The sequence below is a fragment of the Solibacillus sp. genome (assembly GCF_040273735.1).
In the GTDB taxonomy this organism is placed as follows: Bacteria; Bacillota; Bacilli; order Bacillales_A; family Planococcaceae; genus Solibacillus.
Genome location: NZ_JBELZM010000024.1, coordinates 1 through 42395, shown reverse-complemented (window position 1 = coordinate 42395; position 42395 = coordinate 1). Strand labels below are relative to the sequence as shown.

General features: G+C 38.4%; 46 protein-coding genes and 1 other annotated feature. Of the genes, 14 read left to right on the top strand and 32 right to left on the bottom strand.

The genetic code is table 11. The features are described from left to right. Positions 1-363: NRDE family protein (locus ABS917_RS17570; protein WP_350480207.1), on the top strand; the 363-nt coding region annotated here is incomplete at its 5' end. Positions 364-660: 297 nt separating this feature from the next. Here the strand turns inward: ABS917_RS17570 and ABS917_RS17565 are convergent. The 3 genes from ABS917_RS17565 to ABS917_RS17555 all read right to left on the bottom strand — a co-directional run bounded on the left by ABS917_RS17565 (position 661) and on the right by ABS917_RS17555 (position 4405). Continuing rightward, a complete protein-coding gene (locus ABS917_RS17565) occupies positions 661-2232 on the bottom strand; it encodes a peptide chain release factor 3 (RefSeq protein ID WP_350480206.1) in 1572 nt (523 codons plus the stop codon). Positions 2233-2298: 66 nt separating this feature from the next. Continuing rightward, complete coding sequence (locus ABS917_RS17560) at positions 2299-2859, bottom strand: VanZ family protein (protein ID WP_350480205.1); 561 nt, start codon at positions 2857-2859, stop codon at positions 2299-2301. 76 nt (positions 2860-2935) lie between these two features. Further along, positions 2936-4405 (bottom strand): UDP-N-acetylmuramoyl-L-alanyl-D-glutamate--2,6-diaminopimelate ligase, encoded by a 1470-nt coding sequence (locus ABS917_RS17555; RefSeq protein ID WP_350480204.1) that lies wholly within the window; start codon positions 4403-4405, stop codon positions 2936-2938. A gap of 356 nt (positions 4406-4761) precedes the next feature. Between ABS917_RS17555 and ABS917_RS17550 the strand changes: the two genes are divergently transcribed. Then, positions 4762-6339: an ATP-binding protein gene (locus tag ABS917_RS17550; RefSeq protein ID WP_350480203.1), complete on the top strand. Its 1578-nt coding sequence runs from the start codon at positions 4762-4764 to the stop codon at positions 6337-6339. A gap of 48 nt (positions 6340-6387) precedes the next feature. Here the strand turns inward: ABS917_RS17550 and ABS917_RS17545 are convergent, their stop codons facing one another. Beyond that, entirely contained in the window at positions 6388-7776 is a 1389-nt protein-coding gene (locus ABS917_RS17545) for an aldehyde dehydrogenase (protein ID WP_350480202.1), read from the bottom strand. 330 nt (positions 7777-8106) lie between these two features. On the opposite strand from ABS917_RS17545, the gene ABS917_RS17540 reads away from it, so the two are divergent. Both ABS917_RS17540 and ABS917_RS17535 read left to right on the top strand, forming a co-directional pair. Continuing rightward, positions 8107-8259 carry a hypothetical protein gene (locus ABS917_RS17540; protein ID WP_008403534.1) on the top strand — a complete coding sequence of 51 codons (153 nt, stop codon included), beginning with the start codon at positions 8107-8109 and terminating at the stop codon, positions 8257-8259. 186 nt (positions 8260-8445) lie between these two features. Beyond that, the gene (locus tag ABS917_RS17535; protein WP_350480201.1) at positions 8446-8874 is read left to right on the top strand and encodes a hypothetical protein; all 429 of its coding nucleotides are present in this window, start codon (positions 8446-8448) and stop codon (positions 8872-8874) included. Between the two features lie 128 nt (positions 8875-9002). Here the strand turns inward: ABS917_RS17535 and ABS917_RS17530 are convergent, their stop codons facing one another. From ABS917_RS17530 to ABS917_RS17485, 10 genes are all read right to left on the bottom strand, one after another. Continuing rightward, positions 9003-9824 carry an EfeM/EfeO family lipoprotein gene (locus ABS917_RS17530; protein ID WP_350480200.1) on the bottom strand — a complete coding sequence of 274 codons (822 nt, stop codon included), beginning with the start codon at positions 9822-9824 and terminating at the stop codon, positions 9003-9005. 6 nt (positions 9825-9830) lie between these two features. Beyond that, positions 9831-10520 (bottom strand): class B sortase, encoded by a 690-nt coding sequence (gene srtB, locus ABS917_RS17525; RefSeq protein ID WP_350480199.1) that lies wholly within the window; start codon positions 10518-10520, stop codon positions 9831-9833. Position 10521: 1 nt separating this feature from the next. Beyond that, positions 10522-11292 carry an ABC transporter ATP-binding protein gene (locus ABS917_RS17520; RefSeq protein WP_350480198.1) on the bottom strand — a complete coding sequence of 257 codons (771 nt, stop codon included), beginning with the start codon at positions 11290-11292 and terminating at the stop codon, positions 10522-10524. Between the two features lie 8 nt (positions 11293-11300). Continuing rightward, positions 11301-12254, bottom strand: a complete 954-nt coding sequence (locus ABS917_RS17515) for a FecCD family ABC transporter permease (protein ID WP_350480197.1) — start codon at positions 12252-12254, stop codon at positions 11301-11303. A 138-nt stretch (positions 12255-12392) separates the two neighbouring features. Further along, positions 12393-13298, bottom strand: a complete 906-nt coding sequence (gene isdE / locus ABS917_RS17510; protein ID WP_350480196.1) for a heme ABC transporter substrate-binding protein IsdE — start codon at positions 13296-13298, stop codon at positions 12393-12395. A 205-nt stretch (positions 13299-13503) separates the two neighbouring features. Then, entirely contained in the window at positions 13504-15327 is a 1824-nt protein-coding gene (locus tag ABS917_RS17505) for an S-layer homology domain-containing protein (protein WP_350480195.1), read from the bottom strand. A 20-nt stretch (positions 15328-15347) separates the two neighbouring features. Beyond that, on the bottom strand, positions 15348-16118 hold the full coding sequence (locus tag ABS917_RS17500; protein WP_350480194.1) for an NEAT domain-containing protein: 771 nt from the start codon (positions 16116-16118) through the stop codon (positions 15348-15350). Positions 16119-16466: 348 nt separating this feature from the next. Then, positions 16467-16913, bottom strand: coding sequence for a type II 3-dehydroquinate dehydratase (gene aroQ / locus ABS917_RS17495; RefSeq protein ID WP_350480193.1), 447 nt, complete (start codon positions 16911-16913; stop codon positions 16467-16469). A gap of 234 nt (positions 16914-17147) precedes the next feature. Next, a complete protein-coding gene (locus ABS917_RS17490; RefSeq protein WP_350480192.1) occupies positions 17148-17783 on the bottom strand; it encodes a thermonuclease family protein in 636 nt (211 codons plus the stop codon). A 20-nt stretch (positions 17784-17803) separates the two neighbouring features. Next, complete coding sequence (locus ABS917_RS17485; RefSeq protein WP_350480191.1) at positions 17804-18385, bottom strand: phosphatidylglycerophosphatase A family protein; 582 nt, start codon at positions 18383-18385, stop codon at positions 17804-17806. Positions 18386-18552: 167 nt separating this feature from the next. On the opposite strand from ABS917_RS17485, the gene ABS917_RS17480 reads away from it, so the two are divergent. From ABS917_RS17480 to ABS917_RS17470, 3 genes are all read left to right on the top strand, one after another. Next, complete coding sequence (locus tag ABS917_RS17480) at positions 18553-19272, top strand: alpha/beta hydrolase (RefSeq protein WP_350480190.1); 720 nt, start codon at positions 18553-18555, stop codon at positions 19270-19272. A 192-nt stretch (positions 19273-19464) separates the two neighbouring features. Continuing rightward, positions 19465-19980 carry a YjcG family protein gene (locus tag ABS917_RS17475; RefSeq protein WP_350480189.1) on the top strand — a complete coding sequence of 172 codons (516 nt, stop codon included), beginning with the start codon at positions 19465-19467 and terminating at the stop codon, positions 19978-19980. Between the two features lie 3 nt (positions 19981-19983). Beyond that, entirely contained in the window at positions 19984-20412 is a 429-nt protein-coding gene (locus tag ABS917_RS17470; protein ID WP_350480188.1) for a GNAT family N-acetyltransferase, read from the top strand. Between the two features lie 92 nt (positions 20413-20504). On the opposite strand, the gene ABS917_RS17465 is transcribed toward ABS917_RS17470, so the two are convergent. The 6 genes from ABS917_RS17465 to ABS917_RS17440 form a co-directional block, all read right to left on the bottom strand. Next, complete coding sequence (locus ABS917_RS17465) at positions 20505-20753, bottom strand: stage VI sporulation protein F (protein WP_008403555.1); 249 nt, start codon at positions 20751-20753, stop codon at positions 20505-20507. A gap of 18 nt (positions 20754-20771) precedes the next feature. Continuing rightward, on the bottom strand, positions 20772-20924 hold the full coding sequence (locus ABS917_RS17460) for a YjcZ family sporulation protein (protein ID WP_079524800.1): 153 nt from the start codon (positions 20922-20924) through the stop codon (positions 20772-20774). Positions 20925-20987: 63 nt separating this feature from the next. Further along, positions 20988-21362 (bottom strand): stage V sporulation protein AE, encoded by a 375-nt coding sequence (gene spoVAE / locus ABS917_RS17455; protein WP_483316070.1) that lies wholly within the window; start codon positions 21360-21362, stop codon positions 20988-20990. Beyond that, positions 21359-22354 (bottom strand): stage V sporulation protein AD, encoded by a 996-nt coding sequence (locus tag ABS917_RS17450; RefSeq protein ID WP_350480187.1) that lies wholly within the window; start codon positions 22352-22354, stop codon positions 21359-21361. The genes spoVAE and ABS917_RS17450 overlap by 4 nt, the downstream gene beginning before the upstream one ends. Further along, positions 22348-22803, bottom strand: a complete 456-nt coding sequence (spoVAC, locus tag ABS917_RS17445; RefSeq protein ID WP_350480186.1) for a stage V sporulation protein AC — start codon at positions 22801-22803, stop codon at positions 22348-22350. The genes ABS917_RS17450 and spoVAC overlap by 7 nt, the downstream gene beginning before the upstream one ends. A 1-nt stretch (position 22804) precedes the next feature. Further along, a complete protein-coding gene (locus ABS917_RS17440; RefSeq protein ID WP_350480185.1) occupies positions 22805-23206 on the bottom strand; it encodes a YhcN/YlaJ family sporulation lipoprotein in 402 nt (133 codons plus the stop codon). A gap of 161 nt (positions 23207-23367) precedes the next feature. Here ABS917_RS17440 and ABS917_RS17435 point away from each other — a divergent pair, with 161 nt between their 5' ends. After that, on the top strand, positions 23368-23895 hold the full coding sequence (locus ABS917_RS17435; RefSeq protein WP_350480184.1) for a CotY/CotZ family spore coat protein: 528 nt from the start codon (positions 23368-23370) through the stop codon (positions 23893-23895). A gap of 96 nt (positions 23896-23991) precedes the next feature. Here ABS917_RS17435 and ABS917_RS17430 read toward each other — a convergent pair whose 3' ends face one another. The 6 genes from ABS917_RS17430 to ABS917_RS17405 all read right to left on the bottom strand — a co-directional run bounded on the left by ABS917_RS17430 (position 23992) and on the right by ABS917_RS17405 (position 28899). Next, positions 23992-24318, bottom strand: a complete 327-nt coding sequence (locus ABS917_RS17430; RefSeq protein WP_350480183.1) for a 4-diphosphocytidyl-2C-methyl-D-erythritol kinase — start codon at positions 24316-24318, stop codon at positions 23992-23994. A 40-nt stretch (positions 24319-24358) separates the two neighbouring features. After that, entirely contained in the window at positions 24359-25729 is a 1371-nt protein-coding gene (gene mgtE / locus ABS917_RS17425) for a magnesium transporter (protein ID WP_350480182.1), read from the bottom strand. Positions 25730-25929: 200 nt separating this feature from the next. Next, positions 25930-26814 carry an RluA family pseudouridine synthase gene (locus ABS917_RS17420; protein WP_350480181.1) on the bottom strand — a complete coding sequence of 295 codons (885 nt, stop codon included), beginning with the start codon at positions 26812-26814 and terminating at the stop codon, positions 25930-25932. Between the two features lie 11 nt (positions 26815-26825). Beyond that, the gene (locus ABS917_RS17415) at positions 26826-27620 is read right to left on the bottom strand and encodes an NAD kinase (protein ID WP_079524781.1); all 795 of its coding nucleotides are present in this window, start codon (positions 27618-27620) and stop codon (positions 26826-26828) included. Then, positions 27620-28297 carry a GTP diphosphokinase gene (gene yjbM, locus ABS917_RS17410; protein WP_251689702.1) on the bottom strand — a complete coding sequence of 226 codons (678 nt, stop codon included), beginning with the start codon at positions 28295-28297 and terminating at the stop codon, positions 27620-27622. The genes ABS917_RS17415 and yjbM overlap by 1 nt, the downstream gene beginning before the upstream one ends. Positions 28298-28452: 155 nt before the next feature. After that, positions 28453-28899, bottom strand: coding sequence for a UPF0738 family protein (locus ABS917_RS17405; protein WP_350480180.1), 447 nt, complete (start codon positions 28897-28899; stop codon positions 28453-28455). Positions 28900-29004: 105 nt separating this feature from the next. Between ABS917_RS17405 and ABS917_RS17400 the strand changes: the two genes are divergently transcribed. From ABS917_RS17400 to ABS917_RS17385, 4 genes are all read left to right on the top strand, one after another. Beyond that, positions 29005-29592: a CYTH domain-containing protein gene (locus tag ABS917_RS17400; protein ID WP_350480179.1), complete on the top strand. Its 588-nt coding sequence runs from the start codon at positions 29005-29007 to the stop codon at positions 29590-29592. A gap of 8 nt (positions 29593-29600) precedes the next feature. Further along, positions 29601-30383, top strand: a complete 783-nt coding sequence (locus ABS917_RS17395; RefSeq protein ID WP_350480178.1) for a lytic transglycosylase domain-containing protein — start codon at positions 29601-29603, stop codon at positions 30381-30383. Between the two features lie 321 nt (positions 30384-30704). After that, on the top strand, positions 30705-31103 hold the full coding sequence (locus ABS917_RS17390) for a globin domain-containing protein (protein ID WP_008403570.1): 399 nt from the start codon (positions 30705-30707) through the stop codon (positions 31101-31103). After that, positions 31100-31921, top strand: a complete 822-nt coding sequence (locus ABS917_RS17385; RefSeq protein WP_350480177.1) for a DsbA family protein — start codon at positions 31100-31102, stop codon at positions 31919-31921. The genes ABS917_RS17390 and ABS917_RS17385 overlap by 4 nt, the downstream gene beginning before the upstream one ends. A gap of 810 nt (positions 31922-32731) precedes the next feature. Here the strand turns inward: ABS917_RS17385 and pepF are convergent. From pepF to spxA, 4 genes are all read right to left on the bottom strand, one after another. After that, positions 32732-34540, bottom strand: a complete 1809-nt coding sequence (pepF, locus tag ABS917_RS17380; RefSeq protein ID WP_350480176.1) for an oligoendopeptidase F — start codon at positions 34538-34540, stop codon at positions 32732-32734. Between the two features lie 54 nt (positions 34541-34594). Beyond that, positions 34595-35722 carry a competence protein CoiA gene (locus ABS917_RS17375; RefSeq protein ID WP_350480175.1) on the bottom strand — a complete coding sequence of 376 codons (1128 nt, stop codon included), beginning with the start codon at positions 35720-35722 and terminating at the stop codon, positions 34595-34597. Between the two features lie 247 nt (positions 35723-35969). Next, positions 35970-36623, bottom strand: coding sequence for an adaptor protein MecA (gene mecA, locus ABS917_RS17370; protein ID WP_350480174.1), 654 nt, complete (start codon positions 36621-36623; stop codon positions 35970-35972). Between the two features lie 313 nt (positions 36624-36936). After that, positions 36937-37335, bottom strand: a complete 399-nt coding sequence (gene spxA, locus ABS917_RS17365; RefSeq protein WP_008403575.1) for a transcriptional regulator SpxA — start codon at positions 37333-37335, stop codon at positions 36937-36939. 467 nt (positions 37336-37802) lie between these two features. Further along, positions 37803-38019 (top strand) — a binding site (T-box leader). 63 nt (positions 38020-38082) lie between these two features. Between spxA and trpS the strand changes: the two genes are divergently transcribed. Further along, the gene (gene trpS / locus ABS917_RS17360; RefSeq protein WP_350480173.1) at positions 38083-39072 is read left to right on the top strand and encodes a tryptophan--tRNA ligase; all 990 of its coding nucleotides are present in this window, start codon (positions 38083-38085) and stop codon (positions 39070-39072) included. Positions 39073-39318: 246 nt separating this feature from the next. Here trpS and fabF read toward each other — a convergent pair whose 3' ends face one another. Both fabF and ABS917_RS17350 read right to left on the bottom strand, forming a co-directional pair. Continuing rightward, positions 39319-40560, bottom strand: a complete 1242-nt coding sequence (gene fabF, locus ABS917_RS17355) for a beta-ketoacyl-ACP synthase II (RefSeq protein WP_350480172.1) — start codon at positions 40558-40560, stop codon at positions 39319-39321. A 156-nt stretch (positions 40561-40716) separates the two neighbouring features. Continuing rightward, the gene (locus ABS917_RS17350; protein ID WP_350480171.1) at positions 40717-41652 is read right to left on the bottom strand and encodes a beta-ketoacyl-ACP synthase III; all 936 of its coding nucleotides are present in this window, start codon (positions 41650-41652) and stop codon (positions 40717-40719) included. Positions 41653-42109: 457 nt separating this feature from the next. Between ABS917_RS17350 and ABS917_RS17345 the strand changes: the two genes are divergently transcribed. Beyond that, entirely contained in the window at positions 42110-42307 is a 198-nt protein-coding gene (locus ABS917_RS17345) for a YjzD family protein (RefSeq protein ID WP_008403579.1), read from the top strand. Positions 42308-42395: the final 88 nt, after the last annotated feature.

Below are 42395 nucleotides of genomic sequence, written 5' to 3'. Positions count from 1 at the left end.
ATTATAGAAAGCGGAATTTACGGTGTAAGTAACGCTACTTTCAATACACCATGGCCAAAAGTAAATTCAGCGAAGACCGTCCTGGAACATACAGTAAATAACGAAGCAGTCAAAGTGAACACCTTAATTTCGCTATTGGCAAATGACGAAATCGCACTAGATGAAGTATTGCCAAATACTGGTGTAGGTATCCATCTGGAACGGTCCTTATCAGCACAATTTGTAAAACTTCCTAATTACGGCACTCGCTGCTCGACAGCCATTGTTTTCCACAATAATGGGGAGATTGATTTTCTTGAACGGACATATGAAGACGGGAAATATAAATTTGACCGGTCTTACCGTATAGATGCGGGAGAATGAATGGATTTCAGAGAGCTGAGGCTGGAGAGGAGTTCTACTTTTCAGGTGAATCGTTCTACTTTTTCACCTGAAATATCCTCTTTTAAAGACTGGCGTTCTACTTTCTCTCGATTTCGTTCCACATTCCTGTAAAAACATTCTACTTTCGCTCAGAATAGTTCTAATTTTCCCGCTTACCTTTCTATTTTTCAGCCTAATACTTTTAATAAACGTCCTGCTCACGATGCCTACCTTCTCTCAAAACGCAAAAAACCCCGGCATTTTTTCAAAGAAAATCGCCGGGGCTTTAATATTGGATTATAACAAGCTGTATAATTGAATATTTTCGTTTTTCTCAGAGAACCAACGCATCGCAAACTCGTTTTCGAATAAGAATACTTTATTATCGAAACGGTCTTTAACAAGCATAGAACGTTGAGAATGCATAGAATCTTTTACATCTTCTTCGTTCTCAATCCAACGTGCAATTTTGCTGCCAATCGGCTGCATGATTACTTCTACATTGTATTCGTTAATCATTCGGTGCTGGAATACTTCAAACTGTAATTGACCAACCGCACCAAGGATGACTTCTTCAGTATGCATTGTTTTGAAATACTGAATTGCGCCTTCTTGCACTAATTGCAGAACGCCTTTTTGGAATTGCTTCCCTTTCATTACGTTTTTCGCCGAAACTTTCATGAAAATTTCAGGTGTGAATTGAGGTAATTTTTCAAAGTTGAATGTTTTCTTACCTCCGACCACTGTATCCCCAATTTGATACGTACCTGTATCATACAGACCAATAATGTCACCGGCAACAGCTTCATTTACTGTTTCACGATCATCTGCAAGGAACTGTGTTGACTGTGTCACTTTGAAAGATTTACCTGTACGTGAAAGTGTCATGTTCATTCCACGCTCAAATTTGCCTGATACGATACGCACAAATGCGATACGGTCGCGGTGTGCAGGGTTCATATTTGCTTGAATTTTAAAAATGAAACCAGAAAACTCACCATAATCTACAGGATCGATAAATTGCTCATCTTCCGTAATACGAGGCTGAGGAATCGGTGCAAATTTTAAATACGTATCAAGGAATGTTTGAACACCGAAGTTTGTTAATGCCGAACCGAAGAACACCGGTGTCAATTCACCACGTGCAATTTTATCTTCCGAATACTCATTTCCAGCTTCATTCAGAAGTTCGATATCGTCGATAGCCTGTGAATAGTACGATGTTTTTTTCATATCGTTATCAACTGCTAAATGCCCTTCTTCATCAAGCGGTAAGTAGCGGTCACCTTCTTCTACACGGAACTGCTCGATACGTTTGTTGTAACGATCGTAAATTCCAAGGAATTCTTTACCCATACCGATCGGCCAGTTCATTGGATATGCATTAATACCAAGCACTTCTTCCAACTCTTCAATAAGCTCTAGTGGTTCTTTACCTTGACGATCCAACTTGTTGATAAATGTAAAAATCGGAATACCACGCATTTTACAAACTTTGAATAGCTTTAATGTTTGGGCTTCGATCCCTTTAGCCGCATCGACTACCATGACAGCCGAGTCTACAGCCATTAACGTACGGTACGTATCTTCCGAGAAGTCTTGGTGTCCAGGTGTATCCAGAATGTTTACACGGCAGTCTGAATAATCGAACTGCATAACAGAAGAGGTAACCGAAATCCCACGCTGTTTCTCGATTTCCATCCAGTCAGATGTCGCAAACTTTCCTGACTTCTTCCCCTTTACTGTTCCTGCGTCACGAATCGCACCACCGAATAATAGTAGCTTTTCTGTAATCGTCGTTTTACCAGCATCCGGGTGACTGATGATGGCGAATGTACGACGCGATAATATATCTTGTTCTAAAGTCATTAATTTCGTCTCCTTTTTTCATACTTTCTTATTTTAAAAGACAACAGTCATCTGTTACAACCTTTTTTACTTTGGCATGCTCATTTTACGTAATCTCCGGAATATTTTGAAGAGCATAAAACCGATTACAACGGCGATTGCATTTAATAATACATCATCGACATCAATACTACGACCAATAAAATATTGTGTTCCCTCAATAAATAACGGAATGGTAAATGCAACGATATGCATGATGCGCCATCCTCTGAATTTTTTCCATAACAGCGGAATAAAGAAACCGAAAGGAATAAATAAAATAATATTGCCAGCCAAATTATAAAATGCGATATTTGCCAATGGTCCATTCAATTGGTCATAATACAGCATAATTGTTTGTAATGGGGTGAAATTGCTGCGCACATATGCGGTCGAAGTATCAAAAATGATCTGTCCATTCGAGATTTGGAAATTTGGGATAATCGTTTGTGAAAAAATACTGACACTGTAAAAGAAAAATACGAGCATCATCAATTCGCGCCGCGCACTTCTTGTTTTATTTTTCATATAGAACATTCGCAATATGCAATAAATCGGGAAACTCACAGTGCAATACGCAATCATACTAAGTAAAAATGAATGGATCATTTTTGTCACCTCCAAAAAAATCCACCGCTAACGCTATTACGTTAACACGGTGGATTTGAAAAAATTATAGCATAATCTATACAAATTTTAACTTTCCAGCTTCAATCGCAATTTTCGCATCACTATGCGGATATTTCGTATTTTCGATAATTTGGTAGTCCTCATGACCTTTACCTGCGAAAATAATTATATCACCAGGATTTGCAACACTTACCGCATGTCTAACAGCTTCTGCACGGTCACCGATACAGGCATAATTTTTATGTTTCATACCTTTTGCCAAATCACCCGTAATACTGTCAAATTCCTCATAGCGCGGATCATCCGTCGTCAAGATAACATAATCTGCAACAGATGCTTTTTCCGCCATCGTCGGACGTTTCGATTTATCGCGTCCGCCACCTGTACCAACAAGGAAAATCAGTTTATTTTCCGGTTTTTTATATGGCATTGCCGCATTGATCGCTTTTTCAATTGCATCCGGTGTATGCGCATAGTCGATGAACATTTGAATCGGTAAATCCGAATCTACTTTTTCCATTCGCCCTTTTACCGGCGGCAGCATTTCAATTTGTTCAATAATGACATCAATCGGGAAACCGCGAGCATAGAACACGGCTGTTGCTGCAAGGACATTGTAAATATTAAATTCACCAAGTAAATGCATCGATACCGGGAATGTACCCTCCGGTGTTTCCATATCAAATTGAGTCATTCCATTTTCATAATTGCAGTTCACTGCACGGAAAATCGCATTATTATGCAATCCGTAAGTCCAAATTGGATATGGTGTCATTTCAGCATAGCGCTCGGACCATGAATCATCAGCATTTAAAACGACATGCTTGTTCTTCTCCAAGTCTTGTCCAAGCTGAGAAAACAGCAAACCTTTTGTGTTGCCGTAGTTTTCCATCGTACCGTGGAAATCTAAATGGTCATGCGTTAAATTTGTAAATACCGCCACATCATAGTCAACACCGGCTAAACGGCCTAATGCTAAACCGTGTGATGAAACTTCCATAACCATTGCACGACAGCCTTCGCTTTTCGCACGGAAAATCATCTGTTGTGTATTTAATGAATCACTTGTCGTATTTGCCGATTCATATAGCACTCCATTTAAATTAAAACCGATTGTTCCTGACAATGCCGATTTTTCGCCAAGTCCGATTAATATATTGTGGATAATCCCAGATACACTTGTTTTCCCGTTTGTACCTGTTACCCCGATCATCATAATATCCTTCGAAGGATAATCAAAAAACTTTGCTGCTAAAATGCCAAGTGTACGTGTCGTATTTTTTACGATTACTTGTGCAATTTCACCATCTAATTGTAATAGACGTTCTGTAACGATTACAGTTGCACCTGCATCAACGGCCTTTTGAGCATAATCATGCCCGTCCACCGTAAAACCTTTTATACAAATAAATAAACTGTTTGGCTGTACACTGCGCGAGTCAATCGCAATATCGGTAATCAGTTTCGGTAATTGACCTACAACTTTTTTTTGCATCAGTGTACTTAAAAGTTCTTCTGCATACATAATTCTTTCCCCCACAATTGCAATATAATTGCGAATGATAATTTTCTTCTATGTACTAATCATCATACTGTGCATAGATTGAAATTTCCACGCTTTTCATTAACTGTAATGTTTCCGTATAAAATAAACATGTTTGCAAAATAAGGACTTTGGACATATAATACATAAGTTCTTTTTTCTCTTTATTGACTCAATATACAGAATTTAAGAACTAAAATTTTCTTAAAATAAAGACTCCGCTTTGTTCACTTATTTTATTTATTTATACGATATATCTATCATATCAAAATTCGCCATTTATCGACATCATGAATTACTGTATCATTATAGTTAATATTACTTATCCGAGGTGTTTTATGCAGCAACATGAAATTCTGAATAAGCGAAATTTGCTTATGGTTATTACTTATTGTTTCTCAACGCTTATTTTTACTACTGTTATTGTTACACAGCTGTTCAAGCATCCTTATTCATTTTTAGTTATCAGCATTGGAAGTTGCATTATTCTCATCGCTTTGTATTATTTAAAAACGCCTCCAAAAGTGCTTCAAATTATATTGATTTGTACATGGCATATGATTGTATTCTTTTTTAACTATCAAAATGTAAATATAATTTCGTTTTATACTTTTATCTGGGTTATAGCGATTTTAACCATTTACCGTTCCTTTATTATATCTTTCATCAATATTGTACTTGTGTTCATTGAAATTTTTATTTTAGATAAATTATCAATGATACCTTATCATAGTTTTAAATCAGAAGATCATCTTTTACTTTTCAGCTTTTTAATTACAGTCTTCATCATGAGTATTGGTCAAAGTTTTTTAATAAAACAAATTTGGTTAAAGCTAGAGAAAAATGCAAGCGACCGTGAATATTATTTGAATTCAAAGCATGCATATTTACATTTGTTTTTCGAACAGGCTAATGATGCAATTGCTGTATTTGATTTGGAGGACCGTGTTATTGCGGTCAACCCTGCATTCGAGAAATTGTATGGTTGGTCTAAGGAGGAAGCATTGGGGCGTGTTTTACCGCTCATTCCCCCGGAAAATGAAGAAGAGTCAATGCAAAGGAAAGTAGATTTGTTGCTCGGAAAAAAATATCGACTGCATGAAACGACCGATATGAGAAAGGACGGCACTTTTTTTGATGCACAAATTTCGTTGTCGCCTATATTGAGTCCGCATGGTGAGATTATCGGATCGTCTGTAATTTCGCGGGACATTTCCTATATTAAAGAAAATGAAAATCTGATTTTACAATCGGAAAAATTAAAGCTTGTCGGAGAGCTTGCTGCTGGTGTTGCCCATGAAATACGCAATCCGATGACGGTCATTTCCGGCTATGTTCAAATGATGAATGAAGATCCTGATTCACCTTACTATGAGTATACAAAGCTCATTCAAAATGAAACAGAGCGAATCGAATTAATTTTATCGGAGTTTCTTGTATTATCTAAACCTCAAGCAAACCAGTATGCGCCAATTAATTTGGCGGAAGCCCTATCGGAAGTCGTCCAGTTTCTTCAATATGAGTTTCAATCAAAAGCGATTTCCTTGAAAATTATTAACGGATTTTTGAACATTACAATTTTAGGAAACAAAAACCAACTGAAACAAGTATTTATAAATTTATTTAAAAATGCGATTGAAGCGATTAATGAAGATGGTTCTATTACATTACAAGTATGCAAAAGTAAAGATGAGAAGGAAATTTATATCCAAATTATTGACACTGGATGCGGTATCCCGCCAAATGTACTCGATCGGATGTTTGAACCTTTCTATACGACGAAAACAAATGGAACAGGGCTCGGCATGATGATTATCAATAAAATTGTACAAGATCATCAAGGATCCATCCAAATTAAAAGCAAGCAGCATGTCGGGACTGAAATATTATTAACATTCCCGATAATGACAGAATAATAGAAGAAGGCTTTCCTGATTTCACTGTTCGGGAAAGCCTTCTTTTTCTTATTTCATAATTGTTCGAACAAGTTTCACTTTTTGTTTATACGGCGGATATAGCAAACTATTTGCCAGTTTATTAGAACGATGCATAATCGATTTCGGGTGTGTGAAGTTTTCGAAACTTGCTTTCCCGTGGTATGCCTTTACACCTGAAGGCCCCACTCCGCCAAACGGTAAGTGAGTATTGCCGACATGTGTAATCACATCATTTATACAGCCCCCGCCAAACGGAAGCTCTTCTAGAAAGTATGCAATGGCTTTTTCATTTTCCGAGAACAAATAAGCACTTAATGGTTTCGGTAATTGACGAATTTCATGGATCGCTTTTGGTAAATTCTCATATGTCATAACCGGTAAAATCGGTCCAAACAGTTCATCTTCCATGGAAGGTCGATCCCACGTAATATTTTCCAGTACTGTCGGTTCCATATATAAATCTTCACGGTCTGTGCGTCCACCAAATGTGACAGTATCCCGTTCTTTATCTAGGATAGTCTGCAGGCGGTCGAATTGGCGTTCATTTATAATACGCCCGTAGTCCGGACTTTGCTGTGGATCATTACTATAAAAGTCTTTAATTGCTTTCTTAAGGAGACGCGTAAATTTTTTCGCAACGCTTGTATGGACAAGAACATAATCAGGCGCCACACATGTTTGGCCTGTATTATTGAATTTCCCCCACACTATCCGTTTTGCCGCTACATCCAAATCTGCTGTTTGGTCGACAATTGCAGGACTCTTTCCGCCCAATTCCAATGCAATTGGTGTAAGTCGCTCTGCTGCTGCTTTTGCAACAACCTTTCCAACCGCCACACTTCCCGTAAAGAATATATAATCAAAAGATGCGTGAATTAGTGCCGTCACTTCATCCTTTTCTCCTTCTACAACACGTACATATTCAGGAGAGAATACTTCCTCCAGAATTTTTTTTACAATAAATGCTGTATTTTCAGCTGATTCCGATGGTTTTACGATTGCCGTATTCCCTCCGATAATCGCCCCGATCAATGGCTCCATAATCAGTTGGAATGGATAGTTGAATGGTCCGATAATTAATGTCACTCCATATGGTTCACGTACAACATAGCTTTTTGCAGGCTGGAAATGGAGCGGGGTTTTGACAGGCTGCGGTTCCATCCAGCTATTTATATTTTTTAAAAAATAGGAAATACTATCATAAACAATACCGATTTCTGTTGTGAATGCTTCAAACTCGCTTTTTCTTAAATCCAATGCCAAAGCTTCTATTACTTGTTCTTCATATTTTTTTATTGTTTCCTTTAATTTTACGAGCTGCTCTTTACGAAATTCTACATCTTTTGTAGCGCCCGTAAAATAAAAAGCGCGTTGATTCTCAATCATTTGTTCAACATCATTTGCAGTAAAATTCATTTTTTTCATCCTTCCCAAAATTAATATCCGTGACCTATACAGAAATCCAGCTTCATTCATCATCAGCTAAAAAAAATAATCATTTTTATTGAATGAAGATAAATGTATGCATAAATTATAGCTGTTCACACATATTAACTATAGTAATAACTACTACAAAGTTAAAAAAATATCCTGCTAAAAAAGGAGGCTTCATGATTAAATTGTCTTAATTTTTATAGAAATGTTTATAAATAAAGACATATGGGAATTTCATAACTAAATAAATAATCAATTAATAATCGAACATAATAAGTAATGTAAAACAATCGTACAAGGAGGCTATATAAAATGATTATTACTGAAACTTGGTGGGGCGAGATTTTTTCGGGGCCATTATCTATTGGATTAAACGAACAGAAAGTAAAACAACTTGAGGATGAATCATTTTTATACTTTGACGAATTTGTTGCTACTATTCCTAATGAAGAACAAAATACTTAATTTTTAAAAGGACTGTCACAATTGACAGTCCTTTTTAGTATTTTTTTGTGGCATAATGACTATATAATAGTGATTATCAAGCTAAGTTCATAGGAGGTTATCCTTATTTTAAATAAATTACTGAAATCTATGTTAATCGCCTTACTTATTTTTGTTTGCGCCGTTTCAGTACAATATATTATAAAAATGAAGAATTCCGATCAGGAAGAAACAATCATTGAAGCAAAGGCATCGATGACTCAGGAGCAATTAAAAACTCACACTATGCTGATGTTGACTGAAATCGTGCTGAAACAGTTTGTCGAAAATCTTATGCTGAATATCGAAATTATACCGGTTGACGACAAACAAAGTGTTATCGTCTCCCTTCAGGCGTCAGAATTTCTAAGTGAAACTACATTATTGAAGGATAGTTATAACTTACTCAAGGAAATCCAGCATGTGGAAGAGATAAATAATATTACATTAAAGTGGTTTATTCCTGTAAAAAATAAAAATACGGAAATTTTAACTGTCACTTTTGATGATGAGGCATTAATTGCTTTCAATGAAATTTCGTATAAAGACATACCTAAATCAGCCACTCAATATATAAAACATGAGCATATGGATTAAAAAATTCCTTTATATAAAAAGCGGTTCAAACTTTACGTGTCGTAAAATTTGAACCGCTTTATTTTTTGGTTTTATCTTTCCCTTTTATGGCGGATGGTTTCCACCTGATTAGAGCGGAATTTATCGCGTTATTTAATCGAATCATTCATTTGCTGTAGGGCCTTTTCTACATTTGTCACTGCTGTAATGAGTTCCTGTTCTTGTTTTGTCGTAAAGATATTATAGTTCACGTAATCTTCTTTTCCCACTTCGTAATACGCTACCATTTCGTTTAATGCTGTAATTGCTTTCAATGCAGCATCCGCACTTTCAGTTGAAACACGTGGTACAAACACTTCCATTAAATCTTCGGCTGCTTCTGTTTGCGCTTTCACGGCATATACTTCATTTCCGGCAACGCTCGGTGAAGTTAAGCGGGTATTTGCCATTCCCTGAAACATATTCGCTGCTGAAGCAAGTACATTATTTTCCGATACATCCATTGTCGCAAAATCCGCTTGAAGTGATTTTACATTGGCAACAAGTTCATCAGCTATTTTTTTATACCCTGCTGTCTTCTTTTCAGCAAATAATCCATAAGCTATACGTTGAAAGCCTGCTGTTTCAGTTTCTTTTCCTTCAATAAGGTTGCCGTTTATTTTTCCGTCAAGCTCCTGGAAACTCGGAGCTAGCGGCTGTAGTCGTTCATAATACATCGTTGCTAACGGATATAGCTTCTGTGCATCTTGCAGCTTACCTTCTTTAATAGCACTCGCTAAAAGCTCGGTATCTGTTACAAAGCTATCCATTTGCCCTGCTAAAAGCGATTTAAACTGCTCTGCTTCCGCACTAACATCAATCGTTGCTTCCTGCTGTTCCACAGGCTCTGCTACTTGTTCTTCTTTTTGCCCACATGCTGCCAATACAGAAACAGCAAGTAAAGCAGTCATTAATTTTTTACTGTTTTTCATCATACTTCACCTCTTATTTTCTAGTTCGACTACTTTTGCATGTACGACGAAACGCTCTTTGTCATTTTGTGATGTCGTGCATGTCGACAACGTAACAATTTTATCGGAAGGCGTTACGTGAACTGGCAACTTTATATCAGAACGCTGCTGTATTTCCTCTAAAAACTGCGTATATGTGTAGTCTGTAAATTGTGTTTCAATATAATAAAAGTCGGTCGTTGTTTCATAGGCTGCAAACACATGCAATGCATAGCGCTTGTCATTTGTTTCATAGTAAAAAACAGGATGGGCTTCTGCATATGCCTGATCGTTAAATTTAGGCAAATCTCCGAACATCGTACCATTGCGTAAAACATGACCGTAAAAAATCGTATGCCGGTCTTCCATTGCCTCATTACGAAAATCGGCAAATATGCTCCCTCCCCGACTTTTTTCGTCCAAATAATTATGAGTCAGATAAAATTCATTATTATTTCTTTGCAAAACAGGATTATTTAGACGGGTATTCTCCAGTGTGATCCAGCCGATAATATGACCGTTTTGCTGTTGAAGTGCGGCAAGCTCACTTTGTTCGACAATTTGCTGAGCATTCTCAAGCTCTTTTTCCACTTTCCCATAGCTGAAAAAATAACGGATTATAATCCCCGCGCAAATAATCATCACGATGCTACTTACAATTCGGACAATTTTTCTCATATTAAATACTTAACGGCATCATATATAACCCGAGCTGCTCATCTTCATGAAACACGGATTTGACCCCGTATACTTCCTTGATTACTTCTTTTGTAATAACATCGCGGGGAGCACCTTCTGCAATAATTTTACCGGCTTTCATCAAAATAATATGGTCACTGTAACGGATCGACTGATTAATGTCGTGCAGCACCATCACAATTGTCAAACCGTACTGTTCGTTTAACTGCTTTACGAGCTCCAGCAGTTCAAGCTGATAGTATATATCCAAGTACGTTGTCGGCTCGTCCAGACACAGTATTTCCGACTTTTGTGCCAGCGCCAATGCGATCCATACCCGCTGGCGTTCCCCACCGGAAAGTGCGGATAAATCATGTTTCCGTTTTTCAAGCAGATTCGTACAAGTAAGCGCCCATGTAACGGCCTCCTCATCTTCTTCCGCTGTCTTTTTGAATAATGAAGTATGCGGCATCCTTCCGTACATCACAAGCTTCTCCACCGTTAAATCTGAAGGAATATCGTTTTGCTGATAAACAATCGCCAATTTCTTAGCAAAATCTTTCGGCTTATATTCCACCAAATCCCGATTTTCGAGCGTTGCCTGACCTTCGAGCGGTTTGTTGTTTCGCGACATGACACTTAGCAATGTGGATTTCCCGCAGCCATTCGGTCCTATAATTGTCGTCACTTTCCCTTTTGGAATAGCGGTCGATACTGCATTTAAATGACGGGTCGTTCCGTCATGGGAAACGACTACTTGCTTAATTTCCATATTGGTTGTCACTCTTTTCTAAGTAGGAATATGAGGAATGGTCCTCCGATTATGGCCATAATCGTTGATGCCGGTACTTCCATCGGGCTGAACATTGTACGTCCAAGTGTATCCGCCAATAAAATAATAAATGCGCCGAGTAGTGCCGTAAATGGAATTAACACTTTATGATCATAACCGACAAGTCGACGTGCGATATGCGGCACTAAAATTCCGACAAATGAAATGACCCCTGCCACTACTACAGATGCAGCAGCCAGCATTACGGCAACCGTCGCAATGAGCATACGTGCACCTGTTACATTAAAACCGACACTTTTTGCGGTTTTATCGGACAACACGAGTACATTGCAGGAAGCGTATAAAATAAAAGCAAAAATTAAACCGATTGAGCCATATGTAACAATCAACGATACATCATCCCAAGTTTTTAAGGAAAGGTTTGACGTAATCGCACCTGTTGCCGATGCACCAAAGCTAATCATCGCTTCCGTAAGCCCTGAGAACACGGCATTGATTGCAATCCCGACCAAAATTAACTTTAATGGATTCAGCCCTGACTTCCAGGAAAGCAGGAAAACGAAGAAACATGCGAGCGCTCCTCCGATAAATGCTGCAAATGGAGTGAAGAAAAATAGTGTCGGTAAGAAGCTTACGATAAATAATTTTGTAAACGCGGCTCCCGCGGATATTCCGATAAAGCCGGCATCCGCTAATGGATTTCGCATAATTGCCTGCAATAATACACCGGCAACCGAAAGTGCAGCTCCAGCAAATATCGCAACGATAATCCTTGGAAAACGCAAATCCTTAATCGCTGCCATATCCGCATTCTCGGCATTGAAGAAATTCGTTATAAAGTCGATAAATGACATCTGTATACTGCCTGTTGTCGCTGCGTAAATAATTGTTATAACAAGCAATACAGTGACAGCGATAAAGCTAAAAATTTTTTTGGTCACAGAAAACATCCTTTATATGCTGAAAAGCAAAACCTCCCTCAAGACTTTGCCTTTCCAACATTGTTATTGATAACGAGAACGGGGAGTTTATGTCCCGCTGATCCCCTTAGCCCTGCTTAATTCTAGAAGGCAAGGTTCTTATGGATAAAATATTTCTACTAACTCATTGAGTGCTTCCGGTACATTCAATGCTGCTGTCGTACCAAATAGTTCTTCCTCTAAATCATATACCTGTCCATTTTTCACCGCATTAAAATGTTTCCATACATCATTTTTTTCAAATTCCTCATCGAACATTTTAATAACTTCATCCGGCATACCGTGCGATAAACGTAAAATAACATCCGGGTTTGATGAATATAAATGCTCTGTATTGGACGGCAAGTATTCTGCATCCTGGCCAGCCATAACGTTTTCACCGCCTGCAAGACGTACTAAATCACCCGCATATGAATTTTCCGTCGCCACTAAATAACTGCCAGGCACTCCAAGTAAAATGAGTACTCGCGGCTTTTCTTCGTTACTTGCTGCAACCTCTACCGCATCAATTTCAGCCTGCAGTTCATCATTTAAAGCCTTTGCCTTATCCACACGGTTGTAGCGTTCACCAAGTGCTGTAATTTCGCCCATCATCGACTCAATACCTGTTAAATCAACAAAATCGACTGGAATTTTCAATTGTTCAAATTTATTCTTTAAATCGTATTCCAATGTTGAAACAGACAATACTTCAGTTGGATTGAGCGATTTGATAATTTCCGCATCCGGATCCATTGCATTCCCGATATTCGGCAGATCATCAAAACGAGCCGGCAAATCCTTTACCGTATCTGGAATTGCGACCGCATCAAGATTAAGTTTATCCAATATTTGTGCAATGACAACCGTTCCCGCAATAATACGATGATCATCTTCAACTGCCGAAGCCTGTTCTGATGAAGTATTGTCATCGCCGGTATTGGATGATTCTTCTTTCTGTTCACTATTTCCGCATCCCGCAAGTACCGCCATACTCAGTGCGAGACCGATTAACCACTTCTTCATTTGTTTTCCTCCTAGCTGCTTAAACTGAAGTAAAATTTCATCCCGTACTAGATGGAAGTTTAGTTCAATTTAAGCGTAGCGTCTCAACTGCCCTTGCTTAAAAATAGGATTGGGGCTGTATTGAAAGCCTGAGCTTTAAACACAACCCTACCTAAAACAGTATTAGCAACGGCTGTTTGTTATAAGCCATTTACGTTTCATTGAATTATTTCTTTAAACCGTCCACAACAGTTAATGTATTGTTTAAGATTTTTGCCATTTGAGAGCGTGTTAGTTTGTTTTCCGGATTGAATTTCCCCTCAAAACCAGAGATAATACCTAATTTATTTAATTCAGAAATTGCTTTTGATGCTTCCACTTCTTTTGGCATATCAGAGAATTTTGCTGCTTCGCCAGATGCTTTATAGCCATTTTTTTCTAATAGACGGTAAATCATTAAAGCTGCTTGTTTACGAGTAATATCTTGTCCAGGTGCGAATGTAGTAGCTGTTTTACCGTTAATAATTCCGTAACCGTTTAATGCATTGATTGCTGTTTTTGTTTCAGCATCGTATTTTGCGATGTCAGAGAAGTTCGCTTTTGCCGGTACATCCAGTTTTAATGCTCGATTTAACATTAACGCAAATTGAGAGCGCTTTAAGTTGTTGCCTGGATTGAATTTTTCTGCAGCGATGAAAATTCCTTTGTTGTAAAGGTTAATGATTGCATCTCTGTTGCCGTTGTTTGCGATATCTTTAAATGGCACTGTTGTTGAGTTCTTTTCAGCAAACTTCATTTGGAAGTCATGTGAAGTTTCATATAGTACCGTCCCATTAAGAACTACTTTTAAATCAGCAGTTGCAGTATAGATTTCTTCTAAATCTTTTACTGATAACGTATAAATTTTTACTGTATTATTGCCAACTTTTTCTTCTGATTTTAATGCAACTGTTGCGCCTTCAACATTAAAGCCTAATAAGTGTTGACCTTCAGGGAATGTTAATTCTACATCATAGCCCCCTTCAGTTGTCGTCACTGTTACTTCATCGTCCAAATATTTGTTATGCATAATAGACAATTCCTGAGTTCCGTTCTTTAATGCTGTAACAGTCATCTTTACAGATTCAACTGGTGCAGGTTTTTCTTCAGCTTTTGGTAACTCCAGGTCAGCTGTTTCGACAGCAATACCGAATGGATACCACTTATCCATGTTGGCAGCTGGAACAACAACATGCACACCTGCATTCGTTAATGCACCAATTGATTCAAGATCAAATTCAAATACTTGCGGATCTCCAGTAACTGAACCAGCTACTAATGACGCATCTTTATCGTTAGCTTTAAAACCGGCAACCATTGCATTTGAATCTTTAGAAATTGTTACTTGTAATTTATATTTACCGTCTGCAACAACTAATTTTGCATCAGAAGAAATATGACGTAACATTGCTGAATAGTTACCAGCATTTGTTTCTGGGTGGTATGCATCGATTACTACATCGTATGTACCATTCGCTACTGACTCAAAAGTTTTACCAGGTGTATAAACTTTCTCTTCTTTAACTTCTTCAACTGGTTTTGTTGTTTCCGTTACTTCTTTAATTGATTTTGCGTCTGGTGTTAACGTAACTTTATAATCAACCGGATCTTTACCAACGAAAGTAATTGTCATATTTAAAGTAGCTTCTACAGGAGCATAATCAGCTGTTACTGGAATATTAATGTGCTTTTTCCCGTTATATTCAGCCATTGCGGGTTGTCCTGCTACTGTTACGCTATTTACCATTGCTAATACCGCATCTGATAATTCAATATTGATAAATTGCTGACCGTTATGTTCAACTAATTTACCTGTAGTTGGGATAAAACGTTTTAGTGCATCATCCGCATCAACTTTAAAATCAATCGTCTTTGATGCTGTTGGTGTTGCCGCTTCTGTTGCCTTTGTTTCTGTAGTTGTGTCAGCAGATACTGCCATTGCTGGTACGATTGCTGATGTAGCAAGCAGTGATGCTAATACTGCTTTAGTTGCTTTTGATTTGTTAGCCATTCTTTATTTCCCCTGTCTGTTTATATAGTTTTTGTTTTCTTTGTACGAATGAATACAACAGCTGCTATGATAAATAAAATAACTGCCATTAAAGGTAACTCATCGCTCGTCTCCGGATTTTCTACTGCCTCAGTATCTTCAGCTTGCTTCGTTTCAGATGCAATTTCTTCATCTGATTTTGTAGAATCATCTGTCTTTGTCGTTTCTGTTGTCGCTTGCTGTTCGGATGAGTCCGTATTCTGCTTTTCAGTTGATGGTGCTGGTGTATTTGAAGAAGTATTACTTCCTGACGACTTTGTCGGTGTTTCCTTAGGTGCCGGGGTTGTTTTTGCAGGTTCCTGCTTTACAGGTTCTTTAGGTTCCTCGACTTTTGCTTCAGGCAACCCACCGCTATTAAATACAAAATCTACACTATAGCTATGATGGTAATCGATATCATCAATGTCGATTTTCATCGCTATAGTCACTAAATTTGCATTGGAAACAGGAAATTGAACTGTGCGCTGGTCTGCAGATGAGCTGATTACTTTGGCTCCGCCTGGAGGATTAAATTGTGTAACCCAGCTACTGTTTTTAATCGTAAGCTGCATTGTCATTTTTCCGTTGTTTACAATTAATTTGGCTGGCTTTAAAAAATAGTCATTCGCCATTGATGCCGAATTGCTCCCAGGTTTATTTACTTGATAACTAACATCATATGTACCATCAGCAATCGCTGCAGATGAATTAATCGGTAAAGTAAACGCTACCAAAAGAAGAGCAGCAAAAAATATGAAGAAACTTTTTCTCACACCATTTCTCCTCCTTTTCTATATATTTCAATTTCTAATAGAGAATATTTCTCAATACCACTATATAGCATGCCATAAAATTACCTGTTTCTCAATTGATAATATTCTCATTTACAATAAATTTGCTTCTTTTGATGGCAATCTTCATTAATTTGTCGGATTTTCAGCGTAACAAGGATATTCCATTCCATATATCCCTAATAAAAAGTACATTGTGTTAGAATGCATCGTGAAGTGCAGGCAATATAAATGTTGGGGTTACACCGACATTTAGGATTCGAGCGATTTCCATTATTAGAAATCGCTTAGTAATTATCCGAAGCATTTAGGGCTATTTTTACATTTTCATTATTTATTGTTTTTTATTGCTTGTACTGCTGCACGAATGCCCAGCAAATAGCTTTCTTTGCCAAAACCGGAGATTTGGCCTGTCACTATATCCGCAAACACAGATTTTTCACGGAAACTTTCACGTGCATGGATATTGGACATATGTATTTCAACGGTTGGACCTGTAAAAATATCTAAAGCATCTCGGATTGCATAACTGTAGTGGGTCCAGGCACCAGCATTTAGAACAATTGCGTCAATGCCGGAAAGGAACGCTTCATGGATTTTTTCCACAAATTCGCCTTCGTGGTTCGTCTGGAAAGTTTCTACTTCAACATTCAGCTCATTCGCCAGTTCCTGAATAGTTTGATTAATTCCCTCTAAAGTTATCGTTCCATAATGTTCAGGATCACGTTTTCCGAACATGTTGTGGTTAACTCCATGCAACATTAAAATTTTTGTCATCATTCTTTCCCCCTTAAAATAAATATACTTTCGAAAGATATAAGTAATTTAAATCCTAAAGTTTCTTGCCATACCATCATACCAATCCCATTGATTCATATACAACCTGCTTCTTCAACATGAGCTAAACGGGAAACAAAATCTGCCTTTATGAGGCGAAACGCAAAAAAAAGGACTTGAAAAGTTATTTTCAAATCCGGCTTCACTATTAATAAAATTTTAGTTGTTTCAGAATTACTTGGTTACTTCTTCCGGATGGAAACCGTCACGCTGTAAATAGTTGTCATGAGCCCAAATGTTCAGCTCTTCTTGTTCAGCTTGTTGCTGAACTTCCAAAAGTTCCTCTTCCAGAGTATCGTTCGGTTTATTGACATAACGCACTGCTGCCAGACCTTCACTTAACAAAATTTCATGTAAACTAACACCGTCTACAAAAGCATACGCCAATAATCGGTCATATTTATCTGTCTCGGGGCCTTTATCAAACAAAAGTTGAACTAAATCCGCCTGTTCCAGCAGTTCGATTGTACGTTCCTTTGCCTCTTCTGCATAAGGCATAGGTTCACCTTTATTATAGTTCATTTCAGGTGTGTCAATCATAAGAAGACGTACACGCTCTTTTTTACCATCCATTTCGACATTGAATGTATCGCCATCATTGGCATTCAAATATTTCACGTCGATTAACTGATTGCCTGTTTTGTCCATCGCAACATCAGTTGTAAGTTTGTATTCTATATTTTGTTCCGTAATTGCAGGGGAAGTTGTTTGCTCTGTATCTTTTTTAGGTTCACTAAATGCTAAGTATAAACCTACTGCAATAATAATAGTACCACTCGTAATTAGCGTTTTTACATCTTTTAATTTCATCGTTTATATTTATATCCTTTCTAAATGTCCGTGTTTGACTTAGGATTCGGTCCTAATTCTACTGGTGGAATATCTGCGAATGTGCCGCCTTCTTCTTCTAAATCTCGCATACGGTGTGCCAATCTTGAAGCTGCACAAGCTGCGATGCTCCCTACTAGATCGTCTAAAAATGTATTTACGGATTCGCCCGCTTTTGTATCAAGCTTTTCAATAATCCCGATTTTTTGCTTATCTAAATGACCGAAAGTTGTTACGGCAATGCTTCCATACGTAAATACTGAGCCTAATGCCAAAGTTTCATCAACACCAAACAGTCCTTCATCAGACTCGATAATTGCTTGAAGCGGTGCCGACAGTAATCTTTTTTCCGCCAGTTCGTCAAGCTCAATTCCGACTAGTACAGCATGTTGCACTTCACGTTTATTTAAAACACGAACAACCGATTGAATACAGTGTTCGATCGTTAAACCTTCATTATATGGTGATTGCATCGTAAACACGATTTCAGCAATATCCTCAATTGTTACATGTCGACGTTCCAACGCATTATACGTAGCTTTTGTTACTTCGTCTGAATGTACACGAATATTTTTATTATGCATAAGAAATCCTCACTTCTGTTTATTTTAAGCGCTCATTTTTCCTGCATTAACGGGTAGTATTACTCCCCACTAATTGAAGTTTCACTTTATAGCTTTCTTTATATATTACACCTTTATTTTACTATATGATACAATTTTAGATACATCAAAATACAGGGGTGACAACATTGGAGAGAGGCACAGTAAAAGATGTTACTTTTTTTAGCAAAGCATTAAATGAAGAGTTAGAATTACTGATTTATATTCCAGCAAATTATTCTCCATTATATGAATATAACATTTTAATCGCATCCGATGGTAAAGATTATTTTCAGTTAGGTGGTATTCCGCGTCTTGCAGATGAACTGATCGATGGCTATTTAATTGAAAATACAATTATTGTTGGTGTGCCATACAAAAATTATGAAGATCGAAAGAGAAAATATACACCAGCAGGAGATCAATTTGAAGCGTATATGCGGTTTTTGGCACATGAGCTCGTGCCTTATTTGGATGATGAATTTTCAACTACACAAGTCGGCGGTGGGCGTGCATTAATAGGTGATTCCATGGCTGCAACTATTTCATTAATGACTGCAATCCATTATCCAAATATTTTCGGTAAAGCTATTTTACAATCACCTTATGTAGATGAGCTTGTATTGCAGGCTGTTAAGGATGCGAAAAATGTCAATATTCTTTCGTTTTACCATATTATCGGCCTCCAGGAAGATCAGGTGGCATTAAAGAATGGTACAGTAAAAGATCTCTTAACACCGAACCGTGAGCTGCATCAAATGTTTGTTCAACATGGTATTGATACATTCTATGAAGAATTCAATGGAAATCATACATGGACTTACTGGAAACCTGATTTAAAACGTGCACTAATTGAAATTTTCGGATAATACGGTATGTTGGAAATGTTTATTCACAAATTTTTCTGTTATAATTAAAACAATTACGCCTTGGTGTGGCTGTATCTAGATTTTTGTTATCATTAATAATTGTATAAATCTATGCCATTTACAGGACGTCTCACATTCATTTAGCACGTTGCTTTATGAAATTATTTATAATATTTTTAGGGGGTAATGAATTTGAAATACGGTATTGTTGCTTTTCCATCTAAAAAATTGCAAGATTTAGCGAACACTTATCGCAAACGCTACGACCCGCACTATGCTTTAATCACACCTCATATTACGCTCAAAGATGCGTTTGACGCGGATGAATCTGAAATCGGGGAAATCTCCAAGCATTTGCAGGAAGTGGCGTCAAGGTTTGCACCTTTACAAATTCACGCCTCTCGAATCAGTTCATTTTACCCGACGACGAATGCCATTTACTTCCGAGTTGAGCCAACACCGCAGTTGGAAAATATTCAAAAATCAATTCAGGAAAAAATCAATTTTGGTGCGCCAAAGCATGTATTTGTGCCGCATATTACAATTGCACAAAAAATGAGCGCTTCCGAGCATGATGATATTCACGGTCAATTGCGTATGGTTGGAGTAGATGAAAAAGATTCGATCGATCGTTTCCACTTGCTTTACCAATTGGAAGACGGCTCATGGACAACTTATGAAACATACAAATTGACTGGAGCTGAGTAATACGTGTTTGAAGTAAAACTAGTTACTACTGACGAAGATCGCGAACATGCATTTACGCTACGTAAAGAAGTGTTCGTCAAAGAGCAAGGAGTTCCACTAAGTCTGGAATTAGATGAATACGATGAGACAGCCGTTCATTTCTTAGTAAATGAAGGTGAGTATTCGATTGCTACAGCACGGCTTCGTGAAGTAGAACCGAAAGTCGGAAAAGTTGAACGCGTTTGCGTATTGAACAACTATCGCGGCAAACGACTTGGCGCATTAATTATGGAAGCTGTTGAACAATACGCAAAGAATGCAGCTTTTGAAAAGCTTAAGCTGAATGCGCAAAGCTATGCAGTTCCTTTCTATGAGAAACTGGAATACACTGTCACTTCCCCGGAATTTATGGATGCTGGCATTCCGCATCGCGCTATGGAGAAGAAAATCTAATTCTTTTAGTCTTATACAAGCAGAAAAACATCCATTTTCCGCCGGAGAAAATGGATGTTTTCATATTGTTACGCCACTTTTTAAGTTCCGACTTACTTCATCATTTTCTCGATTTTCGAAAAATCCAAAGATTTACCGTCTTGAATGATTGATTGGACAATTTTGTCTTCAAGTTCACTCGTAATCGGTTTATTTGCAAGACGGCTCACTTTTTTCACGATTTTCCGAACTTGTTTTTCATCCGAGAAATCTGCATACGTCAATGCATTTGCAAGCGTCATAATTTCATCGAAATCAACGCCGGTTTTGCGCTCCACTTTTTTAAAAAACGAACGATCCATACTGTTTACTTACCTCCCTTAAATAAATGCGCTCCCTACGATAATAAGTAAAATAAATAGTACGACGATCAATACGAATGTCATACTGTTATTACCGCCATAGCCTGGGGAACAACCATAATCACAGCCACCTTGTTGCCAACCTTGCTGCTGCCAACCATATCCAGACATACTTATACCCCCCTTTCTATTTTGTAGTGTATGCAAACACTCAAAAAAAAGGAGGGTATTCGTCTAATCTACTTTTCCTTTAGGCTTAAATATTAATGCAGCGATAAAACCAAACAATATCGCAGCGCTAATTCCGGAGCTCGTCACCTCGAACATACCTGTCAGCAGGCCAATCCAGCCGTGCTTTTCAGCTTCAGCCATCGCTCCATGTGTCAATGAGTTCCCGAACGAAGTAATCGGAATTGTCGCACCGGCACCTGCAAAATTTATTAAGGCCTCATATAAATTAAGTCCATCTAAAATTGCGCCCACTACTACTAAAATGGATAATGTATGACCAGGTGTCAGCTTTCCTACATCCATTATTAACTGACCAATTACACAAATTAAACCACCAACGATAAATGCCACTAAAAATGTAAAGCCGATTGTACTCACCCCATCCCGATTTCAATTGCATGTGCTGTACATGGAATTGATTCGCCTTGTTGAAATGAAAGCGGCGATAAAAGTGCTCCGGTTGCCACTAATAATACGCGCTTGTAACGACCAGTTTTAAATTGTTCCATCATATAGCCACTGTAGACTGCAGCAGAACAACCCGCACCACTCGCACCTGCCAAAAATGCTGTATCTTCGCCGTAAAATTCTGCACCGGCATCACGAAATCGTGATAAATCCTCTTTTTTCACACCACTTTGGGCAAACATCGCAATTAAAATTTTCAATCCGATTTTTCCTAAATCACCCGTCATAATGACATCGTAATCCTGTACTGTCTGGGAACGCTTTTTTAAATGTGCCTGAATTGTATCAAATGCTGCCGGCGCCATTGCACCACCCATATGAAATGGATCTGTTGCTCCGTAATCAATTACTTTTCCGATTGTTGCAGCTTCAACATAGGGAAGCTTCGGCTGATGCTTACCAATTAATACAAATCCTGCTGCAGTTACAGTCCACTGAGCAGTTGCAGGCTTTTGCCCTCCATAATCAACCGGATAGCGAAACTGGCGTTCGACCGAGTTATGCTGACTTGAAGCACCTGCAATGGAAAAATCACTGGCACCCAGTTCTGTCAATAATGAAGCAATAACTATAGAAGAAACAGATGTTGCACAGGCAGAAAAAAGACCGATGAACGAAACGGCCAGTTCCCGAGCTGCAAAGTTTGTAGGTGTCATTTGATTAACTAAATCTCCACCCAGTAAATAATCAATATCCAAATTATTTAAGTTCGATTTTTTTAAAATAGTCTGACATGCTTCAGAAATAAGCATAGCATTCCCTTTTTCGTTCGAAGCTTTTTGCAGACGTTCATCGGTCGAAATTTTGTCAAAATATGTTTGGAATACACTTCGCTTTTCCAAAGGTCCCACTACAACACCAGAGGAAAGAATGGATGGCTTTGATTTAAAAACAATTACCACGCGGCGACACCTACCGATACTAGTATTAATTTGATCAAGGTTACAAAAAAGGCAGATACGACTCCAAATAAAATAACCGAGCCTGCAAGCTTGAACATGTTACTCCCGACACCTAAAACAAGTCCTTCCGATTTCCCTTCAATTGCTGCGGAAACAACAGCGTTACCGAACCCGGTCACCGGAACTGCACTTCCAGCTCCCGCAAATTGGCCTAGTTTACGATATTGTCCGAACCCTGTCAGGAGCATAGCGATAAACACCATTGTTGCCACCGTTGGGTTACCTACAGTTTTTTCCGTAAAGTCAAAAAACATCATATAAATAAAGGAAATTGCTTGTCCTACACAACAAATTATTCCGCCAACTACAAAAGCTTTTAAACAATTCATGGCAAGAGGCGTTTTCGGTGTAATTTGATCTTTTAACGTATTGTATTGTTGCTCTTTCAAGTTATGTTTCCTCCTTAGCAAGCTTTTTTAATGCATGCAATTCTTTCAGCATTTTTTTCTGGTCTTTTTCTTCCATCAATTTAGTCGATTCCCAAAACATTTTGAAATCGGCGGAAACATTGACTTTACTATCGGAAAATTTATCTTCCAACTTCTTTTTCCAATCTTGTTCGATTTTTTGGCGATTCCATTTTTCCAATGGTTTTAATTGCATTGCGACAAATAATTCATCATCAATTACTAAAAGATTCGCCTGTTCAATTGCATCATCTTCCTTTAAAAGCTTTTCTATTTCCTGCTGATTCTGTACATTGTCTGTCAGCGCATACGTTACAACTTTCTCCCTGTCATTGCAGCCTGCAAGAATTAAAAGCAAACCCAATGCCATGAATGATTTCCACATAACAGTCCCCCTTTAGTCCATTTTTCTCCAAGTATAACCTGTCGTATTTTGAATTATTCATCGCCCAAAGAAGTTTGGAGAAACCTGTTCATTAGCCCGATTCTTTTGAGAACCGGTTCATATTATTAGTAAGAGTTAAGTAAACCGGAGGTGAAAAAACAATGGGTTGTGGAAGAGGTAATAACGATGTAGGTGGATCAGGTGAACATCACAAATCACGTGGTTGTGTTTGTGAGGTTGTCCGTGCGATTTTAGAAATTCAAAATGCAGCAGTACAAGATGAATGTAGCCGTTGTACAACAAACTGTTTCCTAGAGCCGCTTGGTGGAATTGTTAACCCGGCTCGTAACAATGTCGACACACGTGTATTTACTTTATTAAACAAGGATGGTTCTCCATTCTTCGCTACGTTCACTACAGCAGATGGAAATGATTGTCCTTGTGTATCAATTTATTTCCGTGTTGAGGATGTATTTGATGGCTGTTGTGCAACATTACGTGTTCTTGTACCACAAGATGATCACAGACATACAGTTGATTTACTAAACGACTACGGAACAGGTATTGATTTCCGTCAAGTTTGTAAAGTAACACAATTTGAAGCTTCAGATAGCTGTATCACAGTTGATTTAGATTGCTTCTGTGCTGTTCAATGTATCGATGATGTGGACCTTGGCATTTGTGACTAATTCATATGAAAAACACATCTCGCGCATATAGCGCGGGATGGTGTATTTTCATAGAACAAACTAAAAAAGAGGAGCCATTAACTTGGCTCCTCTTTTTTATAAAGTATGATGAATTAACACAATCTCATTAGCTTTGATCCAGCGTTTTGTATCATGGCAATTCAGCAATACTTGACTACCGTTGATTTTATCGATTGATCCATGTATTTTTTCTCCTGATTGCAAAATAAATACCAGTACCCTTGGCTCTTTCATCGGCTTCGAAAAATAATGAAGCTGTCGGGCAATAAGGGCATTTTCAATTTTTTCAGGGGTAGGTCGTACATAAATTGATGTACTTTCTTCCTCTATTTCGACTCGTTTTTCTTGTATATAAATCGGACTTGCAATAAAAAGTAATGGGTGAATTTCCACATTCCACATCCTTTTTCATACAATATGCAAAGTCTTTTCAAATCGTTCCTTACAGAATCCGGCTAATAAACGTCGATGCAAGGCCAAGATAAATAATAATACTTGTGACGTCATTCAACGTTGTAATAAAAGGGCCTGATGCAACTGCAGGGTCAACACCCAGCTTATGCATTAAAATCGGAATAAACGATCCAGCCAGTGTCGCGACGATAATCGAACAGCAGATTGATGCCCCAACAAGCAGACCGATCATTAATGTTCCTTTCCAGAAGAAAATGATTCCGACAACTATTGCACCGCTAACTACTCCCATTATAAGCCCTGTACTTAATTCCCGCACAATCAGCCTGAATTTACTTTTCCCGCCAATATCTCCAGTTGCAATTCCTCGCACCGCTACAGCCAGTGCCTGGGTCCCACTATTACCGGATGTACCGGAAATAAGCGGAATAAATGTTGCAAGCAAGGCGACTTTATCGAGCGTCGCTTCAAATATCCCCATAAGTCCTGATGTGAGCATTCCTAAAAACAGTAAAATAATGAGCCATGGCAAACGCTTGCCCGCCGCACGTAAAGGACCTGCATCATTATCATCCATATCTGCAATACCCGCCAGCTTGGAATAATCGTCTTCTGCTTCTTCTTCAATAACGTCGATAATATCATCGACTGTAATAATACCTTGAAGCTCACGGCTCTCGTTGACAACTGGAATGGCCAATAAGTCGTAGTCCTTTATCAAGTTCGCGACATTTTCCTGGTCATCCGTTACTTTTACCGATAAGACACGCTCGCTCATAATGTCACGAACATATAAATCACCTTCTGCGACAATCAGTTCCCTTAACGACATGACACCAAGTAGCCGATGTCCCTGATCCACTACAAAAATATAATAGATCGTTTCAGCGGTTTGGGCTTCCTGACGCAGCACACGCATTGCCTCACGAACCGTTGCACTTTCTACAACCGATACATATTCTGTCGTCATAATGGCTCCGGCTGTATATTCTTCATAGCCTAAAAGCTCATTAATTTCATCGACGGTTTCTTCATCCATCATGTCCAAATAATTTTCCCGTTGCTCGGTATCCAACTCATTGAGGATATCTACCGCATTATCGGTATACATGAAGCCGAACATGGCCGCACCGTATGATGGATCCATCTCATCTAAGTATGTTTTATATTCATCGTCCTCAATTTCAGTTGTTTCAAAAATGATTGCCATTTCCTGAGGAGACAAGTAACGATAAATAATTTGCCGTATGTCCGGGCCCACCTCTTCGTAAAACTGTGCTTGATCATATGGATGGAGTACAAGGAAATGTTCACGGAACGCCTCAATATTTTCTTCATCAAGCAGCATTCGCAAAAACGCTTCATCGTACTGGACTTCATCATTTTTTTCCTCTATCATGCTTGCCCCCTCCTTTCTACTTTTCATAACGAGTTATTTTATGACTAATTACCATTCCTCGTCAAGGCTAATTACGTTTTATCATTATTTTTTTCGTACATTCAGGAAATTGACTAATGACTTACGTAAAATCCTTCTCAACAGTATATTCCCAATTTCACCAAAAATAAAAGATGCCAATGAAATCTTGGCATCTTGTATTAGTTAATCAATATAGAGATCTCTTCTGGCAGCTTGCTTTCAAAATGCACTCTTTCTTTCGTTAACGGATGTTCAAATTCAATGTACCGGCAATGGAGTGCCTGGCGGTCAATTAAAGTATGTGTGCCTCCATATAACTCATCCCCTACTAATGGGTGGCCTATATAAGCCATATGAACACGTATTTGATGGGTTCTTCCTGTATGAAGCTTCAGGCGAATATGTGTCATATTATTTTTACGAGACAGCACAGTTACATCCGTATGGGCAAATTGACCGTCTGGACGTACTTCACGTTCAATAATGCTCGTATCCTTCCGACCGATTGGAGCAATAATCGATTGCTGAGCTTGTTCAATGATACCTTCTGCAACTGCTTCATATTCACGATGAATTTGTCCCTTTTTTTGCTGTTCACTCATTAAATGATGAATATGACGATGCTTCGCTATAAGCATCAACCCGGATGTATCGCGGTCAAGTCTTGTCACTATATGAACAGTAGAAGCAAGCTGCTGCTGTTCAAAATAGCCATATACAAGGTTTGCAAGCGTATGTTTCGGGTGTTCCCGAGAAGGAATCGAGCTCATGTAGGCCGGTTTGTCTACGAGAAGCACTGCCTCGTCTTCATACACAACAACCAATTCTCCTTGTACTGGAATCAGTCCTTCACTTGCTTCTTCTACCGGGAAAATAATCGTCACAACATCACCTTCTGCCAAACGATGCCGTACATTTCTTTCTTCTCCGTTGACCAAAAGTGCCCCACCGTCAAATTTAATGGCGGTCAATGCACGCTTTGAAATACCCCAGTGAGCAATTGCATCACGCAAAAGCTCCTGATCGACCGTATTGATAAATTGTAATTGAAATCGTTTATCCATATACCCTCATTCTATTCATTCGAGATAAATGAATCGTGCACACGTTCCCAAAACGGGAATGGTCTGAAACGTGCAAAACGCACTTTTTCATTTGCCACATTAAAAGTTATCGATTTTACATCGGTTTCCGTCATGCTAATATGATCGACCGTCATATTAAACTGCTGCTCATGTACGGGTTTAAGTACACAGTTATGATGTGCCGGCAATACTAAAGAAGATCCGACTGTCCTGAACACACGGTTATTGATCGATGCCATCTCTGTAATTTGCAAAGCCTGCAATGTCGGATGAATAATCGCTCCGCCAAGTGCTTTATTGTAAGCTGTACTGCCCGACGGTGTCGAAATACATAAACCGTCCCCACGGAACCGTTCAAAATGTTCGCCATTCAGTTCCACATCCATTACAAGCGTTACGTCCGGAGATTTGATCGTTGCTTCATTCAGCGCCAAAAACGTACTGGATTCGGAATGCTGACGATGAACCTGCACTTCCAATAACGGGTATTCCACGACATTATATTCTTTTTTGGCAATCGACAATACCAACTTTTCTAGCTCTGAAGGTTTCCAATCGGCGTAAAAGCCTAAATGTCCTGTATGGATCCCGACAAAAGCTGTTTTATCCAAACGGTGCAAATAGCGGTGGAACGCATGCAATAATGTGCCATCGCCGCCAATCGAAAGAACAATTTCCGGCTCTTGTTCATCAAATTGTAAACCGAAATCAATTAAATAAGATTTTGCGAGCTCCATCAATTCATTTGATTGGTCATCTCTGCGTGATTGTATTGAAAACTTCATTATTTGTCACGCTCCTCTTTGTCAGTTGACTTATGGATAGCTGTATTTGTTGCTTCTTTTACTTCACTGAAATATGCCTGTGCCTCTTGAATTTCACTTCTAATGGAGGACATTTCTTCATCTAATCGGAATGCTGCTTCGGCGGCGCTTTGCAATCGATTTTTTATTTCTTCAGGGAAAATCCCTTTATACTTGTAGTTCATGGAATGCTCAATTGATGCCCAGAAGTTCATCGCCAATGTCCGAATTTGAATTTCTGCCACGACAACGATGCGACCTTGAATCGTTTCAACCGGATACTCAATAATCATATGGTGCGAACGATAGCCACTCGGTTTACTATGTGTAATATAATCTTTCTCCTCGATAACTTTCATATCATTACGCTGACGGATCAGCTCGGTTACTGTTGCAATATCATCAACGAACTGACACATAATCCGTACACCGGCGATATCTTGCAATTCATTTCCTAAACGCGCAGTCGGTTCGAATGGTATCCCTTTATCAAGCGATTTGTCATATATACTAGCAAGTGGTTTTACACGACCTGTAACAAATTCAATTGGCGAATTGGCACTCATAATACCAAATTGCGAACGCATCCCTTTTAATTTTATTTTAAGTTCATCCACAGCTTGTCGATATGGACTCAAAAATACTTCCCACTGCCCCAATTTAAAAACCCCCCAACTAGAAATAGTTCATACCTGTCACACTATTTCATCAACACGTTGTTTCAAACAATTATACTTCTTGTAGACGAGAAATACACATTTCACACCTAAATCAAGTGAAATGACTGTTTTTCTTGTGATAATTAAGTTTATTGCTATTTATTCAAGAATTCGGCAAATGCTTTTTCGATATTATCAACAAATTGATCTCCATAGTTGCTGTTGCCTTCAATATTATAAAGCAATCCTTGTAATTCATCAGCAAATTGTTGAAGCGCCAGCAGACCATCCTCCACTTTCAAGTATGCTTTTTGCTCTTCCAATAACATTTGTAGTAGGTGGGGCCATACATTTTTTGAAAAGCTTATATAACTGTATGCCTCATTTTCTTCTATGATATAAAGAAACGCCTCATTATCCGAATCAACGATAACTTGCCCTGTCGATTGCAATTGGCTAAGTTGTTTCTTTTCATTTAAAATAAAATAGATTTCATTATGTACTACTTCAACATGATCAATTAAATATACGTTTCGCAATGAATTAATCTCCTTTTTCTTTTCATCACCGGAAATTGTCGGATGATAAAATTGATGATTCATCTACCCTTCACATTTTACCATAGGACACTCATTTGGTGCAGAAACGTTTAACTTCTTTCAGCCATTGGATTTAATTGAAAACTATTATTAAAAAGGACGATGAAAATGACACAGCAAATTGAAATAGAATTTAAGAATATGCTAACAAAATCACAGTACGAACAGCTTCTTGAAACATTCTCCATAAAAAGCGAACAAATTATTCGCCAAGTTAACCACTACTTTGATACAAAAGAAAACCATTTAAAACAAATTCACAGTGCTCTACGAATTCGTGTCGTGGAAGATTCGATTGAATTTACGTTAAAAGAGAAAGCTTCGAAACACCAGCATTTAGAAACGACAGATTATTTAACACGTGAGGAAGCAGATCGTATGCTGGCCGGTGATGGAGTACCCCCGTATTCTGTAAGTGAAAGGCTGGAGTTATTTAATATTCCCGTTGTCGATTTACACTGTTACGGAACATTGACGACTGACCGTGTAGAACTCCCATACAAAGGCGGTTTGCTCGTATTTGACCATTCTTTCTATTTGCACTGCGACGATTATGAGGTAGAATATGAGACACATGATGAAGCAGTCGGAAAAGAAATTTTCTCTGAATTTTTGGCACATCATGAAATTGAGCCACAGCCTGCGCAAAAGAAAATAGTGCGCTTTATGACGGCTTTAAACAAACAGAAAGGCTAGGTGCTGTGATGGATATTTCATCAATGAAAACATTGCTTGAACTTCAGGCAATGCAGAATTTAAACACATCCAATCAGTCAAGCGCAAGTGTATTATCATCATCTACGTCGACTTTATTTTCCGATTTAATGAGCGACATTTTAGACGGACAGTCTTTATCAAGTTCGCTAAACGGACTTGGTGATGTGAGCACTTTCCAGCAGTTAACGGATCCCGAACAAACTTCTAATTCGCAGCAGCAAAGCTCGTCTGCTCAAAACTATATCGCATCGTTTTTGTTGAACAATTCAGCTAACTTAACGAATTTACCGGGCGCATTCAATAGCCTTTCAGCAAGTAATGAAACATCCACAATTGAACAGTATATGACGGATTTTACAAGAAAGACCGATGTAGCAAATTTCTTTGCCGGTGCCGAGACATATCAAGCAGAAATTACTGCTGCCTCTCAGAAATACAATTTACCTGAAAAACTGATTACTTCCGTCATTAAACAGGAGTCGAACTTCAATGCGTCTGCCACTAGTGCTGCCGGTGCATCCGGGTTAATGCAGCTCATGCCTGCAACTGCACGCTATTTAGGGGTATCTGACCGTTTTGACCCTGCACAAAATATTATGGGGGGCGCAAAATATTTACGCCAAATGCTCGACCAGTTTGATAATAATGTCGAAACAGCGCTTGCTGCGTACAATGCAGGTCCTGGAAATGTAAAAAAATATGGGGGTATCCCACCTTTCCAGGAAACTCAAAACTATGTCAAAAAAATAATAAACTATATGAATGTGTAAATTTTTTATAAAAACCGGGGTACTAAGCGTGGAGATTTGAAGACGAAAGCCAAAAGGAATTTTGAGATTTAATTGTTTATGTTCCTGGAATGCTCTAATTTGTATTAGTTGGAAAATCAGTGTGGAAACCTATTAAATCAACAATTCCACCGTACTGATAATAGATGTGAAATGCTCTTCAATTTTTTTGGCAGGGCACTTTATTTGTTAAAATGGCCCTACGTTGCTAGAATGATTGTATCGCCTAAATGAAATTTACATTACTTACATGACATTCATATTTCATATACTGGCAAAGAAAGACACAAAGGAGTATAACTAATGAATCGAAAATATACGATTCCTTATGAGGAACTCGGTGCTGAAAAGCTTTCTGAATTAATTAACGCGTTCTACTCTCGAGTGGCGAAGCATCCTTTATTAATTCCTATTTTTCCTGAAGATCTGACGGAAACAATTCGTAAACAAATACAATTCCAAACGCAGTATCTTGGGGGGCCTAACCTTTTCTCGGAAGAACATGGCCATCCGATGATGCGTGCGCGACATATGCATTTTAAAATTACACCCGATCGTGCCCAGGCATGGCTTGAATGTATGGCAGAGGCGATGGACGAAGTAGGCTTGGACGGTAAATTCCGTGAAGTTTACTATAAGCGTCTCGTTATGACTGCTCACCATATGGTCAACGCCCCAAATGATGAGGAGGGATTTGAGTGAATAATGTCCAACTTTTACAGCAACCTGTAGCACCATCTACATGTAATAAACCGATTGAGCTTTATATTTTTATTGACCCTCTTTGCGGAAAAGCATTAGCCCTACAAACGACAATGCGTAAACTGCAAGTAGAATACGGTCATTACTTTACATGTCGATATGTCCTTAGTACGGAACTCGCTGCTCTAAACAGCATGACGAGCCGAATGAAAGGCTGTGTTTCCGGAGCGGAATTGGATATTACACATCCAGCATTACCTTCAATTGCAATTAAAGCGGCCGAACTTCAAGGAAAGCGTGCAGGTTTCCGCTATTTAAACAAAGTTCAGGAAGTAGCAACACTTAATACACGCAACATCAATTCACACGCGACATTAATTGAAATCGCACAGCAAGTCAATCTTGATATGGATGAATTCGTGTCGGACTTTGGTTCAAAAGAAGCAGCTCGTGCGTTCCAATGCGATTTATATTTAACTCGTGAAATGGAAGTTGAAGAAATTCCAAGCATAGTATTTTTCAATGAATGCATTGAAGATGAAGGCCTGAAAGTAAGCGGTTCTTATAATTATGAAGTTTACGAGCATATTTTAGCAGAATTGCTAGGAGAAGAATTAATTCGCCAACCGGTTCCCGCATTAGACGAGTTATTCGATCGATTCAGCACCCTTACAACAGCTGAAGTAGCCGAAATCTACTCGATCAATGAACAATTGGCAGAACGCGAATTAAAGAAACGTATGCTTCAGCAAAAAGTAGAACGCATAATGACCGACGAAATTACACTTTGGCGTGCAAAAGAACGTACGACCTACTAAATTATCTATAAAACGCACTTATACATTATTTTCACCAGCTATGCATTCAGCAGGCTGGTTTTTTTATGTTTCTGCAAGATATTTGGAATTCAATCAGTAAAGTAGAGATTTTTGTTGATATGAGGATAGATATAGGTAAATTTACTCCTCTGTTCATTTCTAATGGCTTGAAATGAGAACTTGCTTAGTAAGTAGTTAGGAGGGAGGAAAAAGCTATTGTGAGGGATTTAGAGCTGTTTTTAAAAAGAGGTGTATTTTTTCTTTTTTCCGACGTTTGAATTGTAAAAATAGAATTTTTTGGGGAGTAAGTAGTATGTTTCCCCTGAAATATAGAAACCTTTGAAGCCAATACAGAACATTTTCCCGATTAAGTAAAACTCTCTTTCCCATTCCGTAATTCGTAAGACAAAAACAAAAGAGGCGCCTTATTCTCGAGAAATAGGACGCCTCTTTTTCACAAAGGGGATGGGAGAAATGTTCACGTTCAAACAAAGGGGTGTATGTTTGTTATGTGATTTATTTCACGAGTATTACTCTATCATGGAATAATATTTCTTGCAATGAATCTTTGACGATTTCACAAATTTGCCATATAGTAAGCGTTTCCATATGAAGAAATAAGGTTTAAAACAAAATGTCATAAATTCGTGTTTGATTCCCCGCCTCAAACGCCGATATATCAACATTCTCTAAGCTATTATATCTAATAGCTTCTCCTAAGACCTTTTCTTCATCCCTCACCAGACTGAAGTAAATTTCCATTTTTTCAAGCAAAAAACGCACCTGAAACAGATGCGTTTTCACAAACTATTAATTATTCAATAATAATTTTTCAAGCTCTTCTAATTTCTCTTCGAATACTTTACATGCCAGTGCGATTGGTTCCGGAGATTCCATATCTACACCTGCAGCTTTTAATACTTCGATTGGGAAGTCCGAGCAGCCTGCTTTAAGGAAGTTGTTAATATAACGCTCAACTGCCGGTTCGCCTTCTTCTAAAATTTGTTTAGATAATGCCGTTGCCGCTGATTGACCTGTTGCGTACTGATATACGTAATAGTTGTAGTAGAAGTGTGGAATACGTGCCCATTCCAGACCGATTTCCTCGTCTACAGTCATTGCATCGCCAAAGTATTGTTTGTTTAGATCGTAATAGATCGTTGTTAATTTTTCCGATGTAATCGATTCGCCTTTTGCATCTAATTCATGAATCATATGCTCAAACTCAGCGAACATAGTTTGACGGAATACAGTACCACGGAAACCGTCCAACCATTGATTTAATAAATAGATTTTCTGCTTATCATCATCCAATGTTTTCATTAAGTGATCAAATAATAGTTCTTCGTTACACGTTGAAGCCACTTCTGCAACGAAAATCGAGTAATCTGCATATTGATACGGCTGGTTGGCACGTGAATAGTAACTGTGCATCGAGTGGCCGAATTCATGTGCCAGTGTATAAAGGTTATTTACATTATTTTGCCAGTTCATTAACACATACGGATTTGTACCGAATGTTCCAGAAGAGTACGCACCGCTGCGTTTCCCTTTGTTTTCAAGCACGTCTACCCAACGGCTTTCCAGACCTTTTTGGACGATTTCCTGATATTCTTTACCAAGTGGTGCAAAGCTCTCTACCATCGTTTTCTTTGCTTCGTCATATGTTACTTCCATTTTCACTTCTTTAACAAGCGGCGTAAACAGATCGTACATATGCAGTTCATCGACACCAAGGACTTTTTTACGAAGCTCTACATAACGGTGCAGTGCCGGCAAATAGTCATGGATTGTCGAAACAAGCTGGTCATACACTTTTTCAGGAATGAAGTTATTGCTTAATGCTGCATGGCGCGCTGAATTGTAATTACGAACTTTTGCATTAGCATTATGCGCTTTTACATTCCCTGCTAAAGTTGTCGCAAATGTATTTTTATATTGGCCGTAAGTTTTGTAAACAGCTTTAAATGCTGCCTCACGGACTTCGCGGTTGTCGCTTTCAAGCATTGTAATATAGTTACCATGCGTAATTTGTACTTCTTCTCCATCTTCCCCTATAATTTTCGGGAATTCCAAATCTGCGTTGTTTAAAGCGCTGAATGTTTTGCCAGCTGTCGATGTCACTTCAGAAAATTGTGCCAGCAGCTCTTCTTTTTCCGCAGATAAAATATGGGGACGACCCAAGTTCAGTTCTTTCAGGCTTTGTTCATATAGTGAAAGTGGTTCATAGCTTTCCAAATAGCTGTTTAATGTCGCTTCATCCAATGCTAAAATTTCAGGCGTAATAAATGACCACGCTGCTCCTGCATTTGTTAGAACAGAGCGAATACGACCATCAAGATCCTGGTATTTACTATTCGTAGTATCCTGATCATGCTTCAAATGTGAATATACATATAACTTGCTCAGACGCTCGTATAATGCATCGCTGAATTGCAATGTATTGTATAAGCTTTCAGCACTATCCGCTACTTTCCCTTTATAATCCGAAGCTTTTTTTGATAATTGCTCCACTTCTTTCAGCTCAGCTTCCCAAGCTTCATCGGATTCAAAAATTGTTGTTAAATCCCATGTTAATTGCTCAGGTACTTCTTCACGCGTTAAAATTTGCTTTGCCATTTATTTGCCTCCTACTATTCCGATATTCGAAATTATAAATCTATTTAAACAATTTCAACATCCAAATGCAACCAATTCGTCGTACAGAACATTAAAAAGTTGTTCCTCGGCTATATTTTCATCCAGTTGCTCAATATTGAGATGTCTTAAAATTGCTAAATAATGCTCTACCGCTGCTTTCCGCTCATTCGTCAGCTCCAATTGACTCCATTTGAAAAAATAAGGAATTGCATGTACATTCATCGTTTTAGGAGTGAGCGAATGGTAGTCCATAAAATGAAAAAACTCTACTTGCCATTCTATACAAAATTGATTAAAAGCATGCGTATTGCAGACAGGAATCCCTAAAAAAATCGGTAAATCCGTCATCGTTAGCCTTAATTCATAAATTGAACGGAAAAATCGATCGTTAACCCCTTTTTTGCTTAATAATAGACGGGGCTTGATATATCGATCCCGGTATTTACTGAAGTTTTTCAGAAGTCGATGGAACTGGGGTTCCGATACTTTTTCTGGTACTAAGAGCGGAAAACGTTGTTGACTGAGGGGCAATAACTTAACAACAGCAAAATACTGCAACTTATGAAGGTGGATTAAATTGCTAATATAGTAGAAGGTTTCACTTTTTACATCATAGGTGATGAGGAATTTCTGTTTATTAAACTGTTGCATAAACTGGGAATGTGTATGATTGATTGAAATTTTTACGATACCGGGATTTTTGAATTTCTCGGGCGTGTGCAGAATCCATATTGGTGTTATTTTGGCATGCAGATAGCCGTTTGTACGCTGATGAAAAGATGGATACCCGATTGGGCTGCACTGAAATTCAATTGCAAATTGACGATCTTTAAATGTAAGGAGAAGATCCGGTCGCTGTTGAAGCTGCGGTATATACGGTTCAAGAACGGGATGTAGCTGAAGGTTCGAAAATTGTTGGAAGAGTTGTTGTTTCCCAAGGAGATGTGCAGCAGATTCCCCTTCCGAAAACAAAGAATCGCATTCACTATTTTTTTGATGTGCAAAGTGCGGAATTTTTATTTGTCCAGCCTTTAATAAAAGCTGTTCTTTACATAGGGGACAGAAAAAGGATTGCTGTTTTTTTAATCTTTGCAGTTCATCCATTGGAAATTTCGACGTTAAATGGAATAATTGCTGTTGTTCGGTCATTGCGACCAGCATTTGCTTCCACTCCTTTTTATCAATCTTAATGAAATGCATATTCTATTTCAACTTATAAATAGTAACTATTGGAAACTTGCTTTTTCAAAGAAATTCTAATTTTATATATGAACTTCCACTTTTGCCTCACCAAGTTCTACTTTCCTCAAGCTGCGTTCTACATTTCTCCATCCACTTTTTTCTTTCCTGCCAATTCTCAAACACAAAAAAGCCACCTAAAATCAGGTGGCTTTCATAAACTGCTTTCCTACTCAAAATACGTAATGATTGTTTCGAAGCAGTCTTCAGCAATGATTGTATCCGCATACTCTTCAAGGCGGTGTGCTGTAATTTTGGAAGCCGGTAAATATTCAGTACATAAAGCGATGATATCTCTCGCTTCCTGGCTTTCCATATCTTTTAACTCTACATATAAATAGTAGTAATCCTCCCATTTATACAACACGGACTCTATTCCTAACGGTGCTGCGCGTTTTGCAAGAGGTATTAGTTCGTCAATATCTTTAAATCGGAATCGGGCGTTTTCAAGCGATTGTTCTTCTTCTTTTGCTGCTTTGCCAATCGCATTGAAGATCGATTCTTCCATTTCATTTAATTGATCTGATATATGAAGGTCATCCTCAAAGTTGCCAACCATTGAAGAAGTTTCGGAGTCATTACCTACAGACGCGCGTGTAACAACGACTTCCAATCCACTTTCTGAAGCGTTAATATGAATCCAAATTGGACCATCTAAATCGAAATAATCATCTGTATTTATTTCACCAATGATATCCCAGAAAAGCTCTTCACCTTTTGCGCGATTGTACCATATTTCTTCGCGTGTATAACCGCGGTCCTCGATATCACTATACGTAATAAATAATTTTAGCGTATTTTCATTAATGCGTTCGATGTCCATTAGACCTCAACTCCCTTCACAGTCATTGTATAGAACGTCGCTTTATTTCCAAGTGGCATACAATATGGCGTTCTATTGCATCGGAACTTAGACACTTTTAAATATTAGAAGTATCTATAACTCTATTGTATGATGGATTGGATTAAAATGAAAAGGAAAAACATTATTCGGTGTAAATTATTTGAATAATTGAAATTGTATTGCACGGAACATTTTAAATCAAGTCCTCAAGGTCTCTTTCTAATATGTTCTAAAATAAAAAAAAGATGCTACAATTGCACAATATGCATCCGTAACATCATGAGCGGTATATTTAGTTAACCATGCGCTGGGCTTCTTGCAACTGGTATGCTCGTACTTTACGAGGCAGGAATCGACGAATTTCATCTTCGTTATAACCAACTTGCAGACGTTTTTCATCTAAAATAATCGGACGACGTAATAGTCCCGGATATTCCTGAATAAGCTCATATAATCGTTGTAATGGCAATGTTTCAACATCAACATTCAACTTCTGGAAAATTTTCGAACGCGTCGAGATAATTTCATCTGTTCCATCTTCTGTCATTCGTAAAATCTCTTTGATTTCACTTATTGTAAGTGGCTCGGAAAAAATGTTACGTTCTGTATATGGGATATCATGTTCCTCTAACCATGCTTTTGCTTTTCGACATGAAGTACAACTTGGTGAAGTAAATAATGTTACTAACATTGGCTCACTCCCTCTCTAATTGATTTCAAATTCAATTGCTAGATGTTGCTTCCTGTAAATGAAGAAGCACAAATGTATAAGTAAAACTCAATTTAGAATTAATTTAATTTAAGATTCTGTTCCCATTATACATGAATAACCCATGTTTGAATATACAATGTCAACAAATAATTCAACTTACGTAATAAATTTTATTACGTATTTCTCTCTAATAAGCACGCTTTCTATAATTTTGTGCCATAATAAATTTTACCCATATAATACTAAAATAAAACGTCCTATTTTTCGGAGTTTTTTCTCATTTAACGAAATGTAATTGAGAAAAAAATCAGAAAATACAATGCCATTTCATATAATATAAATATCTATTTACTACTATTTCCATTTTTGCTTCGTTTTATTCATATTTCTTTAAATAAAACAATTGCTTTCTTTTCATTAGTTACGTTATAATCCTTTCAAGATTATGAAAAACGATGACGAAGAGTAGTACATTTAATGAGAATGCCTAGAGAGTCTGTGGTTGGTGCAAACAGATCATTCGTTAAATGGAATGGACTTCCGAGTTAGCTTGATGAACGTTTCTATTAGTAGTCCAGCTCGTCGCCTTCACGTTACGAAGCAAAGTGGCCAATTAAGGCAAGCTGGGTGGTACCGCGGATTTTAACATCATTCGTCCCTTCTATTTTCGAATAGAGGACGCATGATGTTTTTTTATTTTCATTTGATTTTAAGGAGGAACACCCAATGAAAACAATCTTTTCAGGTGTACAACCAACAGGAACTATTACTTTAGGGAACTACATCGGAGCGATTAAACAGTTCCCTGCTTTACAGGAAAACAACAACGCCATTTATTGCATCGTGGATCAGCATGCAATTACCGTGCCACAGGATCGCCTGGAGCTTCGTAAAAATATCCGCTCATTGGCAGCAATGTATATTGCATGTGGCATTGACCCGAAAAAATCGATTTTATTTATTCAGTCAGAAGTCCCTGCCCACGCACAAGCCGGCTGGATGCTGCAATGTGTCGCTTCAATCGGCGAATTAGAGCGTATGACACAGTTCAAAGACAAATCAACAGGTAAAGAATCCGTTTCTGCCGCACTTTTAACATACCCGCCGTTAATGGCTGCCGATATTCTTCTGTACAATACAGACATCGTACCAGTAGGCGAAGACCAAAAGCAGCATATTGAATTAACGCGCGATTTAGCTGAGCGCTTTAATAAGCGCTACAATGACGTATTAACGATTCCTGATATTCAATTGCCGAAAGAAGGCGCTCGTATCAAGTCATTGCAAGAGCCGACTAAAAAAATGTCAAAATCCGATACTAATTCAAAAGCGACGATTCGCCTGCTTGATACAGCAAAAGAAATCGAGAAGAAAATCAAATCTGCTGTAACGGATTCTGAGGGAATCGTTAAATTTGATATCGAAAACAAACCAGGTGTATCAAACTTGCTTATTATTGAATCTGCCTTATCCGGAACAGCAATTGCTGATTTAGAAGCAAAGTATGAAGGCAAAGGCTATGGTGATTTTAAAGCTGGAGTAGCACAGGCTGTTATTGAACACTTAACACCAATTCAAGAACGCTATTATGCACTGATCGACTCACCTGAACTTGATGAAATTTTGGATGAGGGTGCAGTAAAAGCGAATGCCATTGCCTCTAAAACACTCAAGAAAATGGAGAACGCGATGGGATTAGGCCGTAAACGACGCTAATCATCCCGAAAATAGCAACAAGCAGCATATACAACTCTGCTCCATGTACAATGTACATTAATACAGCATGCCATGAATAACCGAGCGTGCGGTAATTCAAGTATAAAATCATATTACTGATCGACATGACACTGAGCCCATAAAAAAATAAAAAAAGTACGAAACGTGTCAAAACACCATCCTTCGTACAACTATACGAAAAACGAACGTGCGATAGAAGAAGCACGTTCGTTTTTTGTCATTTTATTAATCAGTAAATTTTTTAAATAATAAACAAGCATTGTGTCCGCCGAAGCCAAGTGAATTGCTTAATGCATATTCAACTTCCGCTTTTCGCGCGGCATTTGGTACATAGTCAAGGTCACATTCTGGATCAGGTTCGTGTAAATTCATTGTCGGCGGCAAAATGCCTTCCTTCAATGCAAGTACCGTAAAGATTGCCTCAATCCCGCCTGCTGCACCTAATAAATGGCCTGTCATACTTTTCGTTGAGCTCATTGCCAATTTATAGGCATGGTCACCAAAAACAGTTTTGACTGCCTGTGTTTCAAATAAATCATTATACGGTGTGCTCGTACCGTGTGCGTTAATATAACCAACTCGGTCAGGCGATACTTGTGCATCATCGATTGCCATTTGCATCGCACGTGCTGCACCTTCACCGTTCGGAGCCGGTGCTGTAATATGATGGGCATCTCCTGTTGAACCATATCCAACGACTTCACCGTAAATTTTTGCACCGCGCGCTTTTGCATGTTCATACTCTTCCAAAATTAAAATCCCTGCACCTTCGCCAATAACGAAGCCGTCGCGATTTTTATCAAATGGACGTGATGCAGTTGCCGTGTCCGGATTTAACGATAAAGCTGTGTTTGCACTGAAGCCTGCAACCGCCATTGTTACGATCGGCGCCTCTGCTCCACCTGTAATCATCACATCCGCATCTCCGCGTTCAATTACTTTAAATGCGTCACCAATTGAGTTTGTTCCCGATGCACAAGCCGTTACGGAACAAGAGTTTACCCCTTTTGCCCCTAGATAAATCGACACTTGTCCAGATGCCATATCCGGAATCATCATCGGTACGAAGAACGGACTCACACGGCGAACACCGCGTTCCTGGAATGTTAGAAACTGCTGTTCATGTGTTTCCATTCCGCCGATTCCTGAACCGATCCATACACCTACTCGTGGCGCCATTTCTTCTGTTATTGTCAAGTTGGCATCTTTTGCAGCCATCATTGAAGCGGCGATCGCATAATGTGTAAAGCGATCCATTTTGCGCGCTTCTTTCTTTTCAATATAATCTTCTATATTAAAGTCTTTTACTTCTGCCGCTACCGACACAGTAAACTTACTCGTATCAATTCGTGTTAATGGTCCAATACCAGACTTGCCTGCAATTACATTTTCCCATGCTTGCTCTGCACTGTTCCCTACTGGCGATACTGCACCGATTCCTGTAACAACAACTCTTCTTTTCTCCATTATTTAACACCCTTTTCTAAGTTAAGTTCTTTTCCCTATTTAAAGATTTATTTTCATTTCGGGTCGGGGCCAATACGGTATTGGTCACAAATTCATTGTCACAGGACGTGACGATTTTATCATTCGTTCCATCCCCCCATATTCCAGTCAATGTCCTTATTTACCCCACTTTAATGCGAGTGCTCCCCATGTAAGGCCTCCGCCGAAGCCTACTAAAACAACAATATCATCATCTTTGATTTTACCTGATTCCAAATCTTCAACGATTGAAATACCGATTGAAGCAGCAGATGTATTGCCGTATTTCTGGATTGTCTTAGACATTTTTTCCTCTGGTAAGTCAAGACGCTCTCTTGCGGCTTCCATAATGCGGATGTTTGCCTGATGCGGTACTAAATAATCGACATCTTCCTTCGTCATGCCTGCCTTTTCGATTACATTTACTGCTGATTCTCCCATTTGACGAACCGCAAATTTAAATACTTCACGACCATTCATCGCAATATGATTTTTAGGATTCAAATAAAGATGCTTGCCGCCTGTTCCGTCAGCTCCAAGTTCGAACGCCAAAATACCGCGCCCTTCCGAAACTTTTCCGAGAACAGCTGCACTTGCACCATCCCCAAATAGAACAGCTGTGTTACGGTCATCCCAATCTACAATTTTCGAAAGTTTTTCAACACCTACTACTAACACATATTCATAGCTATTGCTCTCAATAAATTGTTTTGCAATGGCTGTTCCATAAATAAATCCTGAGCACGCAGCGGACACATCCATTGCGCCACATCCCGATATTCCAAGTCGCTCTTGAATTTGACACGCCACACTCGGGAAATTCTGATCCTGCGTAACCGTGGCAACAACGATAAGACCGATTTGGTCTGGTGTTATACCTGCTTTTTCAATAGCTTGCACTGCTGCTTTATATGCTAAATCCGATGTTTCTTCATTCTCAGCGATAAAACGGTTTTCAATACCTGTCCGAGAACGAATCCACTCATCCGATGTATCTAAAACTTTTTCAAAATCCTTATTTGCTATAGCTTTTTCCGGAACATATTTCCCCATCCCTATAATACCGGCATTCATATAATAGCCCCCTTGTTTTCTCATGAATCAAAAAATATAACTAATTATTAGTAGTTGGTACTAATTATAGAACATAATTATTTTTAACACAATTAAAATTTATGGAAAAAGAGGGATTGGGGATTTATTCTTGTTTTTCTTTCGGTTAAAACGGCTATACTATTTGGTAAAACATCTTTATGAACTTGATGGCAGACGGAAGTTCTCCTACTTTTCTTTTGATTAAAATTTTAAGGAGCGGATGTACAAAATCGTTCCATTTTTAGACAACCAGCTTCGAGCTATTCTTCTCTTTTTCCGTGTTAATTTCTACATAAAAAAAGCAATAAAAACAAGCATTTATGACAACTTGAAGAATAATTTGATTCGCCCTTTTAATTTCATGAATGCTTGTGGTATGATATTGAAGATGTAATTTCACAATAACGTTATAAATAAGTTCAATGAGGTGAATTTGATGCAATATATCATTACGTTCTTTTGGTCATTCTTATTAGTTTCAATGCTAAACTATGTAGTAAGTTCTGTATTAAGTGTAGATTTTAACTTCATGAATGGCGTAATCGTATCATTAGTATTCAGCGTATTAGTTATTATTATCGCTGCAATCATTCCAAACGAATCAACTCCAGAAGCAGAAGCAGAGCATCACTAATAGATAACAAGGGGCTGTCCGGTAAAACTACTGGACAGCCCCTTGTTATTTCCGCCTATTTTGAATGGGCGACTTTATTAGAAAAATT

Bases quoted from the DNA above. Each gene is read 5' to 3' on its own strand.
- mgtE (WP_350480182.1), bottom strand. From the start codon at position 25,729: ATGATAGAGGAAAAAAATGATGAAGTCCAGTACGATGAAGCGTTTTTG.
- fabF (WP_350480172.1), bottom strand. From the start codon at position 40,560: ATGGAGAAAAGAAGAGTTGTTGTTACAGGAATCGGTGCAGTATCGCCA.
- ABS917_RS17535 (WP_350480201.1), top strand. From the start codon at position 8,446: ATGAAGAATTCCGATCAGGAAGAAACAATCATTGAAGCAAAGGCATCG.
- ABS917_RS17565 (WP_350480206.1), bottom strand. From the start codon at position 2,232: ATGACTTTAGAACAAGATATATTATCGCGTCGTACATTCGCCATCATC.
- ABS917_RS17405 (WP_350480180.1), bottom strand. From the start codon at position 28,899: ATGAATCATCAATTTTATCATCCGACAATTTCCGGTGATGAAAAGAAA.
- spxA (WP_008403575.1), bottom strand. From the start codon at position 37,335: ATGTTAGTAACATTATTTACTTCACCAAGTTGTACTTCATGTCGAAAA.
- ABS917_RS17540 (WP_008403534.1), top strand. From the start codon at position 8,107: ATGATTATTACTGAAACTTGGTGGGGCGAGATTTTTTCGGGGCCATTA.
- ABS917_RS17400 (WP_350480179.1), top strand. From the start codon at position 29,005: ATGACACAGCAAATTGAAATAGAATTTAAGAATATGCTAACAAAATCA.
- ABS917_RS17505 (WP_350480195.1), bottom strand. From the start codon at position 15,327: ATGGCTAACAAATCAAAAGCAACTAAAGCAGTATTAGCATCACTGCTT.
- ABS917_RS17465 (WP_008403555.1), bottom strand. From the start codon at position 20,753: ATGGATCGTTCGTTTTTTAAAAAAGTGGAGCGCAAAACCGGCGTTGAT.
- ABS917_RS17415 (WP_079524781.1), bottom strand. From the start codon at position 27,620: ATGAAGTTTTCAATACAATCACGCAGAGATGACCAATCAAATGAATTG.
- ABS917_RS17435 (WP_350480184.1), top strand. From the start codon at position 23,368: ATGGGTTGTGGAAGAGGTAATAACGATGTAGGTGGATCAGGTGAACAT.
- aroQ (WP_350480193.1), bottom strand. From the start codon at position 16,913: ATGACAAAAATTTTAATGTTGCATGGAGTTAACCACAACATGTTCGGA.
- pepF (WP_350480176.1), bottom strand. From the start codon at position 34,540: ATGGCAAAGCAAATTTTAACGCGTGAAGAAGTACCTGAGCAATTAACA.
- ABS917_RS17545 (WP_350480202.1), bottom strand. From the start codon at position 7,776: ATGAATTTTACTGCAAATGATGTTGAACAAATGATTGAGAATCAACGC.
- ABS917_RS17555 (WP_350480204.1), bottom strand. From the start codon at position 4,405: ATGTATGCAGAAGAACTTTTAAGTACACTGATGCAAAAAAAAGTTGTA.
- ABS917_RS17395 (WP_350480178.1), top strand. From the start codon at position 29,601: ATGGATATTTCATCAATGAAAACATTGCTTGAACTTCAGGCAATGCAG.
- ABS917_RS17520 (WP_350480198.1), bottom strand. From the start codon at position 11,292: ATGGAAATTAAGCAAGTAGTCGTTTCCCATGACGGAACGACCCGTCAT.
- ABS917_RS17420 (WP_350480181.1), bottom strand. From the start codon at position 26,814: ATGGATAAACGATTTCAATTACAATTTATCAATACGGTCGATCAGGAG.
- ABS917_RS17390 (WP_008403570.1), top strand. From the start codon at position 30,705: ATGAATCGAAAATATACGATTCCTTATGAGGAACTCGGTGCTGAAAAG.
- ABS917_RS17375 (WP_350480175.1), bottom strand. From the start codon at position 35,722: ATGCTGGTCGCAATGACCGAACAACAGCAATTATTCCATTTAACGTCG.
- trpS (WP_350480173.1), top strand. From the start codon at position 38,083: ATGAAAACAATCTTTTCAGGTGTACAACCAACAGGAACTATTACTTTA.
- ABS917_RS17460 (WP_079524800.1), bottom strand. From the start codon at position 20,924: ATGTCTGGATATGGTTGGCAGCAGCAAGGTTGGCAACAAGGTGGCTGT.
- ABS917_RS17345 (WP_008403579.1), top strand. From the start codon at position 42,110: ATGCAATATATCATTACGTTCTTTTGGTCATTCTTATTAGTTTCAATG.
- isdE (WP_350480196.1), bottom strand. From the start codon at position 13,298: ATGAAGAAGTGGTTAATCGGTCTCGCACTGAGTATGGCGGTACTTGCG.
- ABS917_RS17530 (WP_350480200.1), bottom strand. From the start codon at position 9,824: ATGAAAAACAGTAAAAAATTAATGACTGCTTTACTTGCTGTTTCTGTA.
- mecA (WP_350480174.1), bottom strand. From the start codon at position 36,623: ATGGACATCGAACGCATTAATGAAAATACGCTAAAATTATTTATTACG.
- ABS917_RS17490 (WP_350480192.1), bottom strand. From the start codon at position 17,783: ATGAAATTAAAAGATGTAAAAACGCTAATTACGAGTGGTACTATTATT.
- ABS917_RS17350 (WP_350480171.1), bottom strand. From the start codon at position 41,652: ATGAATGCCGGTATTATAGGGATGGGGAAATATGTTCCGGAAAAAGCT.
- ABS917_RS17430 (WP_350480183.1), bottom strand. From the start codon at position 24,318: ATGTGGAATGTGGAAATTCACCCATTACTTTTTATTGCAAGTCCGATT.
- srtB (WP_350480199.1), bottom strand. From the start codon at position 10,520: ATGAGAAAAATTGTCCGAATTGTAAGTAGCATCGTGATGATTATTTGC.
- ABS917_RS17550 (WP_350480203.1), top strand. From the start codon at position 4,762: ATGCAGCAACATGAAATTCTGAATAAGCGAAATTTGCTTATGGTTATT.
- ABS917_RS17440 (WP_350480185.1), bottom strand. From the start codon at position 23,206: ATGTGGAAATCATTCATGGCATTGGGTTTGCTTTTAATTCTTGCAGGC.
- ABS917_RS17485 (WP_350480191.1), bottom strand. From the start codon at position 18,385: ATGCATAATAAAAATATTCGTGTACATTCAGACGAAGTAACAAAAGCT.
- ABS917_RS17560 (WP_350480205.1), bottom strand. From the start codon at position 2,859: ATGATCCATTCATTTTTACTTAGTATGATTGCGTATTGCACTGTGAGT.